Annotated in this window: 48 protein-coding genes; 38 read left to right on the top strand and 10 right to left on the bottom strand. The window is 46.7% G+C overall.

Annotated elements, in window-relative coordinates; all coding sequences use genetic code 11:
• Positions 1-104 precede the first annotated feature (104 nt).
• Positions 105-845, top strand: coding sequence for a nuclease-related domain-containing protein (locus tag H7T88_RS15515; protein WP_221789196.1), 741 nt, complete (start codon positions 105-107; stop codon positions 843-845).
• A gap of 133 nt (positions 846-978) precedes the next feature.
• Here the strand turns inward: H7T88_RS15515 and H7T88_RS15510 are convergent, their stop codons facing one another.
• From H7T88_RS15510 to H7T88_RS15495, 4 genes are read right to left on the bottom strand one after another with little or no spacing between them, the layout of a single operon-like run.
• Positions 979-1647 (bottom strand): YwrJ family protein, encoded by a 669-nt coding sequence (locus tag H7T88_RS15510; RefSeq protein WP_154959770.1) that lies wholly within the window; start codon positions 1645-1647, stop codon positions 979-981.
• Positions 1648-1660: 13 nt separating this feature from the next.
• On the bottom strand, positions 1661-3022 hold the full coding sequence (locus H7T88_RS15505) for an arsenic transporter (RefSeq protein ID WP_154890670.1): 1362 nt from the start codon (positions 3020-3022) through the stop codon (positions 1661-1663).
• The gene (locus tag H7T88_RS15500; protein ID WP_167375667.1) at positions 3023-3160 is read right to left on the bottom strand and encodes a hypothetical protein; all 138 of its coding nucleotides are present in this window, start codon (positions 3158-3160) and stop codon (positions 3023-3025) included. It abuts the gene before it with no gap.
• Positions 3161-3212: 52 nt separating this feature from the next.
• Entirely contained in the window at positions 3213-4010 is a 798-nt protein-coding gene (locus H7T88_RS15495; protein ID WP_154890671.1) for an LSm family protein, read from the bottom strand.
• Between the two features lie 236 nt (positions 4011-4246).
• Here H7T88_RS15495 and H7T88_RS15490 point away from each other — a divergent pair, with 236 nt between their 5' ends.
• From H7T88_RS15490 to H7T88_RS15465, 6 genes are all read left to right on the top strand, one after another.
• Complete coding sequence (locus tag H7T88_RS15490; RefSeq protein WP_154890672.1) at positions 4247-5305, top strand: CotH kinase family protein; 1059 nt, start codon at positions 4247-4249, stop codon at positions 5303-5305.
• Between the two features lie 260 nt (positions 5306-5565).
• Positions 5566-7386 carry an ABC transporter ATP-binding protein gene (locus H7T88_RS15485; RefSeq protein WP_221789344.1) on the top strand — a complete coding sequence of 607 codons (1821 nt, stop codon included), beginning with the start codon at positions 5566-5568 and terminating at the stop codon, positions 7384-7386.
• A complete protein-coding gene (locus H7T88_RS15480; protein WP_221789195.1) occupies positions 7367-9208 on the top strand; it encodes an ABC transporter ATP-binding protein in 1842 nt (613 codons plus the stop codon). The genes H7T88_RS15485 and H7T88_RS15480 overlap by 20 nt, the downstream gene beginning before the upstream one ends.
• A 304-nt stretch (positions 9209-9512) precedes the next feature.
• A complete protein-coding gene (locus tag H7T88_RS15475) occupies positions 9513-9935 on the top strand; it encodes a MarR family winged helix-turn-helix transcriptional regulator (RefSeq protein WP_154890675.1) in 423 nt (140 codons plus the stop codon).
• Between the two features lie 258 nt (positions 9936-10193).
• Positions 10194-11555, top strand: coding sequence for an MATE family efflux transporter (locus tag H7T88_RS15470; protein WP_154890676.1), 1362 nt, complete (start codon positions 10194-10196; stop codon positions 11553-11555).
• Between the two features lie 119 nt (positions 11556-11674).
• Entirely contained in the window at positions 11675-11989 is a 315-nt protein-coding gene (locus H7T88_RS15465; RefSeq protein ID WP_154890677.1) for a hypothetical protein, read from the top strand.
• A gap of 149 nt (positions 11990-12138) precedes the next feature.
• On the opposite strand, the gene H7T88_RS15460 is transcribed toward H7T88_RS15465, so the two are convergent.
• Positions 12139-13761 (bottom strand): bifunctional metallophosphatase/5'-nucleotidase, encoded by a 1623-nt coding sequence (locus H7T88_RS15460; RefSeq protein WP_154890678.1) that lies wholly within the window; start codon positions 13759-13761, stop codon positions 12139-12141.
• Positions 13762-14037: 276 nt separating this feature from the next.
• Here H7T88_RS15460 and H7T88_RS15455 point away from each other — a divergent pair, with 276 nt between their 5' ends.
• From H7T88_RS15455 to H7T88_RS15430, 6 genes are all read left to right on the top strand, one after another.
• Entirely contained in the window at positions 14038-15024 is a 987-nt protein-coding gene (locus H7T88_RS15455) for a phosphate/phosphite/phosphonate ABC transporter substrate-binding protein (RefSeq protein ID WP_154890679.1), read from the top strand.
• 346 nt (positions 15025-15370) lie between these two features.
• On the top strand, positions 15371-16168 hold the full coding sequence (phnC, locus tag H7T88_RS15450; RefSeq protein ID WP_090917664.1) for a phosphonate ABC transporter ATP-binding protein: 798 nt from the start codon (positions 15371-15373) through the stop codon (positions 16166-16168).
• On the top strand, positions 16165-17022 hold the full coding sequence (phnE, locus tag H7T88_RS15445) for a phosphonate ABC transporter, permease protein PhnE (protein ID WP_260510943.1): 858 nt from the start codon (positions 16165-16167) through the stop codon (positions 17020-17022). Before phnC ends, phnE (H7T88_RS15445) begins: the two co-directional genes overlap by 4 nt.
• A complete protein-coding gene (phnE, locus tag H7T88_RS15440) occupies positions 17019-17831 on the top strand; it encodes a phosphonate ABC transporter, permease protein PhnE (RefSeq protein ID WP_090917666.1) in 813 nt (270 codons plus the stop codon). The genes phnE (H7T88_RS15445) and phnE (H7T88_RS15440) overlap by 4 nt, the downstream gene beginning before the upstream one ends.
• 229 nt (positions 17832-18060) lie before the next feature.
• Complete coding sequence (locus H7T88_RS15435) at positions 18061-18681, top strand: hypothetical protein (protein WP_221789194.1); 621 nt, start codon at positions 18061-18063, stop codon at positions 18679-18681.
• Between the two features lie 508 nt (positions 18682-19189).
• Complete coding sequence (locus H7T88_RS15430) at positions 19190-19450, top strand: hypothetical protein (protein ID WP_154890682.1); 261 nt, start codon at positions 19190-19192, stop codon at positions 19448-19450.
• Positions 19451-19575: 125 nt separating this feature from the next.
• Here H7T88_RS15430 and H7T88_RS15425 read toward each other — a convergent pair whose 3' ends face one another.
• Positions 19576-22374 (bottom strand): chitinase N-terminal domain-containing protein, encoded by a 2799-nt coding sequence (locus tag H7T88_RS15425; RefSeq protein WP_221789343.1) that lies wholly within the window; start codon positions 22372-22374, stop codon positions 19576-19578.
• A gap of 229 nt (positions 22375-22603) precedes the next feature.
• Positions 22604-23080 carry an RNA polymerase sigma factor gene (locus H7T88_RS15420; protein ID WP_090917672.1) on the bottom strand — a complete coding sequence of 159 codons (477 nt, stop codon included), beginning with the start codon at positions 23078-23080 and terminating at the stop codon, positions 22604-22606.
• A gap of 211 nt (positions 23081-23291) precedes the next feature.
• On the opposite strand from H7T88_RS15420, the gene H7T88_RS15415 reads away from it, so the two are divergent.
• The 8 genes from H7T88_RS15415 (at position 23292) to H7T88_RS15380 (ending at position 36333) form a co-directional block, all read left to right on the top strand.
• Positions 23292-24005 (top strand): response regulator transcription factor, encoded by a 714-nt coding sequence (locus H7T88_RS15415; RefSeq protein WP_145333083.1) that lies wholly within the window; start codon positions 23292-23294, stop codon positions 24003-24005.
• Positions 24002-25468 carry a sensor histidine kinase gene (locus tag H7T88_RS15410; RefSeq protein WP_154959781.1) on the top strand — a complete coding sequence of 489 codons (1467 nt, stop codon included), beginning with the start codon at positions 24002-24004 and terminating at the stop codon, positions 25466-25468. Before H7T88_RS15415 ends, H7T88_RS15410 begins: the two co-directional genes overlap by 4 nt.
• Positions 25465-26622: a hypothetical protein gene (locus H7T88_RS15405; RefSeq protein WP_090917677.1), complete on the top strand. Its 1158-nt coding sequence runs from the start codon at positions 25465-25467 to the stop codon at positions 26620-26622. The genes H7T88_RS15410 and H7T88_RS15405 overlap by 4 nt, the downstream gene beginning before the upstream one ends.
• A 257-nt stretch (positions 26623-26879) precedes the next feature.
• The gene (locus H7T88_RS15400; protein WP_090917679.1) at positions 26880-27575 is read left to right on the top strand and encodes an ABC transporter ATP-binding protein; all 696 of its coding nucleotides are present in this window, start codon (positions 26880-26882) and stop codon (positions 27573-27575) included.
• 25 nt (positions 27576-27600) lie between these two features.
• Positions 27601-28971 (top strand): ABC transporter permease, encoded by a 1371-nt coding sequence (locus tag H7T88_RS15395; RefSeq protein ID WP_221789193.1) that lies wholly within the window; start codon positions 27601-27603, stop codon positions 28969-28971.
• Positions 28972-29062: 91 nt separating this feature from the next.
• Positions 29063-30139, top strand: a complete 1077-nt coding sequence (locus H7T88_RS15390; RefSeq protein WP_221789192.1) for an efflux RND transporter periplasmic adaptor subunit — start codon at positions 29063-29065, stop codon at positions 30137-30139.
• Positions 30140-30657: 518 nt separating this feature from the next.
• Positions 30658-33099, top strand: a complete 2442-nt coding sequence (locus tag H7T88_RS15385; RefSeq protein ID WP_221789191.1) for a glycoside hydrolase family 6 protein — start codon at positions 30658-30660, stop codon at positions 33097-33099.
• A 924-nt stretch (positions 33100-34023) separates the two neighbouring features.
• Positions 34024-36333 carry a rhamnogalacturonan lyase gene (locus H7T88_RS15380; protein ID WP_221789342.1) on the top strand — a complete coding sequence of 770 codons (2310 nt, stop codon included), beginning with the start codon at positions 34024-34026 and terminating at the stop codon, positions 36331-36333.
• A gap of 115 nt (positions 36334-36448) precedes the next feature.
• Here the strand turns inward: H7T88_RS15380 and H7T88_RS15375 are convergent, their stop codons facing one another.
• Positions 36449-37072: a histidine phosphatase family protein gene (locus H7T88_RS15375; RefSeq protein WP_221789190.1), complete on the bottom strand. Its 624-nt coding sequence runs from the start codon at positions 37070-37072 to the stop codon at positions 36449-36451.
• A 116-nt stretch (positions 37073-37188) separates the two neighbouring features.
• On the opposite strand from H7T88_RS15375, the gene H7T88_RS15370 reads away from it, so the two are divergent.
• The 13 genes from H7T88_RS15370 (at position 37189) to H7T88_RS15310 (ending at position 50328) form a co-directional block, all read left to right on the top strand.
• Complete coding sequence (locus tag H7T88_RS15370) at positions 37189-37803, top strand: Type 1 glutamine amidotransferase-like domain-containing protein (protein ID WP_221789189.1); 615 nt, start codon at positions 37189-37191, stop codon at positions 37801-37803.
• A gap of 80 nt (positions 37804-37883) precedes the next feature.
• Entirely contained in the window at positions 37884-38993 is a 1110-nt protein-coding gene (locus H7T88_RS15365; RefSeq protein ID WP_221789188.1) for an AraC family transcriptional regulator, read from the top strand.
• Between the two features lie 289 nt (positions 38994-39282).
• Entirely contained in the window at positions 39283-40134 is an 852-nt protein-coding gene (licT, locus tag H7T88_RS15360; RefSeq protein WP_221789187.1) for a BglG family transcription antiterminator LicT, read from the top strand.
• A 196-nt stretch (positions 40135-40330) separates the two neighbouring features.
• The gene (locus H7T88_RS15355; protein ID WP_154890690.1) at positions 40331-42247 is read left to right on the top strand and encodes a beta-glucoside-specific PTS transporter subunit IIABC; all 1917 of its coding nucleotides are present in this window, start codon (positions 40331-40333) and stop codon (positions 42245-42247) included.
• Positions 42248-42273: 26 nt separating this feature from the next.
• A complete protein-coding gene (locus H7T88_RS15350) occupies positions 42274-43038 on the top strand; it encodes a carbohydrate deacetylase (RefSeq protein ID WP_221789186.1) in 765 nt (254 codons plus the stop codon).
• Positions 43039-43220: 182 nt separating this feature from the next.
• Complete coding sequence (locus H7T88_RS15345) at positions 43221-44726, top strand: alpha-glucosidase/alpha-galactosidase (protein WP_221789184.1); 1506 nt, start codon at positions 43221-43223, stop codon at positions 44724-44726.
• 262 nt (positions 44727-44988) lie between these two features.
• On the top strand, positions 44989-45342 hold the full coding sequence (locus H7T88_RS15340) for a PadR family transcriptional regulator (protein ID WP_154890693.1): 354 nt from the start codon (positions 44989-44991) through the stop codon (positions 45340-45342).
• Between the two features lie 2 nt (positions 45343-45344).
• Entirely contained in the window at positions 45345-46046 is a 702-nt protein-coding gene (locus tag H7T88_RS15335; RefSeq protein WP_221789182.1) for a permease prefix domain 1-containing protein, read from the top strand.
• Complete coding sequence (locus H7T88_RS15330; RefSeq protein ID WP_154890695.1) at positions 46043-46603, top strand: DUF4825 domain-containing protein; 561 nt, start codon at positions 46043-46045, stop codon at positions 46601-46603. Before H7T88_RS15335 ends, H7T88_RS15330 begins: the two co-directional genes overlap by 4 nt.
• Before the next feature lie 128 nt (positions 46604-46731).
• Positions 46732-47502 (top strand): amino acid ABC transporter substrate-binding protein, encoded by a 771-nt coding sequence (locus H7T88_RS15325; RefSeq protein WP_090917704.1) that lies wholly within the window; start codon positions 46732-46734, stop codon positions 47500-47502.
• Positions 47503-47688: 186 nt separating this feature from the next.
• Complete coding sequence (locus H7T88_RS15320; protein ID WP_090917706.1) at positions 47689-48348, top strand: amino acid ABC transporter permease; 660 nt, start codon at positions 47689-47691, stop codon at positions 48346-48348.
• 33 nt (positions 48349-48381) lie between these two features.
• A complete protein-coding gene (locus H7T88_RS15315; protein ID WP_154890696.1) occupies positions 48382-49137 on the top strand; it encodes an amino acid ABC transporter ATP-binding protein in 756 nt (251 codons plus the stop codon).
• An 819-nt stretch (positions 49138-49956) separates the two neighbouring features.
• Positions 49957-50328 carry a hypothetical protein gene (locus H7T88_RS15310; RefSeq protein ID WP_154890697.1) on the top strand — a complete coding sequence of 124 codons (372 nt, stop codon included), beginning with the start codon at positions 49957-49959 and terminating at the stop codon, positions 50326-50328.
• A gap of 219 nt (positions 50329-50547) precedes the next feature.
• Here the strand turns inward: H7T88_RS15310 and H7T88_RS15305 are convergent, their stop codons facing one another.
• Positions 50548-52734, bottom strand: a complete 2187-nt coding sequence (locus tag H7T88_RS15305; RefSeq protein WP_221789180.1) for a YhgE/Pip domain-containing protein — start codon at positions 52732-52734, stop codon at positions 50548-50550.
• Between the two features lie 76 nt (positions 52735-52810).
• The gene (locus H7T88_RS15300) at positions 52811-53389 is read right to left on the bottom strand and encodes a TetR/AcrR family transcriptional regulator (protein WP_154890699.1); all 579 of its coding nucleotides are present in this window, start codon (positions 53387-53389) and stop codon (positions 52811-52813) included.
• Positions 53390-53918: 529 nt separating this feature from the next.
• Here H7T88_RS15300 and H7T88_RS15295 point away from each other — a divergent pair.
• The 4 genes from H7T88_RS15295 to H7T88_RS15280 all read left to right on the top strand — a co-directional run.
• Complete coding sequence (locus H7T88_RS15295) at positions 53919-55499, top strand: hypothetical protein (RefSeq protein WP_221789178.1); 1581 nt, start codon at positions 53919-53921, stop codon at positions 55497-55499.
• A 515-nt stretch (positions 55500-56014) separates the two neighbouring features.
• Complete coding sequence (locus H7T88_RS15290; RefSeq protein ID WP_221789176.1) at positions 56015-56587, top strand: hypothetical protein; 573 nt, start codon at positions 56015-56017, stop codon at positions 56585-56587.
• Between the two features lie 150 nt (positions 56588-56737).
• Complete coding sequence (locus H7T88_RS15285) at positions 56738-57067, top strand: transposase (RefSeq protein WP_221789174.1); 330 nt, start codon at positions 56738-56740, stop codon at positions 57065-57067.
• A 77-nt stretch (positions 57068-57144) separates the two neighbouring features.
• Positions 57145-57671, top strand: a 527-nt coding sequence (locus H7T88_RS15280; RefSeq protein WP_221789172.1) for a DDE-type integrase/transposase/recombinase, incomplete at its 3' end; no start/stop codon positions are given.

The raw sequence follows: 57671 nt of genomic DNA, 5'->3' as shown, positions 1-57671 counted from the left end.
CATAAGGTATAGAAGTTTTCATGTACAAGGTACTAAACATCTACATAAACCATAATTCATAAGCCATATTTCATTAACCATTCCAAATAGAACGGAGCTTGCCCATGTTCAAGAAAATTTGGTCTCTGTTCAAGACGCAGCCAGAGCTTGTGAGCCCGCTTACCGATTCTGTTGCAGCTTCGGCTCTGCCGCCAGTTACAGCAATTCCTCCCCGTCTGGCTCGTAGTCGGCGCAAAAAGAAGAAGTCTGAACCCGATTGGATCAGTACACCGCAAGAACCAACAACCGCTGAATTACTGCTTGGTTTGCCCAGTGAATATAAAGTGTTGAACGATCTGCTGGTTACCAATCCAAAGTCACGTTCGGGATATTCCCAGATTGATCATGTCGTGATTGGCCCGCGGGCGATCTTTGTCATCGAAACCCGGAATCTGACAACTGGAGAGATTCGTGGGGGACGCCGCGAAGCGAATTGGTCCGTGAGCAGCAGCAGGGTCAAAATGTATAATCCGCTCATGCAACACCGCGCCCATGTTGAAGCGATTCAGGCACATCTCGGGGATTACAAGCGTGTTCGGCTGGTTTCCATGGTGACGTTCACGAATCGCTGTCGGATCAGTGTTGATCCAGCCGTAAGGTATGTCAATTCCGATGAAATGATTATTTATGACCATGAATTAGTGGATACCATTCAGCGCAAAACAGAAAGACTGGAGACAGAACTTCCGGAGATCTTGTATCAAGAACAGGACACTCAGGCGATCTGGAACATGCTGAACACAGTGAATTCAACGGATCATCAGATTCGGGCTGAGCACATGGCGAAGGCTAAAGGAATTAAATAAGCAATTATATAGACAATAAAATCGCCAGCGCACAGATTAACAGGTTAAGGTCTACAAAAACAAATGAAACAGGGATATTCCAGGCTGCGGTGCCATTTTCCGGAATATCCCTGTTTGCGTTCTATTTTAAATATTAAGGTAAATGAAGCGTTTGAACATGGCTGGTGTGCATGAACCGCGCACTACCTTCAGCATCAATGAATTCAAGCAACTTGTCGTTGATACTTTTGAGCAATCCTGTCTGTTCGGGTTTGTAACCCAGATTTAGGATGACGAGTTCTCCGGCCATTTTTTGCAGCTGTTGATCGAGTGTGCGAGAGAGTGAGATGGATGATGGCTGTATGGGAAAATGTTGATGTTCCATCGCGAATGGCCTGCTATTGGTGGGGGAAGGAATAATATATTTCAGATGATGGATGGAAACATAAACCGAATGATGCAACGGAGAATAGAAGATAAAATAATCGTTCATGATGCTGGTAATATAACCGTGTAGCGTTCGCTGACCAATGGAAATTTCACTAAATCTTCCGCGAGCATTCATTAGTACTTTTCGATAAGAGATGTTGTCATGGTCCATTTCGGGATCGGGTGCAGGTACGTTCAGGCTAGTCGAAGTTTCCTCTGATTTTGTAAAATGCAACGTTTGAATATGATGAAGCGGCACATAAATGTAGCGCTGATTCCCGTAGACAACGATGATATCCTCTCCTGCATCAATGACTTCGCCCTGAATAGGCAGTTTACAGCCGGATAATTCAAACTCTATCGTTTTACCTAACCACGTCGTTGCAGATTTCACAGTATACCTCCTCTCAATACAGCATAGCCACCCAGATATATAAGGAAAATAGGCTGATAATTAAACTGATGGGTATCACAATGAAGGTTACTTTCATATACTGTTTCCATGAGACCCGAATATGGTGGGTCCGTAATATATACATCCAGATTAAGGTGGCAAGTGTGCCTATGGGTGTTAATAATGCACCGATGTCACTGCCTAGTATATTAGCGAGATATGCTAGATGAAGTTGAGTATCGCTCAAATGAAGGTCAGTAACAGCGAATGTTCCAATCATGACCGAGGGTAAGTTGTTGAACAAATTAGACAGCACCGTTAGTAATAACCCGGATACAGCAATCAGACTGGCATTGCCTCTTTCGGCAATCGGGCCTGTGAATTCGGTAATCCATGTTGTCATCCCGGCTCGGTGAAGACTGTCCACAATAATATAAATGCTGAAGGCAAAGAGAAGAATATGCCACGGCGTCTGTGTGACGACATCTTTCAGTCCCGATCGTGTACGATACCACCGTACAGCAAGCATCATAACCACACCGGTAATGGCGACAATCTCCATGTGTACGCCGATTTGCTCAGCCAGAAAGTATCCTGCCCGGATCAACACAACAATCCCGATACAGACACGGAACAACCACCAGTCTACATTTGTTTTGGAGTTATCCGATTCGGATTCTGTTGTCTGCAGTGGGTGATAGCCTGATCCAGATGAACTTTGCATGGATACGGGGAACTGATGAATAACTTTGGGTATGCTTCTGCGAAAATAATAGAGTAACAGCAAAGTCATAGCAATAATTCCGAGCATGGATGGTACAAACATCATCTGAGTGTAGGTGTTCAGGTTTAATCCAACCATCTTTAAAGCAATCAGGTTAGCGAGATTACTGAGTCCGATCGGAGCGCTGGAAGCTGTAGCGATGAGTGCACCAGAGATGAGGTAGGGCAACTGCTGATGAATTTTGAGACGTAACATGGAACAGATTCGAATGATGATGGGGGTAGTGATCAGAATGCTACCGTCGTTGTTGAAGAAGATGGTCATGAGAAAACAAAGTAATAGAATCAGCCAGAACAATCGGAAGCCGGAACCTCGTGCCTTTTCAATCATGTTCACAGCGATCCAGCGAAAGAAGCCGATGCTATCCAGAATAATGGACATGACAATGGTGGAAAGAATCGTAATCGCTGCGCCAGATACAATTTCGAAAATGCCCAGGATATGCCCCAAACTGCTTACACCGGTCAGGATAAGAAGCAGCGCGCCAAGCGAAGTGGGAATAGATTCATTTAATCCGCCAGGCCGCCACATCAGGAAAATGACAGTGATGATAAATACCCCGAAGGTTAACCACAACTGGTAATCAGGCATTTACTGTGATTCACCTCCCAGGGGGAGAAGTCCTTGTGAAGACTGTTTCAGATGTTCATGAGTCGAAGTGGGCCTGCCCGGCATAACAATCCAATACAAAGGCACACCTGTCAAGACGATTGCGATAAAGATCAGCATGATCATTCCCCCCTTTAAACTGGTAGTAACTTAGCTCCTTGTTCTTCTCTAATTACCGTTTGCCACCAGACTTATTTCCGCGAGATTGATTTCCCCGTGATTTGTTACCACCAGACTTGTTACCACCCGATTTATTCCCGTGAGACTGATTGCCACGCGACTTGTTGTTGCCCGATTTATTTCCCTGTGATTTGTTACCGCACGCTTGGTTGCCTGCACTGCGATTCCCTTGGGAACGATTGCCGCCAGACTGCGTATTTTGTGTTTTATTCCCTTGGCTTGTGTTTTTACCGTTGTTGCCGTTGTTATTGTTGTTGTTGCTGCTTCCGCGAACCAGAGAGACGGATTTCACATGTTGTAAAGGAATACGTATGATCTCCTGATTTTTCATCGTCAGAATTAATTGATTCTGGTTGGCATCGGCCAGAATGCCTTCCACTTTTTCCGGGCCTCCACGGTTGATCTGTACAGGACGGAAGCGAAGTGCCTGCATAACGCCAAGGAATGTGTTCGCCGGAATCGGATTCCCCATAGGTCCTCTGGCTCCGCCGGAACGACCTGTGTCAGTAATACTTTTGACATGAGCATCATTCACATACACCATACCTTCTTTGCAGCTCACAGCCATGTAGTCCCAGCGTACATCCATTAATGTGCCTTGGATTGAATCGGGTCCACCACGATTAATCTTGACTTCTCTTCCAACCAAACCTCTCATTCCCTGACCATTCATAGACATTGTATTTTGCCCCTTCCCAGATATAAGTTCAGATAGGCCGCTGACGGTTGTTCGTTGATGTTTGTTGAATCCCTGCCACTCGTCATTGGAGTCTGTCTGTAGTTTAATCATATGTGTACCTAGCATCTGAGGAACCAGCAGACAACCATTTGTATAGCAAATTGGCAGTAATCTATGAGAAAAATGGTAATTTATAGATTAGTGTGATATGTTTTCAGCATATTTACATTGTGACTTCGCGGATGGTTCCATAAATGGGCTGTGCATTCGCCCTTACGGTCTGCTGTGCTTGTGCATAGGATGATGTAATAGCCTACGGGCTTAACTCACAGGTGACCGAAAGGCGGATGGAAATGACTCTACCTGTCTACCACATCCATGTGTCGACGAATGAATACCAGCGATTAACATCGAACATATGGTCAGAAACGTTTGTGAACGGCACGATGCAGATGGACGGCAAGCAGCTTCCCATTCGAATTCGGTACCGGGGTGGGCATACACGCGCTTATGAGAAAAAATCATTCGAGATTCGCACGGCAAGCCGTACGTTCCACTTCAATGCGGAATATGATGACCCTTCACTGTTACGGAACGCACTCTCATTCCAGTTCTTTGAATCCATTCGGGTTCCGGCGCCTGCTACGCGCCACTGTGTACTTTATCTCAATGATCAACTCGCAGGGGTGTATGTAAGAATTGAAGGCGTGAAGTCTTCTTATTTTCGCCAGCGGAGAATGCCTGTTCGGAGTATTTTCTATGCCGTCAACGACAATGCCAATTTTGCATTATCAACCGGATCAACTCATTCAGAAAACAGCCAGTTATCTGGATACAGCCTGATCCGCGGCAATACAGAGGACCGCCAAAGGCTACGCAGGTTTATTCAACAATTGAATATGAAGTCCAAGATGGATCTGTTTCGTTTTTTACAATCGCGGGTGGATATCGATAACTATTTGCGATGGTTGAGCGGCGCTGTACTGACAGGCAACTTTGACGGATTCCATCAGAACTATACATGGTACGAAAAAGTGAAAAGTGGAAAATACGGTATCCTTCCTTGGGATTACGAAGGGACTTGGGGGAGGAATTGTTACGGCGCCAAGGTCAATCCGAATCTGGTTCGCATTCAGGGGTACAATAAACTTACGGGGCGTTTGCTCGCATTCCGCACGTTCCGTGAGCAGTATAAGAAGCTGATGAAACAACATTTGGAGGGTACCTTTACGGAGAAAAGAATCATGCCGTTAGTATATCGATTACACGATGGAATTCGGGAAGATGTAGAGAACGACCCTTATATGAAGTGGCCCATGAATGTTTTTCTGAATGAACCGGAGAAGATTCGCACGTATGTGAGAGAGCGCCGTGAGTACGTGGGCACCGCGTTAAAACAGCTGTAAAAGGATGCCCAGGCAACGGGCGACGCTGCCTCGGGTATTTTATTTTGATAAGCCAGCATGTTTTTGAGCAGTCGATTGCAGGTTAAAATTTGAGGTTAATACTAAGAATGAGAAGAACATAACGGTGTGCAGATGGAAAATGCGATATAATAGTCGTATTGGTTACGTGAAATTTTACATAGCTTTAAAGAAAGAGAATAACGGAGCTGATGGTGTGATTGTAATGCGGTATCGCCAGTAACGTGCTCCGGGCCGGAGGAATGGGAATGCTCAAGCTGTTCGTTCACTTGAAAAAGTACCGGGTCGCCGCCATTGCAGCGTTAGTTATGATGCTGATTGAATTAACGGTGGAGCTGGCTCAGCCTTATCTGATCTCGAAAATCATTGATAACGGCATCCAGCAGGGAGACCTGGCCGTCGTATGGATGTGGGGGGGCGTGCTGGTTGGCAGTGCGGTCATCGCATTTGCCGCCGGAATTGCAAGTTCATTTTTTGCCTCACATGCGAGTCTTGGATTCGGGTATGATCTGCGAGAGAAGTTGTACGACAAGATGCAAACGTTTTCCTATGCCGTGTTTAACCGTTTTGCGACATCATCGCTAATCACCCGGTTAACCGGGGATGTGACCCAGGTGCAGGATACCATCTTTATGAGTCTTCGCTTCATGACCCGTGTTCCGCTTGTAGTGATTGGGAGCATGATTATGGCAGTGGTGGTCAGTCCGAGGCTGGGATTGTTGCTTGTTGTTATGGTGCCGGTGTTGCTTGTTGTTGTGATCTGGATGATTAAAAAGGCAGCGCTGCTGTTCCGCAATGTGCAGCGCAGACTGGATGCCGTGAACGGTGTCATCCAGGAGAATCTGACAGGCATCCGGCTGATCCGTGTTTTTGTACGGATGGGCCACGAGATTGAACGCTTTGCCAGCTTCAGCGGCAAGCTGATGAAAGGCACGATCTCCGCGCTTCGCCTGACGGAGACCACGATGCCATTCATGCTGCTGATGATGAACGGTTGTATTATCGCCGTGCTTTGGTTTGGACGAAAGGATATCGTATCAGGTTCGGCAACCGTGGGTGAAGTCGTTGCGGTTATTAACTATTTGCTACGTACCATTGGAGCAATGTCGGCACTCTCATGGATTTTGGTCACCTTTTCCCGGGCGAGCGCTTCAGCACAGCGTCTGAATGAAGTGTTTGAAACCGAGGATACGTCAGAGACGGAGCGTACGGGTCAACGGGAACAGGCCGGACACACGGATACCCAAAGTTCATTGAATCATGTGCATAGCTATGGCTCCGATCAGCATAAGCAGGAGCAGCGTACCGTACAAGGTGAAGTTGAGTTCCGCGGAGTGGGTTTCAGTTATCCCAACAGCGAGATTAAAGTGCTGGAAGATATTACGTTCTCTGCAAAAGCAGGTGAGCGGATTGCGATTATGGGAGCTACCGGATCAGGAAAATCCTCGCTGGTGCAACTCATTCCACGTTTGTATACGGAAGAACAAGGTGAGGTGCGCATTGATGCTACAGATGCATCCGAGCTGGATCTGCCGACCCTTCGTAAAGCGATTGGTTATGTTCCTCAGGAAGTCGTACTGTTCACGGGTTCTGTGCGTGAAAACATTGCTTGGGGACGAGAAGATGCCACGATGGAAGAGATTGTGGAAGCGGCCAAGCGGGCTCAGATCCATGAGACCATTGAGCAGTTGCCGAACGGGTATGATACGTTGCTCGGTCAGAGGGGGGTTAACCTTTCGGGCGGACAAAAGCAGCGCCTCTCCATTGCGAGAGCTTTGGTGCGCCGTCCAAGCATTCTTATTCTGGATGACAGCACAAGTGCGCTCGATGTAGCTACTGAAGGCAGACTTCTAGATGCACTTGAAGATCTCTCCTGCACAACGTTTCTGATTACACAGAAGATCAGTTCAACCACTTCCGCCGATCTGATTCTGCTCCTGGATGATGGACGCCTGATTGGACAGGGAAAACACGAAGACTTGATGGAGTCGTCGGAGTTATACCGCCGAATTCATGAATCACAATATGGGGAGGGCGCACAGTATGTTCAAAGCACTCATTGAGCCTTTCCGTCAGCCACAGCCTGTTCTGGATTCCGAGTCACTCCGTTCAGGGGGTCGGCGTAAACCAAAAGTGAGAGCCAAAAACTGGTCAGGCACGCTTGGTCGGATCTGGAGTTACCTCTCACGCCGCAAAGTCAAGCTTTCACTTGTGCTTCTGATGGTATTTGCCAGCTCTGCGCTGGCTCTGCTTGGGCCTTATATGGTCGGTGTAGCAGTGGACCAATTTATCTCTGGAGATGTGCCCAGTTCAAGTTGGACTTGGTTTCTACTCGGACTGGTAGCGGTGTATGTGCTCTTTTCACTCACATCCTGGCTCCAGAATATTTGGATGATTGAAATTGCGCAGGAGACCGTATTCCGTATGCGTTATGATCTGTTTGCTCATCTGCATAAGCTGCCGATTCCGTTCTTTGGGAAGCGCCAGCAAGGTGAGATTATGAGCCGGGTCACCAACGATATTGAGAACGTCAGCAGTACGCTGAACAGCTCAGCGATTCAGATTTTTTCGAGTGTGTTAACGCTAATCGGCACATTAGGTGTGATGTTGTGGCTCAGCCCGTTGCTCACGTTACTCACATTTATTGTTGTACCTCTAATGGCTCTGGGGATGCGCTGGATAACGCGCAGAACGGGTCCGCTTTTTAAAGAGCGGCAGCGAAATCTGGGGGAACTCAACGGTTATATTGAGGAAACGTTATCCGGACAGCGGATCATCAAGGCCTTTTCGCAGGAAGAACGGGTCATTCGCGGCTTTGAGGAGCGTAATATGCGCATTCGTATTTCCGCATTCTGGGCACAGACGATTTCAGGTTTTATTCCCAAACTGATGAATGGACTCAACAACCTGAGCTTTGCAATCGTCGCGGGGATTGGCGGTATTTTGGCGATACAGGGTTCCGTTACGGTAGGGGTTATCATTATTTTTGTGGAGTACGCGCGTCAATTCACACGTCCGTTGAACGATCTGGCGAATCAGTGGAACACGCTGTTGTCTGCGATCGCAGGGGCAGAGCGGGTGTTCGAGGTGCTGGATGAGGATGAGGAATCCAAGGATGAAGGGGCTGCCATTGCCTTGGATAATATTCAGGGCAACGTTCGGTTTGATAAAGTCTCCTTTGGATATGATGAGGGTCGTGATATTCTGCGTGACATCAGTTTTGAAGCAAAGCCGGGCGAGATGATTGCGCTGGTCGGTCCAACAGGAGCAGGCAAAACAACGCTGATTCAACTTCTGTCCCGCTTTTATGATCCGACAAGTGGAACGATTACCGTCGATGGGCACAAGATGACAACCATTCGGCGGGAAAACCTGCGGTCGCACATGGCGTTTGTATTGCAGGATTCATTTTTATTCCAGGGAACGATTCGTGAAAATATCCGGTTCGGACGTCTGGATGCAACCGATGAAGAAGTGGAGATTGCCTCCAAGCTGGCGAATGCACATTCCTTTATTATGCGAATGAAGAACGGGTATGACCGGGTGCTTCAAGCGGATGGGAGCGGTATTAGCCAAGGACAAAAGCAATTGCTTGCTATTGCCCGGGCCATCCTGGCTGATCCGTCCATTCTGGTATTGGACGAGGCGACCAGCAGCATTGATACGGTGACTGAGATCAAAATTCAGGAGGGATTGGAACGTCTGATGCATGGCCGCACCAGCTTTGTTATTGCCCACAGGCTGAATACGATTCGTCAGGCCGACCGGATTCTGGTACTTAAGGACGGGAAACTGCTGGAGCAGGGTTCACATGATGAGCTGCTGAAACAGGGTGGATTTTATAGTGATCTGTATAACAGCCAACTGCGGAAGAAAGCACAGTAGAGTGTAGGCTGGCATGAAGCAAGCAGGAGAGTGGGACTTAGGCTAGCGATGTAACAGCAGAAGGATTGGAGCTCGGAAGGGGGCTTCAATCCTTTTTATATATGTTGATATGTGCAGTGAAGAAAAAGATATTGATCCTTGACAGAGAGGAAGTCACAGTTGTATATTTAGCTCATGAATAGTTAGATATCTAATATTTAGATATTTGATCTGTTCGAGTAAGTAAGTAAGTAAGTAAGTAAGTAAGTAAGCGAACAGTGATGAAACAAATTAAAGAGAAAGAAAAACAGGAAGGAGAGAATTCATGCGCGAAAATACGCCGTATTCGGATCTGTTTCAAACGATTGGAATCAAGATCAAACGCAAAGCCGATGAGCAGGTTAACGAACTGGGATTGAACGCACAGCAAGGAAGAATCATTGGATATATCTACGAGCATCAGGACGAAGGATTAATTCAGAAAAATCTGGCTGACGCATTCAATCGCAGAGATGCAACGATTACAAGTATGTTAAAAGGACTGGAGAAGAACGGTTATATCGTTCGAAAAATTCCTGCTGACAATGAACGGCAAAAGAATCTGTATGTGCTGCCGAAGGGCGAGCAGGTGATTCAAGATATAGAGCAGATGTTTGCGACCGTGGAGAACGAGATCGTGAAAAGTTTGACGGATGAAGAGCAGGCAACATTGATGCGTTTGCTGACCAAGGTTAATCAGAATTTATAAGTTTGATTACGGTAACTGGGGATGTATAGAGCAGATGAACTGCTCTTCAGCAAAAACTTAGAATTCAAACTATTAATGTTCTATTAATCAAGTTGTAAATGTAGCTGTTATTGTGGCTGTAGTTGTAAATGTAATTATGAACGTAAATGCATCAAGCTGTATATTTCTTTGCAGAATATTATGAACTTCGATTCGTATTTTTTTAAACAAATACTTAGAACTCTAATTGTTAAAGGGTTAAGAAAGGTGGAAGTTACCATGAAAGAAAAACATTCAAACTCCTATTATCTGGACAAAGCGCCTGTCCACAAATCGATTATGCATCTGTCCATTCCGATGATGCTTGGTATGTCTGCGGGGACATTGTACAACCTCATCAACGCGTTTTTTATCGGTCTGGTTCATGATACGGGCATGTTTAGCGCCATTACGCTGGGACTGCCGATCTTTACGGTATTAATGGCTTTTGGCAATATGTTCGGGGTCGGAGGTGGCACATTCATTACACGTTTAGCGGCAACAGGGGAGCAGGAAAAAGCGAAACGAGTTGCAGGGTATTCCTTTTATTCCAGCTTGGGTATTGGTTTGCTCATTGCCCTGATTGCCTGGTTATTCACCTCACCCATTGTTCAGGGACTGGGAGCGGATCAGGCTGTATATGAATACACCAGTCAATATGCCATTACACTTTTGGCAGGCGGGGCTATCGTTATTCTCAATTTTACACTGGAACAGCTGGTTCGCTCGGAAGGCGCATCCAAAGAATCTATGATCGGTATGTTTATCAGTATTGCAGCCAGCATCGTTCTGGATGTGCTGTTGATTCTGATATTGAATTGGCATGTGATTGGAGCCGCCTTATCCATTGTATTAGCCAATGCATGTTCCGCGGCCTATTATGTTTGGTTTTTGTCCCGCCGCAGCGAGAATTTGAGAGGGTTTCTGGGACATTGGAAACTTCAGGTCAAAGACCAGATGGAAGTATTCAAAATCGGAGTTTCCGAGTTGCTACAGACCTCTTTTCTAATTGTATCTACACTACTACTGAACCATTATGCCATGATCTATGGAGAAAACGTAGTCGCGGGATTCGGTATTGCTTTACGGGTTGTACAGCTTCCCGAGTTTCTTGCAATGGGGATCTTTATGGGGATTATCCCACTGGTGGCACACAGTTTCGCGAGTAAGAAGTTTGGTCGTTTAAAAGCCACGTATAAACAGGCCTCGCTATATATCGTCGGTATTGGTGTTCTGTTTATAGGCGTTGTATATATGTTCAAGGAACCTGTCATTCGGTTGTTCTCTTCGGATGTAGCCGTACTGGAGGCGGGAAGTTCAATTCTGGTAGCGATGTTGATCTCTGCTCTGTTCACTGGATTAACAGGACTGTTTACAGGCATTTTCAAAGCGGCAGGAGAAGGCATACCAACCAATGTCATGGCGATATGCCAGGGTACACTGTTTATTCCGGTAATTATCGTATTCCATAAATTCTATGGCCTTACAGGTATCATCTGGTCTATGACAGTAACGGAGATCATTACAAGTGCGCTGGGACTCATCCTGTTTGCTTACCACTACAGACGCGTGAATAGAATGCACAAACAGGTTGCTGTTTGAAAGGAGATGTACATGGATATATACTAATGCTTTTAATGGTAAAATATACCATGACGTGATAGGAACAGGTGGATATACTGAAATGAGTTTATTGTTCACAAGGAGGTTGTCCATCTGTTTTGAAAAATCCCAAACTTGCATATCGGCTTATATTCTTCAATATTATTTATGGATTAACGCTTGTAGCCTATCCGTATGCACTGATGATTAGTTTGTTTTTTTATGGCTATCGGGAGTCTGGTGACCACCCATTGTTAGATACGATAGCAGCAATCCTTATGGCTACGTATCCCATGGGTGTATTATTTTCCTTCGTATGCTGGGCGTTCTATCATTCGGGCAAAAGCAAGTGGGCTGTCGCAACTGCAAATTTGTTTCTGGTCTGGTTAGGGGCTTTTCTCATTGTACTGCTTCTCTCGGATTCATTGTTTTAATAGAACAATGTTGATCCTACCAGTGATTCCATAGTCTTCGTTCCATAAAAAGTAAAAAGGGCGAAACCGGATAAAGCCGGCTCCGTCCTTTTTCACGTACTCGTTTAATTCATGTACTTGTTCATTTTTCGTTTTCCACAATCCAAACTTCAGTTGGTGACCTTCCAGTTATGCACTTCCCGAACTTGTAATGGCTGATTCCTGCGAATGAAATCTTCTACTAGTGCAGCCATGTCCGTGGCGCCTTCGTGTAGCACCTTTTTGCCTGGATACATCGCATAATCTCCACCGCCTGCCGCGCGGTAACTGTTCATCACGACGGAGTATGTACCATCCATCTCCAGCTGTTTTCCATCACGTTCCAGTTTCACGACACGGCTGCCTACAGGCTTGGAGATGTTCAGTTCGTATTCGATGCCAGCCCACATGTCGTAATTGTAGTGTTGAGGTTTGGGCTGCATATACGCCGGATTTACGATGACTTCCCCCGATACGTTCAGTTCGAAGTAACGTGCAGTCTGCTCCAGAGCATCCCGAATATCCTTGCCGCTCAGTTCGAGCACAGTCAGGGTATTAGGGTAAATGAAGTTGGACAAGACATCACGCACTGTAATCTGGTGGCCGAATCCGCGGGCTTCTTCACTAAGCATTGCGGTATTGGAGAGCTGTGCCCCTGTCGCTTCCATCTGAACCTGGTGTACAAAATCAATAAAAGGATGCGCCTGAAGCCGCAACTGTGTGGCACTGGATATCGATAAATCCCCGTCCCCGTCTACTTCGCCAATCGGCTGATCGAGCCAAGTTTGTGCCGAAGCTTCCAGCTCATTAGTTAGCTTCATTACAGCAGGATCAGGCCTTAGATCAGGGTAATCCTCAAGCAACAGCAACTTCGCTTTTTTCTCCGTTACCACCCATTTGCCCGTGTCCGGCGATTGCTGAAGTTGCACAGACACTTGACCTAATCCACTGCCATTAAACCCTGGTTGAATTACAGTTACTCCATGGATTTCGCCGGTCAATTGGCGATGCTGATGACCCGTCAGTAGTATGTCAATGCCATCAATCTCTCGGCAGATGGCATATGCCTGATTTTCCCCCGTTAAGCGCTCCGCGGGTTCACCCGTCTCCAGATCACACTCGAATCCCCCATGATAACTGACCACCAGTACGTCGGGTTGTTCATGTTCCCGAATGTACTTCACCCAAGTACGAATCGTATCCATCGCATTCATGAAATGCAGCCCTTCAATATTTTTCGGATGCTCCCAGTTGGGGATGTAATGGGTGGTTGCACCGAGCAAGGCGATTTTTACACCAGTCGAGAGCGTCTTGATCAGATACGGTTCGCCAAAAGCCGGAATACCTGCTCCTTCAGGAGCAAGCGGCAGTTCTGCAATATTGGCAGACAGCCAAGGAAAGGAGGAACCTTCCACCGCACTGCGTAACAATTCCTGGCCATAGTTAAACTCATGGTTTCCCATCACTGCGGCATCGTATCCAAGCTCATTTAAGACGTGAATAAAAGGATGTGCCTGCGCTTTGGGTGCATGAGAAGCTGCATAAGAAGCCAGAGGGGAGCCTTGCAGCAAGTCTCCGTTATCGATTAACAGTAATTCAGGCGAACGTTCACGTTCCTGCCGAATCAGGGAAGCCAGCAAAGCAAGACCGGCATGACGATATGCGTTGGTATTGTAATGGACCGGGCGAATCGCCCCGTGAAGGTCACTTGTGAACAAGATATCGAAGTTTGTCGTAGGGGGAATGCGTGTCATTTTACAATCTCCTCTAATATATAAGTTTAGATATATGGCATAAACCGTAGAAAGAAGCAGAAAAACTAGCCTGAATAACGGATGTTAAGCCTTAATCCAAGCGTAATTTCTCCGAATTCATCGACGATAATGAGCCTATTTTAACAGAAGAATGTCACGTTGACAGCCTGCCAAGAAACTTTACAAAACTCCAAATTTCGTTTCACATCACGCAAATATTTGCCAATTATAGTAGACAAGTATTGAAAATCAGAAAAACTTTTGGAGGGTGTTCGATTGAAGAAGTCTGCTTTATTTTTACCATTGTTGATTTTGGTACTGTTCCTGAGTGCATGTGGGTCTAATGCTACATCCAATTCGTCAAATGGCGCTGAAGCCAATTCAAGCGCGTCCGGCACATCAACCGAAACAGCAGAGAAAGACAAAACCGCTGAAGGTTATGTACCTACGGAACTGACAGTGCAATTCGTTCCTTCACAGAATGCAGACACCCTTGAAGCAAAAGCAAAACCGCTGGAAAAACTGCTTGGCGACAAGCTGGGTATCCCGGTGAAAGTCAGCGTATCCACGGACTACAACACGATTATCGAAGCGATGGCTTCCAAAAAAGTAGATGTAGGTTTCCTGCCTCCGACGGCTTATGTACTTGCGAAAGAAAAAGGAGCAGCACAAGTCATTTTGCAAGCACAGCGTTTTGGTGTGAATGATGAGACTGGCGCTCCGACAGAGCAACTGGCAGATTCGTATAAATCGATGATTATTGTCAAAAAAGACTCTCCGATCCAATCGGTTGAGGATCTGAAAGGTAAGAAAATGGCTTATCAGAACGTAACGTCTTCCGCTGGTTATGTATGGCCTGCAGCCTTGTTGCTGGATCGCGGCATTGATCCGCTCAAAGATGTACAGCCTGTAACCGTTAAAGGCCATGACCAAGCTGTTCTTGCCGTATTGAACGGTGACGTAGATGCAGCAGCTATTTTCCAGGATGCCCGTAACACGGTTTCCAAAGACTACCCGAATGTGTTCAAAGATACACGAGTACTTGCTTTCACTGAGCCTATTCCTAACGATACGATCGCCGTTCGTACCGACATGAACGCAGATTGGACAGCGAAGATCAAACAAGCCTTCATCGATATCGGTAAAGATACAGAAGGCCACAAGATCATCAAAGAAATCTACACGCACGAAGGTTATGTGGAGTCCGATGACAGCAAGTTCGATATCGTTCGCCAGTATAACGAGAAAGTGAAAACCGAGTAGTTTTTCGTTCCAACAAGCCATTCGTGACTTTGCACAGTGAACAGGCCAGTTCAGCGTAATTGACGCTGTTCTGGCTTGTGCCGTTATTATAAGTTTCTGCTAGGGAACAGCGGAAACGATATATGTTGAACTTTTAATTTACACAACAACGGAGAGGGCAGAAAAAACCTGGAAAAGCGGAGCGTTCGCCTTTATCACCGGATTTTACCCTTTTAGAAAAGGGGATCAAAAAAATCTGGGGATAACAGCGATTGTAAGGTTATTCTGTCATCGAAGTGCCTGTGTAAATCATCCTTTAGTTCAACTTATATCGATAAATATTATGGATGAAAGAAGGATTAACGCGATGATTGAGCTTCACAACGTGACCAAAACGTATGCAAACGGCACGAAAGGCCTCAATAACATAAATTTGAAATTTAAGCAGGGAGAATTCATCGCGGTAGTCGGTTTGTCTGGTGCAGGCAAATCCACGTTGCTGCGGTCGATCAACCGGCTGCATGATATTAGTGAAGGTGAGATTTTGATTAACGGTAGCTCCATTACCAAGGCACAAGGCAAACGCCTGCGTCTGATCCGCCGGGATATCGGCATGATCTTCCAGAGCTTCAATCTGGTGAAACGATCCAGCGTGTTGCGCAATGTACTGGCTGGTCGGGTGGGGTACCATTCCACACTTCGTACCATTTTGGGTCGTTTTCCGAAAGAGGATGTAGAACTGGCCTTTGATGCATTGGATCGGGTGAATATCTCGGAGAAGGCTTACTCTCGTGCAGATCAGTTGTCTGGTGGACAACAGCAGCGTGTGGCGATTGCCCGTGTACTCGCTCAGGAAGCCAAAATTATTTTGGCCGATGAACCGGTGGCTTCACTCGATCCGTTGACAACGAAACAGGTCATGGATGACCTCAAACGGATTAATCAGGATCTCGGCATTACCACGATTGTTAATTTGCACTTTATTGATCTGGCGAGAGAATATGCGACACGTATTGTTGGTTTGCGGGCAGGAGAGGTTGTATTTGATGGTCCGGTGGAAGAAGCGACGGATGAGCGTTTTGCTGAAATTTACGGCAGACCGATTCTGGCGGATGAGTTGTTGGACAAGCAGGCTGTGCATGAGCAGGGAGAAGTGCTGGTATGAAAGGACAATCCAACGTTTCACTTGAACATGAAGGGCGCTCAGGTGCAGGCAAGGAACCTGGCTCAAGCCCGAAGCAGATCGTGAATCGCCCCAAACCACCGGGGAAGACCAAACATCTACTGACGCTAGTCATCATTGTGCTACTCTTGTGGGCGAGCGCCAAGCAGACGGATGCGAGCTTTGCAGAACTGTTCACGGGTGGCCCGGAGATGTGGAAGCTGCTGAAGGAGATGTTTCCGCCGCGCTGGAGTTATTTTGACAATATCGTACAGGGCATGCTGGAGACGATCCGTATGGCTTTGCTCGGGACAACCATCGGTGCAATCATTGCTATTCCTATTTCCATCATCTGTGCAGGTAATTTGGCGCCGAGCCGCTGGATCTATTATCCGGCACGCTTTCTATTAAATCTGATTCGTACGGTTCCTGACTTGCTACTGGCAGCGTTGTTCGTTGCTGTATTTGGACTGGGGCCGGTTCCGGGTATTCTCGCACTGGCTGTATTCTCGGTAGGTCTGATCGCCAAGCTCACCTATGAAACGCTGGAGACGATCGATAAAGGGCCGCTTGAAGCGATGACCGCTGTGGGCATGAACCGTATTCAGCTTATTGTCTATGGTGTCGTTCCGCAACTGGCAGCCCAGTTCACGTCTTATGTGCTGTATGCCTTCGAAATTAACGTACGTGCCGCCGCCATCCTTGGACTCGTCGGAGCGGGTGGTATCGGACTTTATTACGAAGCGACACTTGGATTCCTGGAGTATGACAAGACGAATACCATTATTATTTTCACACTAGCCATCGTTCTGATTATCGACTATGTGAGCACTAAGCTGCGGGAGAAATTGTTATGATGAAAAATGAAGCGAGCCGTATTCGGCCAAGACCCAAACCACGGAAAAATCCGCTGCGCTGGCTTATCATTCTGCTGTTAATTCTGGTCTATGCATGGGCGCTTGCGGGCGTACCCTTTACCGGATTCAAGGAAACCGCCGGACAGATCATGAAAGCTATTATTGCGGGTATTTTCTCGCCCGACTGGAATTTCGTTTATTTGCCGGAAGGCGAGGATTTGCTGCGCGGACTGCTGGATACTCTGGCGATTTCTGTGCTGGGTACTGTGATCTCCGCTGTGCTCTGTATCCCGTTCGCTTTCTGGTCTGCACGGAATATGAGTGGACATCGGGCGATCTCGGGTGCGGGTAAAATGATGCTTAGTTTCATCCGTACGTTTCCCGAGATTATTATGGCCCTCTTGTTCATTAAGGCCGTAGGTCCCGGATCATTCGCAGGGGTGTTAGCCCTTGGACTTCACTCGATCGGGATGCTGGGTAAACTGTACGCGGATGAGGTTGAAAATATTGACTACGGCCCGTCCGAAGCGTTACTGGCTTCCGGAGCGACCCGGTTGCAGCAACTCTGGTTTGCCATCTTGCCGCAGGTTATCCCGGGTTTCCTGAACTATACGTTGTATCGGTTCGAAATTAATGTTCGTTCTGCCACGATCCTCGGTGTGATCGGCGCAGGCGGGATCGGAACACCGCTGATTTTTGCACTCAGCACACGCAACTGGCCGCGTGTCGGCATTATATTGCTCGGCATTATCGTGATGATCACGATAATTGACCTGATCTCGGGGTATATTCGGAAGAAACTGGTGTAGGTGACGGAATGAAGTGGTAGAGAAAAGGACTATCTTTTGCTGGATGATACGGCAGGAGGTAGTTTTTTTTGATTTAAAATAAACAGGCTCTAAATCTAGCGATATATTAATAATTCCTTATATTTCAGATGAAATAAGTAGTGAAAATATATTTTCAATTTGTTCAATTCTCTATTCAATTATTTGTAAGTTATTCCGATTTTGATATGAGAAGGAGGTGAATTTCATTTTGAGAATTATTTTACCTATTATTGCATCGATATTGAGTATTGGAGGAGGATGGCTTTTTGGTTATTTAATAATGCTATTGATGCTATCTGGAGATGAAGGTCTCATTATCTTTGACGTTCCTCCAGCAAGTCATACTCTCTTGTATCTTGTGTTAACACTTCTTCCGTTTGTTGTCGCGGTGTATGTACTTAACAAGAAGGAGAAGTCAGGAATAATTGGAACCATTATCGTTTGTTTTATAGCATCTGTTGTAATGTATTTTATAGTAGTTCCAAACCAAGTTGCAATTCTCGACTTCTTTAGAACGCCTTCGAAACATGTACAATCGGAGATTCAAAGTCAAGTGCAGCACATTATTGATGAACAACAGTTGCCTTATGTCATAGACCAGAAGGAAAGTGAGAGCCGGACCGATCACGAAGTCATACGAACCGTTGTTTATATGAGAAAAATACAAGAAGGAGATATAGAAAAAAATGAGGTAAAGCCATTTGTTAATACAACATTTGAGACGGATGTTAAGCTAACTTTTAGGGGCCGAGCGGAAGATAATTATGTAACAGTTGTAATTGACAGGGGCAAAGAAATATATTGTACAAATGAGTCTTATTGTAGGTAGATGAGTCGGAATTAACTATACATATTTTTTCCCGCTCGCAAGAATTTTTAGTTATCATTCATTTACCCGTATAAGATACCGATGCTCAAAGAGGCGTGGGTTATTATACGGATTATTTTGTTGATTCTAAAGGGCATTCTAAGTATTGCTGAAGGACTCGTATCATACTGAACATGGCGCTAACGCTGTTCCCATTTGTTGTTGTGGTGTATTTCCTTAAGCGAAAAAAGAATATGTGTTCATTAAAATGATCGTGTAGCTGTTTATCGCATCCTGGATACTTGGGTTTATATGGTTCATTAATTCTTAGAAATTAGATATATTGGTAAAATTAGAGTGTCGTCTGTGTTACAATTTTAGTAGTGGCGAGAGTAATAGATCGTGTCGGTGTTGCCTGTTGAATATAGCAGCTGACAAGTTGGAACGTACATAATGATGTTGGATATATGGCTCGACACGTTAACTTTTAACGTTAAAGTCGACCTTTTTGCAAGGAGGTAACTATGCTATGGAAACATTTTATTTGATATGGATCGTCTTTATGGTGCTTATATTGCTGTACCGAATGATCTTTCAGAAGTTTAAAAAGCATAACCGGGAAAATATCGGACTCAGTGCGATTCTTATTATTTTTATAGGTAGCGGCGCTTCATTTACGCAGATGAACCTTATTTTTGTCATTGGTATCTTGGCCTTTGCGGCTTATTGTGCGGTGTGGAACAGTATTCTTTTTGTAAGGGACGGTTATGAAAATCCACGCCTCAGATGAGCTGATTCAAAAAACGACAAAGACCTAAAAAACTACAAAAAAACCGAAACCACCGCTGCCTGTTTTCTGACCGCCGGACTGGTTTCGGTTTTTCGTTATTGCTTTTAAGCTTGCTTACTACTAGACTAGCTCGCCAATGGCAAAGCAGCTTTGCTGACTTGTACCGTGACGGTTTCCGTGTTAGTTACGCCAGCGGCATTCACAAGCTCGGCACGATACGTGTATGTTCCGTTCGCACGACCGTTCAGGTCGGTTTTTGCCGTTTGAGTAGATGGTGTAGCAGCGTTCAATGCTTGCGTATCGATCAGTACGTCATTTTCATAGAGGCGATACTCGGTTGCGTTGGTTCCCCACCAGAGGTTCATCGTTACGGTGTAGTTGCCATCGCCGTCCCAGTTGTTTTGAGACAAAACGGCTTTACCTGGAGCCGCGTTCGCAATGAGAACCGTTAACTCGTCACTGCGAGTAGCACCTTTGTCGTTGATCAGCTCGGCAACATACGTATAGGTTCCGTTCGCTTTGTCTTTAATCGCCGTTTTAGCAAACTGTGAAGAAGGAGAAGTTGCTGTTAACTTTTGCGTATCCACAAGGACACCGTTCTCATACAGCTTGTACTCGGTGGCATTTTCACCCCACCACAGATTCATGCTAACGTTGAATGAACCATCAGACAGCCCGGTGGTATGTCCGTTATCGGAAGAAAGCACCGGTTTGCCCGGCGCTCCTTCGGCTGGAGTAGAAGGATTTTCGCCTCCACCTTGTTCTTCCGAAGCTACAATGTCATCCAAGCTTCTTGGTTTCAATTGATAGACATCTTTGAAAATGGCAGACACACCTGTGATATCAATCTTGTCACCAGCAACATAAGGGAAAGTCGTTTCGCTCACACCAGTACGTGTATCCACACGCACATGTGTGCTTGTCCCGTCCGCAGCTACCGCATCGAATTCAAATGAACCGGCAGGTGTAGCGCTGATGATGTTCTGAACTGTTACATTTTCCAATTGAACGAGTTGACCTTGATTCGCATCATTGATGGCTGTAACCAGCGCTGGAGCTGGAACAGAAGCGGTTCCAGTTTTCTCAATCGCAACCACATCGGTTAATTCGAACTCGCTGTTGTAGATCGTTGTGGGCGCAGTCACTTTCACTTTGTCACCTACATCGAATCCGCTCGTGTGCTGGAACACGTAGATTCCCGCTGTATCATCCTGAAGATAGAAGGCTTGTCCACCGAAAGAACCCGGTTTCGTTGTGACAACACCTTCAACGGTAACTGTAGTGCCAACCGCTTTGGTGCGTGCTTCGGCTACGCTAATGGTTGCTGGAATTGGACCTTGTTCTTCAGGCAGTGGCTCTGCAGGTACGTTAGCAATGCTTACCGCACTGGTAATCAGGTTGCTACCGTTCTGACGCAGACGTAAGCTGGCGTTACCATTCGTACCTGGCTTGATGCGTACATTCAGATCTTTGATCCCGCGTCCGTTGCTATCTGATGTTACACTAAACGCCGAGCTGTATCCGTATGAAGTTGGCCATGTTCCACTGTCATTCTGGATCATAGCTACCTGTGTTCCACCTGTCAGATAAATACCGGCACTGTAACCGGAAACGGTAGTGTTTGGAGCCATATTTTCTACAACCACACGAATCTGGAAGTCTTCGGCATTCGGCAATGTATCTTGCTTCACGAAGCTGTACGCTGCGTTAGCACTGGATGCAGGGCCACCATAAGAGCCTGGCTTGAACGTTGAACGATCATACCACTTGTATCCGGCCGCAGGCGCAGCCCAAGGTTCAGCTTGCGGTTCAGTGGAAGCCGCTGGCTCCTCGAATGGTAACAGCGCTGTAGCTGTATCCAATGTAAGGCCGTTTACTTCGGACAGCTTAGTATAGTTTTCTTGTGTCGCCAGCCAGTTTACCGTATTCACGAGTAATACAGCATCATCGACTTCTTTGAAGCCGTCATATGTTGTTTTGCGTGTGCCTGTTTCTTCGCGCAAATATTTCGGGGATGCATCTTCCACCGGGGAAGAGTCACCGATGAAGGCCGCTTTACCTGCACCCAGTTTGGATACAGCGACATAAGGACCTTCTTCGATCCCGCCACCGTTATATACACCTTGGTCAACGGCGTTATTCCATTTGGCATTGGTTTTTGGCAAGTACACAATACCTTTGGCTTTCTCCGGATCTGTGATCGCCAGCGTGGAGCCTGCGTGCATCGCTACCGCAGATACGCCTTCGGTAATGCCGAATGCTTGATTCGCAGGTACGATGATATTGGCGTTAATATCCCCGAGTGCGTTATACCGGAAACGTACGCCGAAGTTATCGGACAACCAGTCCGTGCTGGTTACATCTTGCATGGCTGCTGAATTGCGCTCATCTGTGCTCATGCCTTTGGTTGGGTCTTCATATGCACCGCGGCGATAGCCGTTAATGACTTCAGAGCCATCCCAGCGGTTTTTGTTACGGTCGGCATTGTAGTGATCTCCAATGAAGAAGATGCTGCCGCCGGATTCAACATATTGTTTCAATGCCGCCTGTTCAGACGTTTTGAAAGGAATTTGAGGTTCTGCAATGACAAATACGTTGTATTCTTTCAGATCATCATAGGTAAAAGGTGTCGTTTTGCGCAGTTCTTTCACATAATAACCGTCGTTCGCCAGAGCATTACCGAAATCCGAGAAGCCACCATCTATAACCCAATCGGCTGCTCCGGCAGTCTGACCGTGCGAATTGTCGAACAGCACTTTCTTACCAGCGTTCTGGTTAACGACCTTGGCTTGAATGAATGGTGCCGGGTCTGTCGGTCCTTCCGCATGAACCGAAGCATCTCCGTTCCATAATCCGATCTGAAGTGGCAAAGCCATGGATAATGCCAGGAGTGATTTTAACCAAACTCCCCGCAAACGTTTCATTTTACCCAACCAAATCCCTCCCAAATATTAGTTGATTCATGAGTTCGTCCATATTCTACCACATGAAAATCTCACATAGTCATAACAAATTGTAAAAATTAGATCGAACTTTGTAAAATTAGGCATTTTGGCATATGAATAGGTCGTTTGGATTATTGGTTGTTACAAGAATGGAAATAATAATGTGGTGGATAACGGAGTAGGGGAACACAACGTAAAAAAGCCATCTCTACGAGATGACTTTGGCACGAATACGATTGACGGCGTGGAAAACGGAAGATTTGATCATGCCTTCACTGCGGTTCACCATCTGGGCTGTTTCTTTAATGGAATACCCGTGGATCAGGCGCAGCTCCAAAATTTTGCGATGTTCGGTATTGTGGATATGGGAGACAATTTCGTTAACTCCTTCATTAATCTCCATCTGAGGAGTATCAACATGGTGAGCAGGGGTTTCCAGCCGGCTGTCTCGGCGTAAGGTCCGGGTACGTCTGCGAAAGCTGTCCATAGCCAGGTTACGGGCGATGCGTTTAAGATAATAGAGAATGCGGTCTTCAGGGATATGGACAGTGACGTTCATGAGACGGATAAAACAATCCTGCGCCAAGTCTTCCGCATCCTGCGGCTGTTTGACGATTTGGGATAGATACCTGGTGATTTCTGATTTATAGTTAATGTAAGCATCATTAATCTGTGTGTGGTTCATAAGATGTGAATCCCCCTTGGATATGGATCAAACCTTGGTTCCGGTCCGTTTGGCGTTCTATTAATGCCAGTATAGCGGGAGGTTGTTTCCAAAAGGTTCAGAGTTGTATCGGAGTTGTAACATTTCTTGATTTCCTCTGTTCAAGCAGTCGGCTTGGGATACAGAATATAGACAGATGAAATTCATAGAGCAGGGAGATTACGAATGTATTATGAGACCAAAAGAGATATTAATCATCGAAGATGAAGAGTCCATTCGCGATATATTGTCCTATTCGCTTCGCAAGGAAGGATTCGAGATCAAGGAGGCGGCTTCGGGCAGGGAAGGATTGAATTTGCTGCGGGAGTCGAAGCCCGATCTGATTCTACTGGATCTGATGTTGCCCGATATGAGCGGCTTCGATGTGTGCAGACAGTTGTCTGTGAATTCCAAAATCCCGGTAATCATGATTACGGCAAAGTCCGATATGCTGGACAAGGTGCTTGGCATGGAGCTAGGGGCTGACGATTACATTACAAAGCCTTTTGATATCCGCGAAGTGGTTGCCCGCATCCGGGCTATTTTCCGCCGGATCGATCTCATCAGCGAAACGCTGGAGAACCAGTCTTACGAAGTCGTTAGGTTAGGCAAACATATCGAGATCCGTAAGGATGAGCGCGAGGTGTGGAAGGATGGGGAACGAGCAGGGCTCACCAACAAGGAGTATGATCTGCTACTCTTCCTCGTGAACCACCACCGCAAAGTACATACACGTTCAGAGCTGCTGGACAAGGTGTGGGGATTTGATTTTGCAGGAGATACGCGTACCGTGGACATCCATGTGCAGCGCATTCGCAAAAAGCTGGACAGCGGTGATCAAGGCATATCGATGATTGAAACGGTATTTGGCGTAGGGTACAAGCTGAATATTCAGGTGCAGACATGAAATGGACGATTCAGTTCAAGATGGTTGTGCTGTTCTCGGTGATCGTTTTTATCGGTTTCTCGGCACTGCTTATTCTGTCCAACAAGGTCGCCCAAGAGAATATGTATCGTGAAGTGCGAGAAGATATGGTGCAATCCAAAAAAAATCTGGATATCGCCTTGAATCAGTACTTTCTCATCCATAACAAAAGGATCAGCAAAGATTCGCTGGAAGCAGGCAGCCGGGAATTAAAAGAGCAGATTGGTTCTGCTGTGGGTGGGAAAATTACGCTCTATCGCCCCGATGCCTCTATGTATGGCTCCAGCACCAGTGAAGGGAAACTGGTCAAACATACAGAGATAGAGGATTTGAGAGAAGCGATGCAATCTCGCATTGCCTATACGACAAAGGTGGATCAAGGACGGGTTGTCGCAAGCCTTTCTTTTCCGATTCAGAGTGACCAGCAACTTGTCGGCATTGTGCAACTCGAAAAGGATTATACGGATCTTTACCGGCGCAATATGCGCTTTCAGGATACAATTAAGCTGTTCGCAGCGACGATATTTGTGTTCGTTTTCATTGCTTCGATTTTTATTTCCCGGAAAATTACACAGCCGATTCGTGTGCTGACGAAACGTTCTGCCGAAGTGGCCCAAGGTAGCCTGAATGCGGATATTCAGATTGCCACGAAGGATGAGATTGGGGAACTGGCGGCGAGCTTCACGGTCATGATTGACCGGGTAAGAGAGCAGATTGATGTGATTGAGCGAGAACGGGACGAAGTGAAACAAGTACAGGCACGAAGCAAAGTTTTTTTTGACAATGTGACACATGAATTAAAAACACCGCTGACGACTATTCTGGGCTATGCGCAGATTTTGCGGGATAATGGATTCACCGACCCGGATTTCTTCGACAAGGGCATGAATTATATCATCAAGGAAAGCCGTCGTCTGAATACGATGGTTGCGGATATTTTGGAAGTGTCCGTGTCTTCGGCAGTGATTGAGAACTACCGTTTTGCACGGGTTGACGTCTCGGAAGTTATCCGGGAAGCGTGTGAGGACATGTCGATCAAGGCAGGCAAATACAATATCGGCATTCATTATGAACTTGAAGAAGAGCTATATGTACGGGGGGATCGGGACAAGCTGAAAGAGGTATTCCTGAACGTACTGGATAACTCCGTCAAGTATAGTGATGTGAATTCGATCATTGAAGTGCAGTCCTCGCGGGAAGAACAGTCTATTGCCATTATGATTCGAGATCAGGGTGAAGGCATCGGTGCAGAAGCCCTGAATCATGTGTTTGAACCCTTTTACCAGGATAAGGGCATGAACCGTGTCGAAAAAGGCAGCGCCGGCCTGGGGCTGTCGATTGTGAAAAACATTGTGGAGCGTCATGGAGGAACAGTGGAGATGAAAAGCATCATGCGGGAAGGGACGCAAGTCCATATCCGCCTGCCGGGGGATCGAAACACATGAAATATACCGGCTTTTGGCGTAAACATCGCGATAAGCTGATGCTGTCCGGGCTACTCATTGCCTTTGTCGGGGGGATATTCGGGATTGGCAGTCTGTTCAGCATGAGTCACCTTAAACCACGTACTGTGATATTGCCTGGTGAGCAATTCAACAGTCGTCTCGCGCCCCCATCGAGCAGTACAATCCAAATCGAGTCAGCGACTAAAATTCCGAATGATTTTGTTATTTATGATTTTGATATGGGGGATCGGAATACGATTGTTGTTAACAGTACCGAACGTTCGTATACAGGACTGCGGTTGCTCAAGTTACATCTGGATGATAACCAGGTGAAAGAGATCAGTGGCAACACGGATTTTGGCGTTGTACTGAGCCCGGATCGAACCAAGCTGATGTATGCTCAGTATCGTTCGGGACAAGCCCAGCGCACGGCTTTTATATACGATATGAAAAGTGGTGAACGAACCAAACTAGGCAAGGAACATTCCTATTTCAGGGAGTTTCTCAGTAACGACACATCCATCAGTCATGATGATCGTGGTTTCATTCAGACCGATCTGAGAACGGGCAAAGAAGAGATCCTGTTTTCCGATGAGGTCATGATGAAGAAAGTCGGAGTAGAGACACATGAGGATAAGTCGGGCAAGAATTACATCGTTATTGACAGTTTTGAGATTAGTCAGGATATGAAGCAGGCTTATGTTCTGGTCATGCACAAGGATGATTTTGCCGTCTATCGTGTGTCACTGGAGAAAAATCCGGACGTGTCCTTATACCTGAGATCGAAGGATATCCAGCAATACCATCTGTTGAAAAATGGGGATATGATCTTTCAGGGTGAAGTGAATCAGGTGCAGGGACTATATCGATATCAGGTGGAAAAAAATAAGCTGAACTTGCTGGCCAAGGGCACATTCTGGAATTTTGATCTGAGCGCGGACGAATCCCGAATTGCTTATCTGAATACATTAGAAAATCAGAAAAATGAGCTTCATATTGCCTTCCTCAATGATCAGAACTTGTCCTCTGATACGGTGATCTACCGGAATATCAACAATTTTATCAAGCTGAAATGGTTTGAGGAAGAACTGTTCATGGCAAGCAGCACCGCCAGCAAGAGTGAGTTGTATCGTTTTAGCTTTAAGGCATGGTAGGTTTATGACAGGAGCACTACCCAGCGAGAGGTCGATTCATGTAGAGAATTTGCTGCCACAGCCTTAGTTTTATTCAGATATTAGAAAGAACATATATCCCTGCGGGCAAGCATTGTACGCTCTGCCGCAGGGCTTTTTGTGTTGACATGTTACAAGTTGGATACAACTGCGTCCTGCCCCGATACATCTGCGCACTATAATAAAGTGAGATGCACAGAAATACATAATCAGCAAATGGAAAGGAAGACAAGCCACGAATGCTTCAAGTTGAACAGGTATCCCATGCCTTCCGCAATGCACAGGGCGATGTTCCCGTGCTGCAAGATATTAATCTGACGATTCAAGAGGGGCAGATGGTTGCGCTGCTGGGTAGTTCAGGTTCAGGGAAGTCCACACTGCTGAATCTGATGGCTGGTTTGATGAAGCCAACACAAGGCAAGATTTGGATCGCAGGACAGGATATTGTGCGTTTCAGTGAGAATCGTCTGGCGGAGTTTCGGCGTAGTCACATTGGATTTATATTTCAATCCTACGAGCTGTTGTCCAATCTGACGATCCGGGAAAATGTAGAGTTGCCTCTGGTATTTATGGGAATAAGACCATCCAAACGTAAAGAAAAGGCGCTTCGCCTACTAGAACAAGTGGGGCTCGGCGATAAGACGAATCTCTTTCCGTCGCAGTTATCAGGTGGTCAGCAGCAACGGGTCAGTATCGCCCGCTCGCTCATCACGGAGCCTTCGGTCATCTTTGCAGATGAACCGACGGGTAATCTGGATACAGAGACCGAGGAAGAGATTCTTTCCATTTTGCAGCAACTGAACAGAGAGATGAAAACAACCTTTGTCATTGTGACACACGAAGCCGAGGTGGCTGAACAGATGCAGGTTGTACTGACGTTACAGCAGGGGAGATTGGTCGAACAGCAACAGGTTGCCCAGTTGCAGCATGTATGAGAGTTCATGTAAAAGGAGAGGAACAGTGAGAATACGGGACGTAGTGCGCATGGCCTGGGGACAGATCATTCGGCGCAAAGTGGTCACATTACTCTGTATGACCGGTCTGTCAATCGGTTCGGCAGCGATGATTATTGCACTGAGTGTGGGGCAGTCGGTACAGACATACAGCGAGAAAACGTTGAATGATAACTACAAGATGGACGAGATTACGATCAGCCCGAACGAGGGAATCAAAACGGGAAATGGAAGCGGCGGAGGCACGAAGAGTACGTTTGAACGCGGCGCGCTGACGATGGAGAAAATTCGGATTATTCAGCGCCTTCCTCACGTTGTCGCTGTGGCTCCTATGCTGAAACTGGATGCGCTCGATATGGTGCTTCCGGATGGGCGCAGCTCCTACGTGGAAGTGATTGGAACCGAGATGCAGACGTTGAGCGGGTTCGGATACAAATATGGACAGGGCAGCGGAACTGGAAATGGCCGAGTTGCAATTGTGAATTATGGAGCGACCTACGGCTTTATTGATTCCAAAGTGACTCAAAAGCTGTTTGAGCAGTTGAATTCCGATCCCTATAACAATGATCTTTTGCAACAGTACAATGAGATGATGATGAAGCAGGATCAACTGATGCAGCAACGTATACAATTTCGGTATGAGGATTTTACGAATGGCAGAAAGACCAAGATGAGTGGAACGATACGTGTATCGGGTGAACTAGCCAAACCGTCCAATATGGATGATATGAGTGCTCAGAATGACAAAAAAGTATATGTTCCGCTGGATACGGCGCGTGCTTTGCAAGATGAGCTTGGACTACAACAGGCTGACAGCCCTGCGCTCAAACGTCTTAATTCCGCATTAGTGAAAGTGGATAACAAACGGCATGTGGCTCAGGTGGAAGAGCAGATCAAAAAGCTGACGTTAAATACGCAAAGTAATCTTTTCCAGGAAGAAGCCATGGCTGGGCAGCTTGCGATGTACCAGAAAGCAGCCATCGGTATTGGCGGTTTTATTATGGTGCTGGCTTCACTGTCCATTATTGTGGCAATGATCATGTCCACGCATCAGCGGCGTAAGCAGATCGGGGTTATGAAGGTGCTTGGCGCCAACCTGTGGCAGATCCGTCAGATGTTTATTGCGGAGGCAGCCATGCTGGGATTCATTGGCGGTGTGGCTGGGGTTGGGATTGCCTATGCCGCGCTCGGCGGGGTGAACCAGCTACTCGCAAGTCAGATGGCGGATCAGGCGGGCGGACCGATGACAGTAATCATTCAGCAATCGGCATTGCCGCTGGGGATTGTTTTTGCTGTACTTGTCGGTGTGGTATCGGGTATCTATCCAGCCATCAGCGCATCGCGAACCAATGCGCTAAGTGTGATTAAATCGATGTGATGGATCTACGGAAAGGCTAACGTGCATGGCTGAACGTGGAACATTTGGAGATATGAACAGAATTAAACTTTTCAGTGGAAGGGAACTAAGCATGAAGAAATGGATCAGCATCATCACTACGATTGTACTTATGGCAGGTGCAGGGTACTGGGTATATGAGAAATACAAACCCCAGCCGGAAGCGCCCGTTGAGACTCCTCCGCCTATCACTTTTGATGTGACACAGGAGACGATGACACAGACCATCCAAGTGAAAGGGAAATCGGTCTATACCGAGCAGACGGACGTGTTTGCACCGTATGCTTCCAACATTAAACAGTGGCATGTCAAGAACGGAGAACAAGTGAAAAAAGGGGATGTTTTGTTCACGCTCGATACGTCGGCATTGCAGACAGAAGTCAGTCAGATGCAGAGTGATCTGGACAAAGCACGGTTAGATGTGGAGATGAATCAGATCAGCATCGACCAGGCCGGCATGACTGAAACATTAGGTGTGACGGAAGAGGAACGTAAAAAAGCATTCGCGGACCGGGAGAGCAAACGTCTGGCGAACGAACTTAGCCAAAAGGCTTTGGTTCTCAAAGAGCAGGAGATCCGCAAGAAGCAGGATGTCATGAGCAAGGCAGTGGTGCATGCCGCGACCACGGGGATCTTTCAGTTGAATGAGCAGGATAACAAAACACGTGCCGTTACGGAAGGGCAGTTAATCGGCTCAATCACGAACACGGGCAAAATGAAATTCAATACTATTGTTGGTGAGGAAGAGATGTTCAAGCTGAAGGAGGGCATGCCGGTACAGGTGCGCATGAGTGCGCAGAAGGATCTGAAATTTACCGGAGAAGTAAGCAAGGTGTCCAAATTTGCCCGGAAAAGCACCGATACCGATCTGAAGCAGGCCTCTCAGTTTGATGTTGTCATTGATCTGAAGCCGGATGCTCGCATGTATGGAGGTGTCAGTCTGGAAGGAGACATTGAAACGATGCGCAAGGACAAGGTGACTGCCGTATCGAGTCTCGCCATTATGCGTGATCAGCCTGAACCTTACGTGTTACTGGATAAAGGGAACGGACAGACGGAGCAGCAAGCGGTTAAGACAGGCATGGAATCCGGAGATAAAACCGAGGTTGTTAGTGGATTGAAGCCAGGGGATGTTGTTGTTATTCCATAGGGGGATGTGAAGGTTCATTGCGGTCTCGTGCCGTAATGAGCCTTTATTTGTTGCGACAGAGAGGAGCAAATTCCTTCTTTTTATGTGGAAAAAAATATAATTTAATTTATATAATTCAATTTACAGTAATATTTACATGTCGTATAATCACACTATAAGGAGGTGAACAAGCAGTCATACGCGAGATCACATTTTTTTTCAAGTTTTAATGGAAAGCGCTTACGCAAAGTTAGTTCGCATTCAACGTTCTCTTCACACTTCAATTCCAAGATGATGATTTAACTACTCCACCACGGTTTACTCTCAAGATTCCACCCCCACACAAGCTCACACAGCAATTCTACTGAAAACACCCGACGTTTATTTTTATTTGCTTTTTGACTTCAGCCCTTTTAATTATGGAGGTGACCGGAACACCACACATTTTTTCATGCACTTTGTGCCATGCATCCTGCTTCTACACAGAGGAACAGCAGACATGAGTCGAGACCAATCTTATCTAAGGGAAAGGTGGAACTATGAAGAAAACATTGAAAACCAAATCAAGAGGCCAGAAGCTGCTGCGTAAAGGTGTAAAACAAATGATGGCAGCTGCGCTGCTTGCAGCAGGGATTTTCCCTGGCATGTCTCCAGGTGTGACACAGGCAGCGGAGGCGCATGTGAACAATCCGTTTGTGGGCGCCACGGCTTATCTCAATGAGGACTACTCTGCACTTGTGGACACCTCTATTGCAATTACCAGTGATGCTTCGCTGAAAGCGAAGATGGAAACGGTGAAATCTTACCCTACTGCGGTATGGATTGACCGTATTGCAGCCATCTATGGCGGGGCCGAGAATGCTGGTCGCAAGAGCGTGGAAGAGCATCTGGATGCGGTTCTCGCTCAGAAGAAGCCAGGCGTACCTATTACGGCTTCCTTTGTCATCTATAACTTGCCGGGTCGGGACTGCCATGCCCTCGCTTCTAACGGGGAGCTTCCTTTAACCCAGGCAGCATTGCAAACGTATAAAACGGATTACATTGACGTGATTGCAGATATTTTTGCTGATCCTAAATATCAAGACATCCGCATTATCGCTGTTATTGAGCCAGATAGTTTGCCTAACCTGGTAACCAATCTGAGCACACCAGCTTGTGGTCAAGCGGCTTCAACGGGAATTTATGAAGCCGGGATTAAATATACGCTCGACAAGCTCCATGCGATTCCAAACGTATACAACTATCTCGATATCGGTCACTCCGGCTGGCTCGGATGGGATAACAACCGTTCTGGAGCGGTCGCGCTCTATACCGATGTAGTCGGGGATACGCTGGGTGGACTGAGCAGTGCGGATGGATTCATTACGAATACTGCCAATACTACACCGCTGGCTGAACCAAACCTGTCTAATCCGGATCTGAACATTGGTGGACAACCGATCCGTTCAGCGAAGTTCTATGAATGGAATCCGTACTTTGACGAAACCGATTTCACAGCGAAGTTGTATGCCGATTTCGTACAGGCAGGATGGCCAGCGAGCACAGGTTTCCTCATTGATACCAGCCGTAACGGATGGGGCGGAGTGAATCGTCCAGCTACAGCTACAGGCAGCAATATCAATGACTATGTAAATTCAGGTCGTGTGGATCGCCGTGAGCACCGGGGTAACTGGTGTAATGCAAGCGGAGCAGGTATCGGAGAAGCACCGAAGGCAGCTCCGGGACCAGCGCATCTGGATGCCTATGTATGGGTGAAACCGCCAGGTGAATCCGATGGCTCCAGTTCCGAAATTCCGAACAATGAGGGTAAAGGCTTCGACCGGATGTGTGATCCAACGTATACAACGAAAGATGGGGTGCTGACTGGTGCATTGCCTAACGCGCCGGTATCAGGTCACTGGTTCCATGATCAGTTCGTACAACTGGTGAAGAACTCCTTCCCTGTACTCTCTGAGAATGGTGGAGGCAATCCTCCAGGTGGAAACACAGCACCGGCAGCTCCTGCTACACTAACAGCTGCGGCCGGTAATGCTCAAGTGACGTTAACATGGGCGGCATCGACAGGTGCGACGAGTTATACGGTGAAACGTGCCCTGACAGCATCCGGTCCATTTGTAACGGTTGCTGCCAATGTCAGCGGAACAACTTACACCAACACGGGCTTGACGAATGGGACAACGTACTATTATGTCGTGACAGCAAGTAATGCAGCAGGTGAGAGTGTTAACTCTGCATCTGCTATGGCAACACCGGCAGCAGTTGCAACGGCTCCGGCGGCACCAACAGCGTTGACAGCAACAGCTGGCAATGCACAGGTGAGTCTGGCTTGGACAGCTTCGGCAGGTGCGACCAGCTATAATGTGAAACGTGCTCTGACGGCAGCGGGTCCATTCACGACGGTTGCATCGAATGTAACTACAACGTCGTATATTAACACTTCGCTGACCAATGGCACAACCTACTATTATGTGGTGAGTGCGGTGAATGCAGCTGGGCAAAGTGCTAATTCTACTGTAGCCTCTGCGACACCAGCGGGTGTGGTTGTACCAACTAGTGATCTGGTGGTGCAATATCGTGCAGGGGATACCAATGCAACGGATAACCAGATCAGACCGTTGTTCAACATCAAAAACCTGGGCAGCACTGCAGTGGATCTGAGTGATTTGAAACTTCGTTATTATTTCACCAAAGAAGGTTCGGCGGCGATGGATTCTGCCATTGACTGGGCAGTGGTTGGTGCAGCCAACATCGACCGTACCTTTGGAGATGGATATGTTGAGCTGAGCTTTAAGTCCGGCGCAGGAAGCATTGCTGCGGGTGGACAATCCGGAGACATTCAGCTTCGCATGTTCAAAACGGACTGGTCCAACTTTGACGAGAGCGATGACTATTCCTATGACCCAACCAAAACATCCTATCAGGATTGGGATAAAGTCACACTCTATCAAGACGGCAGTCTTGTATGGGGAATTGAGCCTTAAAGGTCATACATTTGGTGATTTAGTGCTAATGTACGTGTGAGCGTACGCACAACTTATCAAAACAGAGCTGTTTTCTGGTCATTCATTGACCGGGGGCAGCTCTGTTTTTGTCTAACGATCTCAGGAGAGCTTATTTGGTGAAAAAGAGACATGATGAAATTCTAACGATCCGTAGCGACGCTATTTCGAGGAATTTCGGAGATTTCGATGTAATATGCCTTGTTTGGGAGGAAATAAGGTCACTGGTGATCGTTAGAATTCAAAAGTGGTTGAAAACGACTGAATAAGCTCCGTGGAGATCGTTAGAATTTTTTAGAAGGAAGTGTTTGTTGAAAAAGCACAATAGGATAAATAAGCTTGGAGCGCTATCCGACGGTTTGGAAAAATGAGCTATAATGATAAGGCTTTGAAGACTGTTCATTTTTCATCATTCAGCGTTGTACACTCTGAACGAGATACACTGAATATTGATCGTTTTGGACGGATATTTGCCTATGGTTAGGCAGCGAGGATGTCTATAATAGTACCCGATGGATGAGAACTCTTACTTCAAATGAAGTGAATAGGATGAAAGGGGGATTGGAGAAACAAGAGAAAAGAGTACATTAGGCTAACTGGATGCTCTTTTGAACATTAATTTTGTAAGCGCAATCATTTTTCCTTTGATGTATGACCATGCATGACGACCTTAAATGAACACAAGTTTTAAGTTAAACATGAACATATTCAGGAAGAAGTATCATTACCCATTCTAATTAGGGAGAGTGAAGGTTGATGAACTTAAAATCAGTAAAAGGTGCCGGCCGCGAACCCAGTTCAGACTTCCATACTAGTAGTACCATTAGTCCAGACAGTCCCAGCAAAATCTCTTCCAGCAGTCCCAACAGTCGAAGCACACGTAGCAAACGATTACAACGATCACGCATGCCTCTCGGGGCCAAAGTGCTCTCTTCTGCACTCAGCTTGGCTTTAATTCTTAGCGGAACCGCCGGGATCAGTGGGGCGGATGCTTCACAATCCCAACCCCAATCTCAGGGGAAAAGCATTCAACTAGAGAAGCTGGATCGCGGGCTGGTAGCGGCCTCGACGTCTGAGGGTGTTTTTCTAAGCTGGAGATTACTTGGGGACGAGGCAACAGGGTACAGTGACAAGGGGCTGACCGGGACGGATTTCAACGTTTATCGGGATGGCAAAAGAATTGCAACGGTCACAGACAGCACGAACTATGTGGACAGCACAGGTACGACATTCTCACGTTATGAAGTTGCCGCCGTTAATAGCAAAGGTAAAGAAAGCAAACGAAGCGCATCCGTCAAACCTTGGGCGAAAGGGTATATGGATATTCCTTTGCAAAAGCCGGCTGACGGTGTAACACCTGCGGGTGAAGCTTACACCTACAGTGCCAATGACATGAGTGTTGGTGATGTGGATGGGGATGGTCAGTACGAGTTTTTTGTGAAATGGGACCCATCCAATGCCAAGGACGTATCGCAAAAAGGATATACCGGTAATACCTACGTGGATTGTTATACGCTGGACGGGCAATTATTGTACCGGATCGATCTCGGGGTTAACATTCGTGCGGGAGCGCATTATACGCAGATGCTTGTCTATGATTTTGACGGTGATGGCAAGGCTGAACTGATGTTCAAGACTGCCCCGGGCACACAAATTATGAAGTACAACAAAAAGGGCAAACCAACTTCACAAAAGTACATTACACTGCCGAAGGAAGATCGCAAGGCCGGGGTGACACACGAGGACGATTATCGCCTCAGTGCGAAGGGGTACTATGACCATGTGGTAGATACGTTCCGGAACTGGCATAAACACGAAGAGGTTGTAAGAGGAAACTGGCCTGCAACACTGGAAGAGGCATTTGGAATCGAGAAGAAGTACACCTATCCGTTATCCCAGCAGGATGCGGAAAGTCTGGCCGACTATTTTATAGATGTATACGCACCGCAGCGGAGCGCCCGCAATGAACTGCGCAAGTTCGAAGGGTTTATTGTGGACGGTCCGGAGTATATTACCGTATTTGAAGGCAAGTCGGGAAAAGAATTACAAACCGTCCGGTATGAACCCGAACGTCATGACGACGGCCTGATGTGGGGCGATTATGCGATGGCACGCATTGAACCGGCAAATCGCGTAGACCGTTTCCTCGCAGGGGTTGCGTACCTGGATGGCAAGAAACCGTCTGCGATTTTTGCACGTGGATATTACACTCGCTCCACCATGGCTGCCTACAACTGGGATGGCAAGAAACTGAAAAAAGAGTGGATGGTAGACAGTGGCTGGACACCGATGAAAAATCCGTTCAATGACGGGCCACATGGTGTAGATGGCACAGACCCGCAGTACGGTTCAATTACAACACAGGGAGCGCACTATTTCAGTGTGGCGGATGTAGACGGTGATGGCAAACAGGAGATTATCTATGGTTCGGCTACGATTGACCACGATGGTAGTGTGTTATATAGTTCCACCGATGTGATGCCGCCCGAGAGTGCTGCACCGGGAACGATTGCCCGTCTAGGACACGGAGATGCACTGCATGTGGCAGATATCGACCCGGATCGCCCGGGACTGGAGATCTTTATGGTGCATGAGGGCGGACCTTGGGCGCCGTACGGATATTCCCTGCGTGATGCGAAGACCGGAGAAGTGATTTATGGCGGATATACAGGCAAAGATACTGGACGCGGTATGGTCGGAGATGTCGATCCAACCCGGCGCGGGCTGGAGACATGGGCTGTCGGATTATGGACGGCACAGGGTGAAAAAATAAGTGATCAGGCGCCCGGAACCAATATGAGCATTCGCTGGGCCGCCGACATGACCACCCAAATCGTAGACGGTGCCATCGATGTTACGCCTACAATCAAAGACTGGACACGCGGCACAGTGCTGACCGCGACAGGAACCTTAACCAATAACCACACGAAAGGTACACCGTCGCTGGTTGCCGATGTATTCGGAGACTGGCGTGAGGAGATGCTGGTGCGTACAGCCGACAGTTCAGCGATCCGCATCTATCTGAGCACCGAGAAAACAGATCGCAAGCTCTATACGCTCATGCATGATGCGATGTATCGTGTAGGTATTGCTGGACAGAACAGCGGATATAACCAGCCTTCGTATCCTTCCTTCTACATGGCATCGGATATCGATTGGTCGAAGGTGACGTTGCCGAACTTCTATACTCCGGGGAAAGGCAAAGGGGATAAATAAGACTGTCCGCTCAGATTAGAAAGAGAAATGATGTAAGCTAACCGCAAATAGCTCTGGAATTCGCTTCTGTGTAATGATCACGCAGAGACCTTCCAGAGCTTTTTTGTACATCCAACTACTTCTCGATGTTTTCAGTCAAGTGTGTTGCGGAAGCGAATGATTCCAGTGTATATTGACCGTCCTGAATCAGTAACTTGGTGATGGAACACTCGGGAACGAGACGTTTCTGCTCAACCAAGAAATTCGGATGCCATCTGTTCAGTTCTTGTTCGGAAAACGTTTGCACCAGGAAATCGGTAATCAGACCGCCATGGGTAGCCAATACAATATGACTGCCGGTTGGCGCCTGTGTTGCCAGTTCGCCGAGCAAAGAGGCCAGCCGCGTACCTGCCTGTTTGGCGGAGTCACCAACATGTGGAATGAACTCCGGGTCTGCGGTACACTGGTCCCACAAAGCTACAAATTGTTCAAAAGTCTGCTCGGGATCATCACCCCAATTCGCTCGCTCACGCAAGCGTGCATCTTCCGAGACGTCAGACCCGGTAAGGGAAGCAATGGCTTCGGCGGTTTCTTGTGCTCTCCGGAGTGGACTCGCTACGATCCGGTGGATGGGATATGGAGCTTTCGAGAAATGCCGGGCGGTCAATTGAGCCTGACGGCTACCTTCGGCAGTAAGTGGCACGTCTCCAATATCACTTTTTTTGACACCATGTCTGACCAGATAAAAGGTTGTACTCATCGCATGAAATCTCCTTCAACATTGGATTTAGAAATGGCAGATCATGATATAATGATTTTATACTAAGCTTATAGGAACTGAACGTTTCGATCCATTACAATTTGGAGGATATTAATATGAAAAAATTGTTTTTGTCATCTTCTTTTGTTGACACAGCAAGCTTGTTGAACACACTGGAAGAAACGTTAAACGGAAGGACCGTTACCTTTATTCCGACAGCTGCCGTTCCTGAACCATATGATGCATATGTACATGCGGGCAGGAAGGAGCTTGAGAAGTGGGGACTTATCGTACAAGAGTTGGAAGTATCCACGGCATCTTCTGAAGAAGTAGCAACCAAGTTGCAACAAAGTGACCTGATCTACGTGTCGGGTGGCAACACCTTTTTTCTATTACAGGAGCTTCGCAGAAGTGGAGCAGAGAAGTACATACAGGCTCACATCCAAGAAGGGAGAATATACATCGGAGAGTCGGCGGGTTCCATCATTCTCGCCCCGGATATTGCCTATGTGAAAGCTATGGATGATTGCGCGGTAGCACCGGACTTGTCCAGTTACGAAGGGCTGAATGCGGTTGACTTTTATCCCGTGCCGCATGTGGGTTGTCCCCCATTTGTAGAGTCGGCAGCTCAGGTCATGGATGAGTATCAGTCCACATTGCCTCTCGTGCCGATAACGAACTCCGAGGTTATTATCATGGATGGGGAGCAGTACCGGATTAGTAGCATTTAACGTCGATTCCAATGATGTTTATTCAAAAATAGAGCGAATACATCTGTACGCCATATCGCGCTTGAAGGGAGGTTGTAGAGATGGGGACAGGATCAGGATCAGTAACGAATCATACACCATCCTTTTCAGGCAGTCTTTTTCAGGAACGCCTTCGCACCGAAGATTGGGGTCCGCGTTTTTTCGCTTATTATTACAAACAATGGGATGATTATCAGATGTCCTACCACACTCATGACTCCACGGAAATTATGTACATCATTACGGGCATGTGCCGAGTGGATGTGAGGATGGCAGACGGAAGCTCGGAACAGGCGGTGTTGAAAAAAGGACAGTTCATCCTGCTGGATGCAGGGGTTCCCCATCGGCTGTTGGTGCAGGACGGCGTGCCGTGCCGAATGCTCAATGTAGAATTCGGTTTTGCGCGTACTGCATCTGGACAACTTACCATAAAGCAACTTGCGCTGGAAGAGGATACGGTTCATGCTTTTCTAACTCGATCTACTCCTTATCTTGTATTACCTGACCCGGAAGAAGTGTATCACACGATGAAAAGCCTGGTGCTTGAACTGGATCAGCGTGGTTTGCTGGAGCAAAGGCAAGTACAGACACAGGCACAGGGGCAGAAACAGGAACTGGAACAATCACAAGAGCAGACGAAATCTGGACCTCCTCCTGTACACATGCGGGTGATTCCTGCCGAAGAGCGAATGCTTCATCGTGAAGCCCGAAACCTGAGCTCCCCGGAGCAGGGAACGCTGGTACGGACCCTTTTTATCCAAATGCTCGTTCGGATTGCCAGGTTGCGAGGCGAGATGGAACGAAGTGCACTGGATCAGACAGAGCTCTATGTCAAACGTACGATTGAATTCATGCATCACAATATGGATCGCAGTATTCAGATGAAGGATATCGCGGCAGCAGTCAATTTACATCCAGGGTATTTGCACCGCATTTTCCGTAATTATATGCAATGGACTCCGACTGACTATTTGACGATGTTACGGATGGAGAAGGCAAAGATGCTGCTGCAACAGACCAATATTCCGATCTCCGAAATTTCAGATTATGTGGGTGTGGGCAGTAGGCAGTATTTTCATATGCTTTTCAAAAAGTATACGGGCCAGACACCTGTTCAATATCGGGGTTCCATGGAGCGAGAACAGTGGGGCTACCCGGAGGAATCGGAGTAGAAGCAGGGCCGCCGTGCTGGAACAGGCGGGTAGAAACTAAATGTTGAACTGAAAGGGTATTCATGATATCCTTTGTTCAGAAGTAACCCATTCGTTGATAATGTAGTAGTAATTTAATATATTCAGGATTGTGACTGTTCGGCAGGCGATACCTAAATTGTTCGTAGTAAACATGAGTTGTGCATGTTACTGCTTCAATTTAGGTTTTTTTTATAGGAGATTTTGATTTTTCGAAGAATTTTATGGAATATTAACGGGACGAGCATGTGATGAGTTGGGGGTGATGCAGATGAAGATTAGGAAAATTTTTAATAACAATGTAATTTTACTGACGGATGATAACGGGCACGAAATGATCGTGATGGGAAAAGGGATCGGGTATAACAAACATAACAGTGATGTTATCGACTTTTCACAAGTAGAGAAAAAGTTCGTCGTTGAAAAAGCAACGTCTGACAAACTGATGGGGCTGATTGGCGAGATTCCAACTGAACATCTGGAGTTGTCGAACGAAATTATTGAATATGCCGAACAACAGCTTGCTCTCAAATTCAGTGACAACATCTACATCACCCTGACGGATCATATCAGCTTCGCACTGAGAAGGTTCCCTGAAGGCATCATTGTAAAGAATGCTTTGCTGTGGGAGATCAAAAAATTCTATGCAGCCGAATATGAAGTGGCCTTTAAGGCGCTCCACATTATTGAGCAGAAAACAGGTGTGAAGTTGCCAGAGGATGAGGCGGGTTCCATTGCCCTTCATTTTGTGAATGCACAGCAGCGTGGGCAGGATATGAAACAAACCTATCAGATGACGAAGATTGTTAACGATCTAGCCAATATTGTGAAATACCATTTTGGAATCAAACTGGACGAAAACTCGATTAATTACAGCCGTTTCCTCACACATTTGCGATATTTTGCGTACCGAATTCTTCATGATGAGTTGATTCCGGAGGATCGGGATTCTCTATACGATCATGTAAAGGACAAGTACCCCGAATCGTACGCGTGCGCGAAAAAGATTAGAAACTATCTGGAGATTAACTACGAGAAGAAAACAACGAATGAGGAAATGGTTTATTTCATGATCCACATTCACCGGGTCACGAACCGTGAGCATGATCTGGCGGAAGAATGAAGAAATACGTATACAAATTATACATTAGGGATTGTGACTGTTCGGCAGGCGAAACCTGAACTGAGGCTTGTGTATTGACTAAGGTCAGTAGACGAGCTTCAGTTCAGGTTTTTATTTTGTCATCGTAGTACGTCATCCGAAATGATGAAGTGAAGATCTGAATTGTAGGGATTATACAAAGTATGGGGGGAACAACATGGATTATCTCAAATTAGCTCAAAACATTGTAGACCGCGTTGGAGGAAGGGAGAACATTCAATCGCTGACTCACTGCGCTACCCGTTTGCGATTTGTCTTGAACGATAACCGGAAGGCCGATGCAGACACACTCGAAAACACAGCAGGCATCCTGAAGGTGGTTGAAAGCGGCGGACAATTTCAGGTTGTTGTAGGCAATGACGTGTCAGAGGTGTACAAACATATCGTTGCGGAAGGGGAATTCGATGGAGCAGGTTCCGGTGCAAGCTCTGAAAAAGAAAAGAAGAGCATTCGTTCAGCCATCTTTGGCTTGATATCGGGCAGTCTAACGCCATTAATCCCGGTATTTGCCGGAGCGGGCCTGGTCAAGGCGCTGTTAATCGTTCTTGAGAGAGCGGGATGGATTGCCGTGGATAGTGGAACGTATGCCATATTAGCTGCGGCAGGGAATTCTATCTTCTATTTCTTGCCGATTCTACTTGGGATTACGATTGCTAAAGTTCTGAACGTGAACTCCTATGTGGCAGCGGCGATCGGCGCCGCATTAATGGAGCCGAATTTTACGGCTTTGACAGCAGCAGGAACTACAACTCATTTCCTAGGCATTCCGGTATCGTTAATGAACTACGCTTCGTCGGTCTTTCCGATGTTTATCGCTGTTAGCATCTACGCGGTTCTGGAGAAGTTTTTGAAGAAGATCATGCACAAAAATGTGCAGTTGTTCGCAGTTCCGTTCTTCTCTCTTGTCATTATGGTACCGCTCACGGCCATGTTGATTGGTCCATTCGGGCAGTATGTAGGTCAGTGGATTGGGGATATTGTTAATTTCCTGATTAACAGCAACTCTGTCATCGCCGGAATTATCCTGGGGGGAACTTGGTCCTTCCTTGTATTGCTTGGACTACACTGGGCAACGGTTCCTATTATTATGGGTAATCTGAGTGCTGGGGGCGATCTCATTGCACCTCTTGCGGCAACATCCGTTGCGGCTTCGATGGGGATTGGTCTCGGGGTATTCCTGAAAACAAAGGATAAAGATCTTAAGGCTTTAAGCGGTTCATCTTTCCTGTCTGCGATCCTGTCCGGGGTTACTGAACCTATTCTGTATGGTATCATTCTGCGTTATCGCAAAACTCTCATCTATCTGGTAGCCGCTGGAGCCATTGCCGGTGGATTGATGGGATATCTCGGTGTGAAGTTGATTGTATTCAATTTCTTCCTTAATGTGTTCACACTGCCGGCCCAGAGTCCAATGTTGTATTACATTATTGGCGTGTTGACTGCGATTGCGGGCGGAGCCCTGTGTGTGGTGCTGTTTGGTTACGAGAGCAAGAAAAATAATCAGGTTGCTGAAGGTCCGAAGGTACAGAGAGACGAGAATAACCAGCACCCAACACCTGAATCGTCCACGGCGAAAATGGAACAAAACGCTGCCGGGATCGACGCGAACGTTGCGATGGAATGCTTGATTACAAGTCCACTCGAAGGAACGGTCATTCCGCTTCATGACGTGGAGGATGTCGTATTTTCCTCGGAGTCGATGGGGAAGGGCGTAGCCATCATTCCGTCCAAAGGTCAGCTCGTATCCCCGGTAGACGGCGTCGTGTCGGTCACGATGAAAAGTGCACATGCCATCGCAGTCACCTCGGACGAAGGTGTCGAAATTCTCATGCATATCGGCATAGATACGGTGAGATTAAAAGGGAAGTATTTTACTCAGAAGGTTCAGCAAGGGAACCGAATCCGTAAGGGAGGGGTACTGATTGAATTTGATATGGATCAGATTCGGAACGAAGGCTTTAAGCTGACCACGCCAATTGTGGTGACGAACTCCGATCAATTCCGCGATATTACGCCGTTGCTGTCAGAAGGAACGGTTGCTGTCACAGAGGAACTGTTATCTGTTCGATCCTAAATCAGATCAGAGAGGAGTAGAGCGAGATGAAGCTGATTGTTAATGCAGATGATTATGGCATCACGATGAGAGTGAGCGAAGGCATCATTCATGGAATGAAACAGGGTCTGATTACAGATACCTCGGCGTTGGTGAATTCGGTACATTTTGAAAAGAGTAGCATTATGGCCCTTGAAGCGGGCATTACGTCTATGGGGGTTCATCTGAACCTGACGTTCATGACCCCTGTGCTGGAAGCTTCGGCTGTTCAGAGTATCGTGGACGAGTCGGGCCGTTTCTATCGAAAACCTGGACTTATTCCTTCGACCTATGATCCTGGGGAAGTACGCGCGGAGTTGAAGGCACAGATCGAGAAGTTTCTCGCTTCCGGGTTAACGTTAAATCATCTGGATACCCATCATGGGGTGAGTGTGAAAGATGCACAAATGTTGGACTTGGTCATGGAACTGGCTCGGGAATATAACGTTCCTATGAGAAGAGATGATATCTTATCTCCGGAGTTGAACGGCAAGCTTGTGGATGCGGGGATTCGGTCTACGGATATATTGTGTGGTGATCCGGCTATGCCTACTCTGCAGGAATCATGGTTGCGCGGGGTACTGGATCAGTATAAGGATACGGAAAATATCGTTGAGATTGCTGGACATCCAGGTTATGCGGATGATGAACTGCGAAGTATCTCTTCTCTGGTAGAGGAGCGTGAGCATGATCTTGCGGTGTTGCTCAATCCGGCACTACGGGAATATGTGGAGGAACAAGGGATTCAACTCATTAGCTATAGTCAACTGTAGTTGAGGATATGAGAAGAATTGAGAATAATAAGAAAAGATAAGATAAGTTAGGATTTTTGACACTCTGCCTCCGAACAGGTCATGATTTTGATAACGCTCTCCGTCTTACTGTTGCTACAATGAACCCATGAAGCAAGTCATTAACCGAAGCCGGAAGGTTCGGATTACGGGAGGACATGTACATGTCGTTCAAAGTAGCGTTTATCGGGGCGGGTAGCATTGGTTTTACAAGAGGATTATTGCGTGATCTGCTCACCGTACCGGAATTTAATAACATCGAGATCGCATTCTGCGATATTAATCAGCACAATCTCGACATGGTCACCGAGCTGTGCCAGCGGGATATCCGAGAGAATGGATTGAATATTCAGATTCAGCCGACAACCAATCGGAGAGAAGCGTTGAAAGACGCCAAGTATGTTCTGTGTACGATTCGTGTAGGGGGACTGGAAGCTTTTGCAACCGATGTCGATATTCCGCTCAAATACGGGGTGGATCAATGTGTCGGGGATACGCTGTGTGCAGGCGGCATTATGTATGGACAGCGCGGGATTGCCGAGATGCTTGAGATCTGCAAAGATATTCGCGAACAGAGTGCGCCGGATGTGCTGCTCCTGAATTACTCCAATCCGATGGCGATGCTGACCTGGGCGTGCAACAAGTACGGTGGTGTGCGGACGATCGGACTATGTCACGGCGTTCAGCATGGACATCATCAGATTGCGGAAGTGTACGGGCTAGAAAAGAGTGAAGTGGATATTATCTGTGCAGGTATCAATCATCAGACATGGTATATTCAGGCGTCCCACAAAGGTAAGGATCTTACGGGTGGATTGCTGGAAGCTTTTGAGAAGCATCCCGAGTACAGTCGTACGGAGAAAGTTCGGATCGATATGTTACGCCGTTTTGGTTATTACAGTACTGAATCCAATGGTCACTTAAGTGAATATGTGCCATGGTATCGCAAACGTCCTGAAGAGATTAATGACTGGATTGACATGGGAAGCTGGATTAACGGTGAAACGGGTGGATATCTGCGCGTGTGTACCGAGGGGCGTAACTGGTTCGAAACGGATTTCCCAAACTGGATGAAGGATGATCCGATGCAGTATTTACCGGAGAAACGCGGCGAAGAGCACGGCTCCTATATCATAGAGAGCCTGGAGACGGGACGTGTGTATCGGGGTCATTTTAACACTGTGAACAACGGGGTGATCTCCAACTTGCCGGATGATGCCATCATTGAAGCACCGGGTTATGTGGATCGTAACGGCATCTCGATGCCGCATATCGGCGAACTGCCTCTGGGCCCAGCGGCGGTGTGCAATGTGAGTATTTCCGTGCAGCGCCTTGCGGTGGAGGCAGCAGTGCATGGGGACGATAAGCTGCTACGACAGGCATTTATGATGGACCCGCTGGTAGGCGCGGTTTGTAATCCGAAGGAAATCTGGCAGATGGTCGATGAGATGCTGGTTGCACAGGCGAAGTGGTTGCCACAGTACAGTGATGCGATTACAGCTGCAGAAGAGAGACTTGCTACGGGTGATCTTATTCCAACCAAGGCATACGAAGGCGCAGCACGTCTGAAGGTCAAAACGGTAGAAGAGATGCAACAAGATCGGGATGCCGCGAATAAAAATGCAGGTGAGTCCGATAAAGGCAAGGACCGCGAGAAGGTACAGAGGTAGAGAGTGCAGAAACAAAAGTCATTATAGCAGGATAACAATAACCAGCGCAAAAGCATAAAAACAGCATGATAATGAGGCATAGATAACAGCGTGAATGAAGCGGAAAAGAAGAGAAACGAGGACGGAGCAGCATTAGAACTGCTTCGTCTTTTTGTTGTGGGCACATAAAACCAATTACAATGCACAACATATTACCTTTACAGACATAGTAATATGTCTTATAGTATACTCAGAGTAAGAGGGAGAGCGGTGAGACGCACAGATGGATGTTCAAGTGATTAACAGTGACCTGATTCGGGGAAATATTGACCCCATTATTTTGAGTGTGCTTATTCCAGCAGACAACTACGGATATGGCATTATTAAGGAAATATATCGTAAAAGCGGGGAGCAGTTTGAACTTAAGGAGCCAACGCTGTATTCCAGTCTGAAACGGCTGGAGAAGAGTGGGTACGTGGAGTCTTATTGGGGTGAGGAGACGCAGGGTGGAAGGCGGAAATACTACCGGATTTCCAGCCAGGGACGTGAAGTTTATCAATTGCAGGTTCAAGCTTGGCATGCAGCCAAAACGTTAATCGATTGCATGATTGCCACCGGTGAAGAAGGAGATGAGTAAGGATGACGCTCGAAAGACGGATGAATCGGCATTTGGAGAGTTTATTTGCAGGTGCACAGGATACACTGGAGCATCGGGAGTTGAAAGAAGAAATTCGTAGCAACCTCGCCGCACGAATAGATGATTATCTGGCTGAAGGCATGAGCGAGGAGCAAGCTTTCCAGACAGCGATACAGCATATGGATGGTATGGAACAATTCATGAGTGATTACCGACATGTGAAACGTGTTCCTTATTGGACAGCGCTGTGGCAATCGACCCTTATCTACAGCCTGGTTGCCTGGATTATCACGATTCCTACACGAGTGATGTTAGGCGGTGCTGCTCTGAACAATCTGCTTTTGATCATTAGCCTGATTGTGGGAGCCGCTTATGTAGTTTACTCGATGAGCAACAGAGAGAATGGCAGTGGATCTTCCGATACAGAAAAGACCACACGGGTTCGTGTGTTAGTGTTGAAGCAGTGGCAACGTAGAGCATGGTGGCTGTGGGCAGCCGTTGTGCTTGTGCTTTGGGGTACGCAGGCAGCATTGCGATTTGGAAGCAATATTTGGTTTGACCGACCCATTCAGGTGAATGGACCCTACCAGCTCGCTGTCATTTTGTTTGCTTTTGCATTACCGCTACTTAGTATCCTCATTCCTCTGGTCGTTCACCGGGCATACCGGATCGTTAGCAAATACGAAGTGAGTGATAACATATGAACGGAAAGAATCGGTGGATTGTTTCCTTATTTATTATCGGGTTATTGGGTCTTGTCGTGGTGGAAGGGTTCGTTAATCCTAAAATTGCGGCAGATCAGAGTCGATATGAAGCCGAGCAGAATAGTCCGCTGACGCATGATTTTACGGCCTTGGCCAAATATCAAAATGCGTACATGGGGAATTTCTCGAATCTAAGTCATCTGAATCAGAATCTGCCGTTACATGAGCAATTGGATGGTTATCAGCTGTTTCCCGAGAAATTGACCGCTCAGATTAATTACAGTCTGAATACAGATGAGATGGATGCGGTGCAACTTGATCGAATCCTCGTGTATAACGCTCTTGCAAACTTTGTACTGATCGATAATCTGGAGCAGATTGTCTACCAGTTCAAAGACACACGGGTTGTGTTCGACCGCAAGCTCGCGCAGCAATGGGCTGGAACAGAGCTTAAAGCGCTACAAAAGCCGGAGCTCTGGGATTCTATCGTTCGCGAGAAGCTGGTGGAACCGGCTGACGTGCGGGCTTTATTTTCACAAATTGTTGACAATTCTTAGGGTTGAATTCGCTGGAAATGGGCAAGGTGCTCGACTCTTCTCTCATGCTATGTTATTATAAGTCTCTGATAACGTGGTAACGAACTAAAGCGTTTGAGCTTGGTCATAGACATGGAGGGGTACGAGAGATGAGAAAGAAAGCAATTCTACTATTATTTATTAGCATATGTATGATCATTATGGCGGGCTGTTCCAGCTCGGCAAGTAAAGACGAGAATACGATTATTGTAGGGATCGACGATAAGTTTGCTCCAATGGGATTCCGGGATGAGAAGAATGAAATTGTTGGATTTGACATTGATTATGCCCGTGCAGCTGCGGAGAAAATGGGTAAAAAGGTAACTTTCCAGCCGATTGACTGGTCTTCCAAAGAGTCGGAGCTGAACAGCGGCCGGATCGATATGATCTGGAACGGATATACAATTACAGATGAGCGTAAAGAGAAAGTGCTTTTCACCAAGCCTTATCTGGAGAACAGTCAGGTTGCGATTACTCTGGCAGACTCCCCGATTACGAAGCTGGACGAACTGGACGGCAAAAATGTAGGATTGCAGGCACTGTCCTCAGCAGCAGATGCGCTGGCGGCAAGTCCTTTGAAGGATAAAGTTAAAGCCTCCGAATTCAAAGATAATGTACTGGCGCTGACTGATCTGAAAACGAAACGTCTGGACGCAGTCATCATTGATGAAGTGGTCGCAAGATATTATATGTCGAAGGAAGAAGGTACCTTCAAATTGCTAGATGAATCACTGGCGCCAGAGCAATATGGCATTGGGATCAAAAAAGGCAATGAAGAACTTCTCAATCAGCTGCAAAATGCGCTGGATGAGCTGAACACGGACGGCCAAGCCGCTGAAATCTCTAAGAAATGGCTTGGTGAGGATAAGGTTCTGAAGTAAGAAGAATCATTTAGAATTGAATTTGCGAATTTGAAAGTAGCCAGGTGAAACACACCTGACAAATAATGATGTGAGCTTTTCCCAGTTGGGGAAACTGTACTCACGAAAACGATGACCCCGTATTCCATGATGGAGCAATATGCTTCCAAGGAGTGCGGGGTTAACAGATTAGAGGAGAACTAATTCATGAATTGGGACTATATTTCAACGATTATAAAACCGATGCTGGAAGGTGCACAAACGACGATTTTCTTATTTTTACTTGCGATTGTGCTATCGGTCCCCCTAGGATTCGCGGTAACGTTGGCGATGCGGAGCCAGTTCAAACCGCTGGCTTGGATTGCACACACATACGTATATGTGATGCGTGGGACACCGTTACTTTTGCAAGTATTATTTTTCTGTTTCGGCCTTCCATTACTTCCGGTCATCGGAGAGTATCTGGTCTTTGATCGTTTCATTGCAGCGGCTATCGCATTTATTCTGAACTATGCAGCTTACTTTGCAGAAATCTTTCGGGGCGGATTGTTGTCCATTGATAAAGGTCAGCACGAGGCGGCCAAAGTGCTTGGACTCACGAAGTGGCAGACCATGACGAAAGTTATCATTCCACAGATGGTTCGGGTGGTGCTCCCAGCCACAGCGAACGAGGCCATTACGCTGGTTAAAGATACGGCATTGCTCTACGCTGTCGCTGTACCAGAGTTGCTCTATTATGCGCAAGCCGCAGTGAATCGGGATTTGCAACTCATTCCATTTTTCGTAGCGGCGATTATGTATTTGCTTATGACTCTGGTGCTTACCTTGCTATTCAAGGTTCTGGAGAAGCGCTTTTCGTATGAATAAATCAAATCTGTTCAATCAAAGGACTGTCTGCATATGACCTATAGTATAGAAGTAAATCAGTTGAAAAAATCATTTGGCACACTGGATGTGCTGAAACAGGTATCTTTTAACGTGGCGCCAGGAGAAGTCATTGCGGTCATCGGGCCTTCGGGTTCGGGGAAAAGCACGATGCTGCGCAGCCTGATCCACTTGGAGGATATTACGGGCGGAACGATTCGTATTCAGAATCAGACACTGGCGGATGACGGAAGGTACGTAGGTGCTGCAGAGATTCGGAAGATTACCGATCGTATGGGCATGGTGTTTCAGCATTTTAACTTGTTCCCGCATCTGACTGTACAGGCTAACCTGGAACTCGCACCGAAGACGTTGAAAAAGGAAAGTACCAAAGTCATTCGTAGCCGCAGTGCGGAATTACTTGCCAAAGTCGGATTGTCGGACAAGGCCGATGCTTATCCGGCGAATCTGTCCGGTGGACAGAAGCAGCGCGTAGCGATTGCCCGTGCCCTGATGATGCAACCGGACATCCTGCTCTTTGATGAGCCAACCTCAGCACTCGACCCGGAACTGACGGGAGAAGTGCTTCGCGTCATCAAGCAATTGGCACAGGAAAACATGACGATGATGATTGTCACGCACGAGATGAGTTTTGCTCGTGATGTTGCGGATCGTGTCTTCTTCATGGACAATGGCGAAATTGCCGAGCAAGGTCCGCCGGATCAACTCTTTGGTGCACCAAAGCTTGCACGTACCCAGACGTTTTTAAAGAGAGTAGATATGGAAGAGTAACGGTGGAGCGTGATTTAAAACAGGTGCGAATGCCAAGCTCCCATCAAATCCCCGGGAGATTCGTACCTGAGAATAGGCTAATTTGAACCCTTTTGGCATATTACCTTGAATATTTTAAGTGTTTTATATTAAGATGAAACTAATTAGTAGAAGAATTAAACGAGAACACGTAATAAAGTATACAATCTATGCTTTTATTACGTGTTTTTTCGCTGTCGCACTCTGTATGGAGTGCGTGGATTGAAATTCACTGTAACCAGCAGATATGGCAGCCTGTGTTGCAGTCGCACTCTGTATGGAGTGCGTGGATTGAAATTCATATATGATGCGAATAACTTTAGAATTGCCTAAGTCGCACTCCTTCTGGAGTACCTGGATTGAACTCTGATTTTCTCGACTTGCACCTAACACGCTAACGATCACACAGGAGCTTATTTTGCGATTTCAGCGACCATTGAAAATCTAACGATCACCACGAGCGCTATTTGGGCTGAAATCCTCAAAATGTAGCGTAAATCACTGTATTTCAAGTAAATAAGCTTTCTGGTGATCGTTAGATTTTATAAATGCCTAAAATAGGCTGAATAGTGTCGCTGGTGATCGTTAGAATCTGGAAACCGGAGATCGCCCACACTAGTGTGCATTTAAAACGAAACTTTCCCCATAGATAATATAGGTGAGAGAAACCTCGAGTTCATACGATCTTTCCAAGAGACACGCACCACTATTCTTGATAAAACTATGCCAGTTGGTTGATGCAGTCTTTAGTGTTATAGTTTTGACTGCGGGTGTATTTTACATATTAGGAGTACGATCAATATGCTACTTATTACTAGAAAATTAATAAATCGACTAAGCGAACCTTACAAAGAAGCAGATATGCTGGCCTGTTATGTTACGTCACAAGCGATTTCCTCAACGACATCTCGAGCTATATTGCTGATCAATCATGACGTGCTTAAAATTTTGTTCCTCAATTTATTTTCTTCCAAAGTTGTTCAAATGGTTCGAATACCACTTTCAGATCTGGAGCAACAGCGACTCAAATCCGGGGTTTCGTTGGCGTCGATATGGTCATTTCAGTCTCATGGTATTCATTATCGGTTTAGCATCATCAAAAAAATGCTTACTCTCGGCTCCTTGCAAGCAGAGTTTCTAGCGTTTGTTGAAGAACATGTTGTGAGAGCCTGACGATAAGTATAGAATCTTTTTGCTTATAACATGAAGCCGGCAAAGGTTATTTTATTATAAAAACAAATTCAAAAAGGCATATCCATTGTCCCAACTCGCTGCATCACAGCTAGTCTGACATAAAGGATATGCCTTTTACATTTCTATAACCGTTTGTGTTGATATTTATATTAAATCCAACATGATAGCTAAGTTTTATACCAAAGCTGAATATCTTATCTAAGCTTGAAGCACAGCTTCACTACCAAGACTTTCGTTTTCTACCGTGCGATGTTTCAGGAAATACGTCAATGTACCGACCAGACCGAGAACAGCGAAGATGCACAGAATGCCGATCTGATCCCAGGCAACGCCGAATTGTCCGCTGGAGATGACCGCTTTGTATCCCGTTACGGAGTACGTCATTGGTAGCCACGGGTTGAACACTTTCAGCCAGTTTGGAATGAGTTCCAGTGGGAACGTTCCCGCGCTGGTGGTGAGTTGGAAGATGAGCAGCAGGATGGCAATGAATCGTCCCGGATTTTCCAGCCAAGTGACCAATGCCTGAATGATGTACATGAAGCTCAGACTCGTCACAAAGCTGAACAAAAGGAATAACGGCACACTCTGTACCTTCAGGCCAAGTCCGTATAACACCAGCCCGGAAGCGAGCAAAGATTGAACGCCACTCATAATGGTGAAGGCAAGGGTTTTGCTGACAAATCGATTCCAGCCACTTGCGTCACTTACACTGCTGCCACGTGTTGGCACAACCAGCGTTGCAATCAACGCACCGACAAATAATCCGAGTGATAGAAAATAGGGCGAAAAACCTGTGCCGTAGTTGGGCACTTCGTTTAATTTGTGTTCATCGACATGAACAGGTTCGGCATACATCGTAACCAGTTCATCGGTCTTTTTGACACTGCTCGTTTGTTGCGCAGCGTCGTTTAATTTGGTGGCGAGTTCACCGGAACCGTCCGTTAACTTGATCGTGCCTTCTTGTAGCTTACCTGCACCATCAGCCAGTTTATGAGAACCGTCCGTAAGGGTGGAAACTCCGCCCTCCAGCTGGCTTACTCCAGACAACAGCTTACTTGCGCCAGTATTCAGTTGCTCTGATCCTGTTGCCAGTTTGGCACCGCCAGCGGCGGCTTCGTTTAATTTGGCATTGAATTGGTTGAGTCCTGCACTGAGCTTTTCTTGTCCGCCAGATAACTGTGCAGCGCCTTGTACCAGCTGTTCTTCACCTTGAACCAACTGGCTACTGCCTTGATGCAATTGTTGCTGTGCAGCTTGCAGTTGCTTACTTCCGGCAACGAGTTGCTGTCCGCCTTGATATACCTGCTCACTGCCAGCGGCAACGGCCTGACTAGCCGCGAGTAACTGTTGAACAGCGGGGCTGGCTGCCAGTTCGGGACTGGACTTTGCTAATTGAGCCAGACCTTGGGCGACCGCTTTTGCGCCTTCGCTGACTTTGCCGCTACCTTCCACGGAAGTTTGCAGTCCGGCGGTCAGCTTGGCACTGCCTTGTTCGGTAGCTGCGAGTCCGGCGTCCAGTTTGGACGCGCCTTCTTGCGCAGCTTGGATACCGGCATGCAGCTGTTTACTGCCAGCTGCAGCCTGCGTTGCGCCGTCACCCAGCTTGGTGCCGGCGGCAGCTAATTGTGCGAGACCACTGGATAATGTGCTCGCGCCTGTGTGAAGATCACCTGTGCCTTTGGCGAGGGTGGCTGTGCCTTCTTTTAACGAAACGGCGCCGGTTTGCAGCTTGCCTGCCCCGTCAGCCAGTTTCGCCAGGTTTTCTTTTAACGTAGCCGCCCCTTCGTCCAGTTTGCTTGCTCCATCATGGATTTTACCTGCGCCATCTCCGGCATCCGCCAAACCGTCCGAGATTTTCTCGACCTTATCCAGCAGGGTTTCGGTATATGATTCTGTGACTTTGGCAGAGACTTTGGAGCGAATCTGTTTCACCGCCGTACCACCGATCTGACCCGCAAGGAAGTTGTACCCTTCGTTGGGCTCGTAGATCAGCTCTGCCGGAGCCGGATGCTCATTCATCAGGGTGGTTGCTTTGGAGGAAAAGTCCTCCGGAATGACAATGGTCATGTAAAATTTGTTGTCCTTCATGCCTTGTTCTGCCTGGTCGCGGGTGACGAACTGCCAGTTGAAATCATCGCTTTTTTTCAGCTCATCGACCAGATTCTGACCGACTTCAAGCGATTTGTCATTGTAAACTGCACCCCGATCCGTGTTGACCACGGCGACAGGTAATTCATTCATTTTGCCATATGGGTCCCAGAAGGCGTTCAGGAACAGTCCGCTATATAACACGGGAATGAACAGCACCACGAGAATTGGAATAAATACTTTTGGTTTCTTAAAGGCGGATTTTAGATCCTGCCCAAATACACGAAATGATTTCATGATGTTCTCTCCCTATCTTACGCTTATCCCTTGTTTCTCTATTTAGTATGGTATGTGTGCGTCTGCGGGCGTTTTTCTAGTTGGGGGATAATCCATTTTTGAGAAAAAGACCTACAAACGCTTTGATCTGATCCTTGTGCAAGGTAGGATGCGCTTTATTCCAATCGGATGTTAGGCTGACGTATAACTTCAGTAGCACAAACGAGACCAGCTTGGGATCGTCGCTCCGAATCTGCTGTAACTCCATGGCCCGACTAACCTGACGCTCGAGATATTCGAGAATGGCCTTCTCTACTTTTTGCAGACCCTCTCTCGCTTGGGGTGTTCCAAAATCGTTGACCTCTTGGAAAAGCTTGATCAGCAGCTCGTGCTCCTCCCGATATTCCAGCAACGAGTCCATACTCTGATGCACGTTATCCAGAAAAGAGTTTTCTTCCTTCACCGTCTGCTCCGTAATCCGTTTCATGTCTGCAATAATCGAGCGCAGGATCTCATCAAACAATTCTTCTTTGTTCTCGAAAAAGGTATAGATCGTTCCTTTGCCCACATTGGCCAGTCTCGCCACTTGCTCCATCGTTGTGGCTTTGTAGCCAAACAGGGCAAAGGATTTCTCGGCAGAGTCCATCACCTGTTGCCTTCGATCTATCGTTTTCACGGCTATACACCTCCTTGGGGTCTGACGTGTGTAATGGGTGAAGAGGGTAAAACACAAATTGTAATTGACCAGTTTACTGTTTTGGTCAGTTGGTCGTTATTTAATGTAGCACTTGTGTATGGAGTTGGATGTGATCTATGTCATAGTTTGGAAAGTGGACATTGTGATGATGGGTGGGGAGAAGTTGGGAGAGTAGAGTAAGGTGAGAATGTGAAGCTCACATGAAAACCCGGGGGATTCGCACCTTGAAAGTAGTGAAAATAGGACATTTTGATGCCTTTTGGCAACAATACGCTGGAAAAAGATTGAATTCATTGGCGGTAACACATAGAATAGTAGTGAAAAAACGTAGTTTTGTGATGTGTACGAACGTACTATATGTGTTTTTCGCTGTCTCACTCCGTATGGAGTGTGTGGATTGAAATCATAGGGGGGGAGTCGGTATCAAAATGAGCAATCGGCTTACTCACTCGAGATTAGAAGTTTTGAAGATGTTATCCATATATCAACCGATGAGGAGTGTCAGGACATGTCCATACATCACATAGGTCAAAAGGTTACTTTTGCCGATATCAAAACGAGGTTGCCTCACGAGAGCTGGATGTATACACAGAATGAAGCACATGATGGTGAATTTGATGCCGAGGAAGTATGGTTGCATTCAGGTGATCTTCATATCAATGAGCTGTTGCTGGATGAGGGGCCTTTTTTAATTATGGTGGAGGGAAATCTGATCGTTGATCGTTATATTGGAAACACAGGATCGGACGCGGCTGCTTCTAATCTGTTTGTGCTTGGTGATCTTACAACGCCTTATATGCTCGTGGGAGGGCAGGAAATATATATTACAGGTAATCTTTATGTGGAGGATATGTTCTGGGGAGATTACAACCATGGAGAATTGACGGTGAGAGGGAACGTAGAAGGTGGGCTGCTAGTAAGTACAGAGCAATATGGAATTCAGATCCAAGGACAGCGGAAAGTGAAGCGTCAGCTTGAAGAGTGGGAGGATCTCGGACCATGGCAAGGCTTTGACATGCTGGAGTTATTTGTTCCTGAGTGTGTAATTGACGAAGATACAGAAGAGCCGTTTCCATGGCGAGAAGAGATGATAAAGAGGCTTCAGCAGGGACAGCCTATCATTAAACGAGAGTATATTTATGCCGCAGAACTAGCGCCAGATGTACCTGATTGGTTCGAAGATCATCAGTTCACCGCTGAGAACATTGAGCGTCTTACTCACCCTTCATTATTACCTGTAAGAGAGCAGGGAGAGTTGCTGAACAGCTATGAGTTTTGGGTGGATGGACAGTTTTGCCGAGGTTCTGTCTACGGGGATGAGTATACGGAAGGCTATTTCCGGAGTCTGTATTTTCAAGACGATCACGGCTGTGCATTGTTGCTCAAAATAGAGCCAGCAGACCAAGCTTCAGGCTCTCCTAATGAACTTGCCGAGCAAGCGGGCACTCCTGTCTGGATGATCTCAGGTGCATATCGTTATGTGAACAGTGAGAACTCCGAATGGAGCGTATTTACGGAAGACTCACCTTCGGATATTCAGCAGTTAAGCAACCGTGGATGGGATACTTTGCTGCAGTCCGTATCGAACTACCAGTATGTCCGCACCTTGATTTCGCCGCAACATATTCGTGATTTATTAGCGTTGCCTATTGCGGAGCCGTATGACGATTATTATGATGATGACCGGCATGGGTTGTGGATTGAAGACTTCTACTTTGCATTTCGACAAGCAGGTCAAATGTATAATGATGTTCCCCAGCCAGCTATGCTGCGTATTGGTAGAGAGTATACGGATACACAAGGGGAGACGAAGGTCGAGAAATACTTCTATACGCTACACCAGCATGCGGACGGCACGGAAATTGTGTTAATTGAATACTCGGCTCAGGAGGAAGAGGATGAGGAAGAGCCGTTGTTGCTTGAACTTCATTATGTAGGTGGTCCTCAATTACTACATGCCGTTCAATTGCTGGAACGTGGACGCAAAGAGCTGAGGCAAGCGAATCAGGATTTGCTGGATGGGGAACTGCCCTATGCTGCTGAACCCTTTGCGAAGCGATATTGGAAATCCAAAGGATACCTGAAATAAAAGAGCTACACCATAAAACAAGGCGCCTAGACAGGATATTGCACCTGACCGAGCGTCTCTGTTTGGAGTTCGTCGATTGAAATATGTGAACTTAAGTAAGTTGTTAAAAAATAAAAAAAGATGCTCGTCTGAGCACCTACACACTGGGATAATTTAAAATGTACAGCCAATTTGTGGTGTCTATGAATTTCTCTTTTTCAGATGTAATCATGTTCGCAACGTTAATTATTGCGCTCCTGACATACATTGATCTAAAAAAGAAATAACCCGCCATAGGTTGGAGGCCTAGCGGGTTATTTCTTCACCTTACGAAACACACTGTGTGGAGGATTATCCATCGCAAATGCTGTACAGGAGTAGCCATTGGCCTGGCTACTCTCATTTTTCCTTACTTTCATTTTATTAAACATTCATGCGACATACAACCGATGTATACATATTTTTATTCTTTAACTTTAACAACGAAGCGCAATAGTAAAATATTGATAGAGACTCGGAAAGGTGCTGCAATAACGATGAATAACGAGCAAACCAAGTCACTTATCGGCGCGACCTCTTTGGAAGAGTATGTGCAAAAGGGGAAGTTGCCGCAGTGTTTACCAGCAGATGTTCAGATCACACTGGAGAAGGTTAGAGCACAGGCGGATGAAGTATGGAGTGTGGAAAAGGAGAAACTGGAAGTAATCAGCTTGGATTACGAAGGATACACGGTGAATATGACATTCCAGATGGACGGGACGTACTTGTTTGATAGTGTGGATGTTTGGGCCGAAGTAGGTAACAGCGTAGGAGTAGCGACAGAAATAGATGTAGAGTCAGATTCAGGTTCAGTAGAGTCTACTTTAGTTACTTCTAAATTAGCTGCAATGGAGACAGTAGAACGTATTCAACAATTTTCGGCAAATTTGGGAATGCAGCTGGAATGGTTCGAAATGGGTGATGAGCGAGTATGCCTGATGCCCAGCGCGGTGACGTTACACTATTTGAAGCAGCAAAATAGATGGAAGCTGGTTAAAATTGCGGGAGCTTACCGAAGCGTGGACGAAGTTAGGGCCGGCCTGAGCCGCATAGCTGATGCGGTGAATTAGTCTCGGACGAGTGCTAACGATCATAGGAGAGCTTATTTGGTCAGTTTATGACCTTTTCCAATTTTAACGATCACCACCTTTAAAGCCCCCTAATCCAATTGGACACTCAAAGCTACCTCAGATACACTAAATGAAATGAGGAGAGTGTTCATGAAAAGACGATTTAGATGCCCAGTTGAGGCGAAAAAGGAGTATGTCGTAGAGGTGCTTTCTGGCCTCCGGACAGAGGTCGTGGCACGAAAGTACGGCATGTCTCCTAAAACGCTGACGACTTGGGTTCGTCAATACGAAGATGAGGTGGGGGAACTGGTGGCTAAAAAACAAAAAGAAACACAACAAATACAGCAAGATGCAGCCAACTATCAAGAATTACAGGAGAAATACAATGAAGCTTTGAAACTTCTTGGCGCAAAAGAATTAGAAAACCAGATTCTTAAGGATCTCGTTAAAAAAAAGTATCCCGACTACAAACCGCGATAGGTTGGATTGAGCGAGGATATCCTGTCCGTACGGTGCTCCGGATCTGCGATGTTCCTCGCTCAACATATTATTATCACTTGAAACACCCTGAACGCCAGCAACCCATAAGTAGCGGACGAAAAATCCCTGGATACTCTTACAACCAGCAAGGGAATCGTATTTCGGACACTCGGATTGTCGGGTTTCTTCGTCGTTTGATTCAAGGGCCAAATGCAGCGTTTGGCTACCGAAAACTAACCGTGTTGTTACGCCGAAAGTACAATCTGGTAATTAACAAAAAGAAAGTATATCGGCTCTGTAAGTCTCTCAGTATCCTTCTCCCTCAGCGCGAACAAATCCATACCGTACCGAGAAAAGTAGCTAATAACCGAACGGTAGATGGGCCTAACCAATTGTGGCAGATGGATATCAAGTACGGTTATGTTGCGGGGAAACGCCGGCACTTTTTCCTCGCAAGTATTATTGATGTTTTTGATCGTCGAATCGTCGCTCACCATCGCGGTAAAGCCTGCGACACGCAGAGCATCCTGCATACGCTCCGGCAGGCTATGGTAACGCGACGTATCCCTAAGACCGAGCCAAAGCTCGTGATTCGTACCGATAA

The organism is Paenibacillus cucumis (ex Kampfer et al. 2016), from assembly GCF_019748695.1.
Lineage (GTDB): Bacteria > Bacillota > Bacilli > Paenibacillales > Paenibacillaceae > Paenibacillus > Paenibacillus polysaccharolyticus.
The sequence above is the reverse complement of the archived record's forward strand: the minus strand, read 5'-3'. Positions and strand labels throughout refer to the sequence as shown.

What these genes read in the sequence shown, in the direction of transcription:
- H7T88_RS15485 (WP_221789344.1), top strand. Translation starts at nt 5,566, where the DNA reads ATGGGAATGCTCAAGCTGTTCGTTCACTTGAAAAAGTACCGGGTCGCC.
- H7T88_RS15490 (WP_154890672.1), top strand. Translation starts at nt 4,247, where the DNA reads ATGGAAATGACTCTACCTGTCTACCACATCCATGTGTCGACGAATGAA.
- H7T88_RS15315 (WP_154890696.1), top strand. Translation starts at nt 48,382, where the DNA reads ATGACCTATAGTATAGAAGTAAATCAGTTGAAAAAATCATTTGGCACA.
- H7T88_RS15365 (WP_221789188.1), top strand. Translation starts at nt 37,884, where the DNA reads ATGGGGACAGGATCAGGATCAGTAACGAATCATACACCATCCTTTTCA.
- H7T88_RS15290 (WP_221789176.1), top strand. Translation starts at nt 56,015, where the DNA reads ATGAATAACGAGCAAACCAAGTCACTTATCGGCGCGACCTCTTTGGAA.
- phnC (WP_090917664.1), top strand. Translation starts at nt 15,371, where the DNA reads ATGATTGAGCTTCACAACGTGACCAAAACGTATGCAAACGGCACGAAA.
- H7T88_RS15340 (WP_154890693.1), top strand. Translation starts at nt 44,989, where the DNA reads ATGGATGTTCAAGTGATTAACAGTGACCTGATTCGGGGAAATATTGAC.
- H7T88_RS15325 (WP_090917704.1), top strand. Translation starts at nt 46,732, where the DNA reads ATGAGAAAGAAAGCAATTCTACTATTATTTATTAGCATATGTATGATC.
- H7T88_RS15380 (WP_221789342.1), top strand. Translation starts at nt 34,024, where the DNA reads ATGCCTCTCGGGGCCAAAGTGCTCTCTTCTGCACTCAGCTTGGCTTTA.
- H7T88_RS15390 (WP_221789192.1), top strand. Translation starts at nt 29,063, where the DNA reads ATGAAGAAATGGATCAGCATCATCACTACGATTGTACTTATGGCAGGT.
- H7T88_RS15350 (WP_221789186.1), top strand. Translation starts at nt 42,274, where the DNA reads ATGAAGCTGATTGTTAATGCAGATGATTATGGCATCACGATGAGAGTG.
- H7T88_RS15505 (WP_154890670.1), bottom strand. Translation starts at nt 3,022, where the DNA reads ATGCCTGATTACCAGTTGTGGTTAACCTTCGGGGTATTTATCATCACT.
- licT (WP_221789187.1), top strand. Translation starts at nt 39,283, where the DNA reads ATGAAGATTAGGAAAATTTTTAATAACAATGTAATTTTACTGACGGAT.
- H7T88_RS15415 (WP_145333083.1), top strand. Translation starts at nt 23,292, where the DNA reads ATGAGACCAAAAGAGATATTAATCATCGAAGATGAAGAGTCCATTCGC.
- H7T88_RS15470 (WP_154890676.1), top strand. Translation starts at nt 10,194, where the DNA reads ATGAAAGAAAAACATTCAAACTCCTATTATCTGGACAAAGCGCCTGTC.
- H7T88_RS15495 (WP_154890671.1), bottom strand. Translation starts at nt 4,010, where the DNA reads ATGATTAAACTACAGACAGACTCCAATGACGAGTGGCAGGGATTCAAC.
- H7T88_RS15425 (WP_221789343.1), bottom strand. Translation starts at nt 22,374, where the DNA reads ATGAAACGTTTGCGGGGAGTTTGGTTAAAATCACTCCTGGCATTATCC.
- phnE (WP_260510943.1), top strand. Translation starts at nt 16,165, where the DNA reads ATGAAAGGACAATCCAACGTTTCACTTGAACATGAAGGGCGCTCAGGT.
- H7T88_RS15320 (WP_090917706.1), top strand. Translation starts at nt 47,689, where the DNA reads ATGAATTGGGACTATATTTCAACGATTATAAAACCGATGCTGGAAGGT.
- H7T88_RS15420 (WP_090917672.1), bottom strand. Translation starts at nt 23,080, where the DNA reads ATGAACCACACACAGATTAATGATGCTTACATTAACTATAAATCAGAA.
- H7T88_RS15345 (WP_221789184.1), top strand. Translation starts at nt 43,221, where the DNA reads ATGTCGTTCAAAGTAGCGTTTATCGGGGCGGGTAGCATTGGTTTTACA.
- H7T88_RS15515 (WP_221789196.1), top strand. Translation starts at nt 105, where the DNA reads ATGTTCAAGAAAATTTGGTCTCTGTTCAAGACGCAGCCAGAGCTTGTG.
- H7T88_RS15475 (WP_154890675.1), top strand. Translation starts at nt 9,513, where the DNA reads ATGCGCGAAAATACGCCGTATTCGGATCTGTTTCAAACGATTGGAATC.
- H7T88_RS15405 (WP_090917677.1), top strand. Translation starts at nt 25,465, where the DNA reads ATGAAATATACCGGCTTTTGGCGTAAACATCGCGATAAGCTGATGCTG.
- H7T88_RS15400 (WP_090917679.1), top strand. Translation starts at nt 26,880, where the DNA reads ATGCTTCAAGTTGAACAGGTATCCCATGCCTTCCGCAATGCACAGGGC.
- H7T88_RS15430 (WP_154890682.1), top strand. Translation starts at nt 19,190, where the DNA reads ATGGAAACATTTTATTTGATATGGATCGTCTTTATGGTGCTTATATTG.
- H7T88_RS15385 (WP_221789191.1), top strand. Translation starts at nt 30,658, where the DNA reads ATGAAGAAAACATTGAAAACCAAATCAAGAGGCCAGAAGCTGCTGCGT.
- H7T88_RS15310 (WP_154890697.1), top strand. Translation starts at nt 49,957, where the DNA reads ATGCTACTTATTACTAGAAAATTAATAAATCGACTAAGCGAACCTTAC.
- H7T88_RS15295 (WP_221789178.1), top strand. Translation starts at nt 53,919, where the DNA reads ATGTCCATACATCACATAGGTCAAAAGGTTACTTTTGCCGATATCAAA.
- H7T88_RS15355 (WP_154890690.1), top strand. Translation starts at nt 40,331, where the DNA reads ATGGATTATCTCAAATTAGCTCAAAACATTGTAGACCGCGTTGGAGGA.
- phnE (WP_090917666.1), top strand. Translation starts at nt 17,019, where the DNA reads ATGATGAAAAATGAAGCGAGCCGTATTCGGCCAAGACCCAAACCACGG.
- H7T88_RS15375 (WP_221789190.1), bottom strand. Translation starts at nt 37,072, where the DNA reads ATGAGTACAACCTTTTATCTGGTCAGACATGGTGTCAAAAAAAGTGAT.
- H7T88_RS15410 (WP_154959781.1), top strand. Translation starts at nt 24,002, where the DNA reads ATGAAATGGACGATTCAGTTCAAGATGGTTGTGCTGTTCTCGGTGATC.
- H7T88_RS15330 (WP_154890695.1), top strand. Translation starts at nt 46,043, where the DNA reads ATGAACGGAAAGAATCGGTGGATTGTTTCCTTATTTATTATCGGGTTA.
- H7T88_RS15500 (WP_167375667.1), bottom strand. Translation starts at nt 3,160, where the DNA reads ATGCTGATCTTTATCGCAATCGTCTTGACAGGTGTGCCTTTGTATTGG.
- H7T88_RS15370 (WP_221789189.1), top strand. Translation starts at nt 37,189, where the DNA reads ATGAAAAAATTGTTTTTGTCATCTTCTTTTGTTGACACAGCAAGCTTG.
- H7T88_RS15335 (WP_221789182.1), top strand. Translation starts at nt 45,345, where the DNA reads ATGACGCTCGAAAGACGGATGAATCGGCATTTGGAGAGTTTATTTGCA.
- H7T88_RS15285 (WP_221789174.1), top strand. Translation starts at nt 56,738, where the DNA reads ATGAAAAGACGATTTAGATGCCCAGTTGAGGCGAAAAAGGAGTATGTC.
- H7T88_RS15305 (WP_221789180.1), bottom strand. Translation starts at nt 52,734, where the DNA reads ATGAAATCATTTCGTGTATTTGGGCAGGATCTAAAATCCGCCTTTAAG.
- H7T88_RS15480 (WP_221789195.1), top strand. Translation starts at nt 7,367, where the DNA reads ATGTTCAAAGCACTCATTGAGCCTTTCCGTCAGCCACAGCCTGTTCTG.
- H7T88_RS15460 (WP_154890678.1), bottom strand. Translation starts at nt 13,761, where the DNA reads ATGACACGCATTCCCCCTACGACAAACTTCGATATCTTGTTCACAAGT.